At 71.1% G+C, this 57671-nt stretch carries 20 protein-coding genes (2 of these 20 cut by a window edge); 12 read left to right on the top strand and 8 right to left on the bottom strand.

Features of this window, described 5'->3' with window-relative positions:
- Positions 1-36292, top strand: the 3' portion of a protein-coding gene (locus tag G406_RS0114765) for a preprotein translocase subunit SecA (RefSeq protein ID WP_156934881.1). Its footprint begins 12260 nt before the window's first position; 36292 of the gene's 48552 nt are visible here — the last part of the coding sequence; its start codon lies off the left edge, out of view; the stop codon is at positions 36290-36292.
- Positions 36293-36452: 160 nt separating this feature from the next.
- Entirely contained in the window at positions 36453-36692 is a 240-nt protein-coding gene (locus G406_RS0114760) for a hypothetical protein (RefSeq protein WP_028934459.1), read from the top strand.
- Between the two features lie 55 nt (positions 36693-36747).
- On the opposite strand, the gene G406_RS55635 is transcribed toward G406_RS0114760, so the two are convergent.
- From G406_RS55635 to G406_RS0114745, 3 genes are all read right to left on the bottom strand, one after another.
- Positions 36748-37233, bottom strand: a complete 486-nt coding sequence (locus G406_RS55635; RefSeq protein ID WP_169736690.1) for a hypothetical protein — start codon at positions 37231-37233, stop codon at positions 36748-36750.
- A 302-nt stretch (positions 37234-37535) separates the two neighbouring features.
- Positions 37536-38186, bottom strand: a complete 651-nt coding sequence (locus G406_RS0114750; RefSeq protein WP_028934458.1) for a response regulator transcription factor — start codon at positions 38184-38186, stop codon at positions 37536-37538.
- An 18-nt stretch (positions 38187-38204) separates the two neighbouring features.
- Positions 38205-38510: a hypothetical protein gene (locus tag G406_RS0114745; protein ID WP_051342109.1), complete on the bottom strand. Its 306-nt coding sequence runs from the start codon at positions 38508-38510 to the stop codon at positions 38205-38207.
- Positions 38511-38713: 203 nt separating this feature from the next.
- Here G406_RS0114745 and G406_RS46890 point away from each other — a divergent pair, with 203 nt between their 5' ends.
- Positions 38714-39472 carry an SCO6745 family protein gene (locus G406_RS46890; RefSeq protein WP_156934880.1) on the top strand — a complete coding sequence of 253 codons (759 nt, stop codon included), beginning with the start codon at positions 38714-38716 and terminating at the stop codon, positions 39470-39472.
- Positions 39473-39483: 11 nt separating this feature from the next.
- Here G406_RS46890 and G406_RS53995 read toward each other — a convergent pair whose 3' ends face one another.
- A complete protein-coding gene (locus G406_RS53995) occupies positions 39484-40398 on the bottom strand; it encodes a LysR family transcriptional regulator (protein WP_051342107.1) in 915 nt (304 codons plus the stop codon).
- A gap of 176 nt (positions 40399-40574) precedes the next feature.
- On the opposite strand from G406_RS53995, the gene G406_RS0114730 reads away from it, so the two are divergent.
- From G406_RS0114730 to G406_RS0114710, 5 genes are all read left to right on the top strand, one after another.
- Entirely contained in the window at positions 40575-41450 is an 876-nt protein-coding gene (locus tag G406_RS0114730; RefSeq protein ID WP_028934456.1) for a transporter substrate-binding domain-containing protein, read from the top strand.
- Positions 41451-41452: 2 nt separating this feature from the next.
- Positions 41453-42991, top strand: coding sequence for an amino acid ABC transporter permease/ATP-binding protein (locus tag G406_RS0114725; protein ID WP_028934455.1), 1539 nt, complete (start codon positions 41453-41455; stop codon positions 42989-42991).
- Positions 42992-43077: 86 nt separating this feature from the next.
- Entirely contained in the window at positions 43078-44103 is a 1026-nt protein-coding gene (locus tag G406_RS53990) for an amidase family protein (protein ID WP_051342106.1), read from the top strand.
- A gap of 61 nt (positions 44104-44164) precedes the next feature.
- The gene (locus tag G406_RS0114715; protein ID WP_211241153.1) at positions 44165-45190 is read left to right on the top strand and encodes a threonine aldolase family protein; all 1026 of its coding nucleotides are present in this window, start codon (positions 44165-44167) and stop codon (positions 45188-45190) included.
- Positions 45187-45564 (top strand): ectoine synthase, encoded by a 378-nt coding sequence (locus G406_RS0114710; RefSeq protein WP_028934453.1) that lies wholly within the window; start codon positions 45187-45189, stop codon positions 45562-45564. Before G406_RS0114715 ends, G406_RS0114710 begins: the two co-directional genes overlap by 4 nt.
- On the opposite strand, the gene G406_RS0114705 is transcribed toward G406_RS0114710, so the two are convergent.
- Together G406_RS0114705 and G406_RS0114700 are read right to left on the bottom strand one after the other, a co-directional pair.
- Positions 45561-46055 (bottom strand): pyridoxamine 5'-phosphate oxidase family protein, encoded by a 495-nt coding sequence (locus tag G406_RS0114705; RefSeq protein ID WP_028934452.1) that lies wholly within the window; start codon positions 46053-46055, stop codon positions 45561-45563. The two genes, G406_RS0114710 and G406_RS0114705, sit on opposite strands and share 4 nt — an antisense overlap.
- Positions 46056-46119: 64 nt before the next feature.
- Positions 46120-46566, bottom strand: coding sequence for a nitroreductase family deazaflavin-dependent oxidoreductase (locus G406_RS0114700; protein ID WP_037076674.1), 447 nt, complete (start codon positions 46564-46566; stop codon positions 46120-46122).
- A gap of 135 nt (positions 46567-46701) precedes the next feature.
- On the opposite strand from G406_RS0114700, the gene G406_RS46875 reads away from it, so the two are divergent.
- Entirely contained in the window at positions 46702-47043 is a 342-nt protein-coding gene (locus G406_RS46875; RefSeq protein ID WP_028934450.1) for a hypothetical protein, read from the top strand.
- Positions 47044-47053: 10 nt separating this feature from the next.
- Here the strand turns inward: G406_RS46875 and G406_RS0114690 are convergent, their stop codons facing one another.
- Complete coding sequence (locus tag G406_RS0114690) at positions 47054-47293, bottom strand: hypothetical protein (RefSeq protein ID WP_156934879.1); 240 nt, start codon at positions 47291-47293, stop codon at positions 47054-47056.
- Positions 47294-47456: 163 nt separating this feature from the next.
- Here G406_RS0114690 and G406_RS53985 point away from each other — a divergent pair, with 163 nt between their 5' ends.
- The 3 genes from G406_RS53985 (at position 47457) to G406_RS0114680 (ending at position 51542) form a co-directional block, all read left to right on the top strand.
- The gene (locus tag G406_RS53985) at positions 47457-47966 is read left to right on the top strand and encodes a hypothetical protein (RefSeq protein WP_156934878.1); all 510 of its coding nucleotides are present in this window, start codon (positions 47457-47459) and stop codon (positions 47964-47966) included.
- Positions 47967-48086: 120 nt separating this feature from the next.
- Entirely contained in the window at positions 48087-48320 is a 234-nt protein-coding gene (locus G406_RS56815) for a hypothetical protein (protein ID WP_156934877.1), read from the top strand.
- Positions 48321-48344: 24 nt separating this feature from the next.
- Positions 48345-51542: a type 2 lanthipeptide synthetase LanM family protein gene (locus G406_RS0114680; RefSeq protein ID WP_156934876.1), complete on the top strand. Its 3198-nt coding sequence runs from the start codon at positions 48345-48347 to the stop codon at positions 51540-51542.
- A 121-nt stretch (positions 51543-51663) separates the two neighbouring features.
- Here G406_RS0114680 and G406_RS46865 read toward each other — a convergent pair whose 3' ends face one another.
- Positions 51664-57671: the end of an MFS transporter gene (locus G406_RS46865; RefSeq protein WP_037076671.1), read on the bottom strand. The gene runs 57502 nt beyond the window's last position; 6008 of the gene's 63510 nt are visible here — the last part of the coding sequence; its start codon lies off the right edge, out of view; it ends in the stop codon at positions 51664-51666.

Raw genomic sequence — 57671 nt, 5'->3', positions numbered from 1 at the left:
GGCGAAGGGCCGTAAGGCGAAGTCGATCAAGGCGAACGCCGCGAAGCTCACCGCGATCGCCGGTACCGTCGCGTCGAAGGCGCGGGCGGCGGAGCAGGCGGCGGCCGACGCCGCCCAGGTGGCACACGAGAAGGCAGCGCCGGTCGGCGACCTGAAAGCGGCGGTCGAGGACGCCACCCGCGCCGCCGCGCCGGTCATCGATCAGGCGGCGGAGGCCGCCGCGCGAGCCAAGCGGGCCGACGCGCTGGTCCTGCGCGCGAAGAACGCGCTGTCCAGCGCCGATGCCGCGGCAGTGTTCGCCGGAGGCCCGGGGGCGTCGCTGGTCGACCGGGTCCGGGCCTGGGTGCGGGCCAACGACGGCGCTCCGATGACGCTGGCCGAGCTGTCCAGGCAACTGGACGTCAAGAAGTCCCAGATCCGCTCCGCGATCGCGAGCGACAACGGCCGGTTCGGCCGGCAGCACCCGGATGCGCTCCGGGTCGTCGAGGCCGAGGGCAGGACCCCGGCGCGGGTCGCACTCGGCGGACATCACTTCGACCCGGTCACCGGCACCTGGCGTGACCCGGCGGGCGGCCGCGGCCGGGGACCGTTCGGACCGGACGCTCCCCAACCCTCGCCCCAGCCGTCGCCGAGGCCGAAGCCCGGGGCCGGCGAGGGCGGTCCGCACGGCCATGGCGACGGCCCCGGTGCCGGTGCCGACCCGTCGGAAGCGGGTGGCCCCGGTGGGCAGCCGAAGCCGGAGACGGACTCCGAGATCGTGCCGGACAAGCACGACGGCCAGTTCCACAGCGGTGACCCACCGTCGGAGAAGGACATCGCGCAACCTCCCGACGAGAAGGAGGCGGTCGTCACCAAGACGGACCTGGAGAAGGTCCGTGACAAAGCCAAGGCACAACACGATGCCGCGCGGGAGACAGAGGCCACCCAGCGCAAGAAGCTGGAGCAGGCACGGGTCAAGCAGCGGGTGCACCAGCGCAGGCTGGACAAGGAGTACCGCGAGGCCACCGACGACGGGCGTCGCAAGGAGCTGGCCGAACAGCGCGCCGGCTACGACCGCGAGGTCGAGCAGGCGGCCGAGGAGTGGAGGGACGCGAAGGAGAAGGCCGAGGAGGCCGCGAAGGAGCACGCGCAGGCCAAGCACGACGTGGCCATCTACGGCCAGCTCGAGCTCAACCGGGAGTTGGTGCGCGAGCTCAAGAAGAAGTGGTCGACGCTGGGCTCGGACGAGGCATACCAGGAACTGCTGGACCGCCAGCGAGAGTACGAGCGGCTCGTCGCCGACGGGAAAACGCTGACCGAAGAACAGCGGCTCACCGACGCCGAGTACTGGGCGCTGGTCAGCGAGACGATCCGGCGCACGACCGGCAAGAAGCTGTACGACGTGCAGCTGGCTGCCGCGATCGTGATCGACAGGGGAGTACGCGACCTGCCGCTGCGTCAGCGTCTGCGGTCTGGGCTGCGCGGCTCGCTGGTCGGGATGCGCACCGGCGAGGGCAAGACGCTGGTCGGCATGGCGGTGGCGACCAAACGCGCGCTGGAGAACCGCCTCGGTGAGGCGCACGGCGTGCACGTGATGACCACCAGCCGCAAGCTGGCCAAGGACGCGCTGACCGACTACTACGGCAAGGTCGCCCGCGAACTGAGGCTCGAGGTGCGGGTGTTGCCGCAGCGGCCGCGCGGCGAGGAGGGTCTGGCCGCCTACCAGAAACACTGGACGCAGAGCCGAGAGGCCTACCAGGCAGACATCACGATCGGCACCGGCAGCGAGTTCCTGTTCGACCACCTCGCCGACCAGAAGCTGCCGAGCGAGTACCGGGTGCAAGCCGGCCACGCCTTCGCGGTCGTCGACGAGGCCGACATGGTGCTGCTGGACTGGGGCGCGAGCCCGCACCGGCTGGCCAGTGCGATCGAGGGCACCGCCCGACACGACGAGCTGACGAAGGCACGGGACCGCGCGGCTGAGCTGCGAGACCACGAGTACACCGTGCGTCGCAACGGCAAGGTCACCATCAGCCCGGCTCAGGCCAGGGAGATCAAGCGGCGGACCAACGAGGAGCTCAGTCCGCAACAGATCACCGATCTGGAGAACGCGAAGCGCGCCGAGGGCTACTTCCTCGACCGGCAGTACAAGATCACCGACGGGACCCGGATCGAGATCGTGGACAAGAAGACCGGTCGTGCGCTGATCGGTCGCCGGTGGAGCGGTGGCTTGCACGAGGCCATCGAGGCCAAGCACGGCCTCCCGATCCACGACCGGCAGCGGTCCGAGAGCTCGATCTCCACCGCCGAGTACCTGGAGCAGTACGACGCCATCGCCGGCATGACCGGCACCACGGGCAGCAAGGTGGAGCGCGGCCTGTTCCGCAAGCGGTACGGCCTCGCCGTGTGGGACGCGCCCACGAACGCGCCCAGCCGGAGGGGGACGAGACCCACGGTGCTGTACGCCACCTCGAAGACCGCACTGACCGCGCTGGCCAAGGACGTCGCGAGCCGCAGGTATAACGCCGCCCCCGAGCTGCTGATCTTCGGGACACCCGCCGAGGCGGAGAGCTTCGCCAAGCTGCTGCGGAGCGAGAAATACCGGATCCACGCGGAGGTGCTCAACGCGTTGGATCCCCGGATCAGGTTCGGCAATGAGGACAGGGTGGTCGAGGCGGCCGGTCGCCCGTACCAGGTGACGGTGGCCAGCAACATCATCGGCCGGGGTATCGACATCAAGCTCGGCGAACTGGCCAACCGAGAGGGTGGGCTGCTGGTCACCACGACGACCTTGTTCGACTCGCGCCGCGCCACCGAGCAGGGCTTCGGCCGGGCCGCGCGCAATGGCCAACGCGGCTCGGTCGGTGAATGGCTGGCGCTGGACGACCCGGTCCTGCGCAAGCACGGCAACAACGCGGTGCTGAACCGGTTGGCGAAGCAGTACGTCGACCAGCCGATCCCGGCGAAGGTGGCCGATGAGCTGGTCGGCAAGGCGGTCGAGAAGGCCGAGAAGGCTCAGGTCCGTCAGCTCAACGCCGTCCTGAAGGGCAAGGCGGCCGCCGAGGAAGAAGTGGTCGCGGAGATTCACGGCGCAACCGCTGCCGGCACCGTCGCGCGCGCGGAGGGTAAGACGCTCACCGGGCAGGAGAAGAAGGTCCGCCAGGCGGTCGGCGAGATCGACCGGCTCAGCGGCAAGCTCACCGCCGCCCACGACGGTGTGGTCGCCGCCGAGCAGGCACTCGGGACGGACACGCGGGGAACCACGGAGCTGAACCAGGCGTGCGGCGAGATGTGCATGGTCCAGGTCCAGCTGACCAGGGCGCTCGGGCGGTACCGGGCGCTCACCGAACCTTCCCTCGGCACGGTCCGTCGAACCGTCCCCGCTGCCGACGGCCCCGCTGTCGACGGGCCCGGCGTGAGCGAGTTCGCCGAGATGGCCAGGCAGCTCGTCGGTGTGGACCAGGAGCTCGTCCAGCGCATCGAGATCCAGGCCATGTTCGGTGACCACGCCGGTGCGATCGACTCGCTGACCGAGCTGATGCTGCGCATCGGGATGCCCGGCCAGTTCAGCGCAGACCAGTTCGAGATCGCGCGCTGGGTGTACACCGCCGCTGAACAGGCCATCGTGACGCTGAGCTGGATGTCCGCCAACCGGGAGAGCTTCGAGACCGTCGAGCTCCACCGCACCCTGGCCCGCCTCGGCGGTCTGCTCTCGGCGGCGGCCACCGACCCCGGCGCCGCACTGACCAACTTCCTCGGCCACGACCTGCGCCACCAGCTGGAGCGGCTGCACGCGAGCGGCGCGCCTCAGCAGGTGATCGACGACCTGTACCGGCTGATCATCATGGACGCCGACTTCACCGCATACCAGCTGGCGTTCCTGCTGAACGTCGGCCAGTGGAAGGGCCACGCGAAGGCGGCGCAGTGGATCGGCGACTTCGCCAAGCAGCACGGCATGGACTGGTCGGCCGGGGTCAAGAAGCAGCTCCGGCAGGCACTGCGGACGCTGCCGTCCGAGCCGATGCCGGACAAGCCGGCCGAGCCGGTCGTCCCGGAGTCGGCTGAGCCTCAGCCGGGCAGCCTTGCCGGGGTTGTCGACGGTGTTGAAGCCGCAGGTACCGATGGCCCGAAGCACCAGGCCACCCCGTTCTCCCGGATGCTCGCCTCGGCGGCGGTGCTCGTCGCGGCGGCCGGCTCGGGTGCCGGCGCCGCGGTACTCGGCTGGTCGAGTGGGACAGCACTGGCGGTGGGCGCGGCCGCTGCGGCGGTGTCGGCTGGCTTCGCCGGCCTGCCGAGGCTGATCAATCCGGCCCGGGGCCCGCCGTCGACGCTGGTCACGGTCTTGACGGGCACGGTGCTGGGCGCCGTGCTGTCCGGCGGCGCGCTGGTTCCCGCCATGGTGGGCGCGGCAATCGGTGCGTTCGCGGTTGCCCGGCTGGCCCGGGTGCTGCCGGCGGCCATGGCGCGGCCGGGCTGGGCACGGTTCGGAAGGTGGATGCAGACCCCGACCGGTCTGGTCAGCACCGCCAACATCGCCGGGCTGCTGCTGGCGGTTGGCGGCGCACCGATCTGGACGTCGCTGTCCTGGGTCGCCAACGCCGCGTTCCTGCTGCGGCAGACGCTGAACTTCTACCAAGGCTCACTGGGCAGGGGAGAAGGCCGTTGGGCGAAGCTCATCGGCTCGGTCGCGGCGGTGACCCTGACGATCAACCTGGACCTGCACGTATACGGTGCGATTACCGCCGTCGGGGTGAACCGGCACATCGACCTCGCGTTCGCCCTGCTGGACGTCGGCTTCCTGCTGTCGCTGTCCCCGGCGGCGCTGGCGCTGCTGCTGAACAAGGACAACCCCAGCGCCGAAGAACGCAAGACGGGCTGGTCGAAGTTCGCGGCATGGGCGTCGTTCGCGTCGTTCGCGGCGATCCTCGAAGCCGAGTACCCGATGTTCGCCTCGGTGTTCCAGGGCACCAGCCCGGTGTTCAGCGTGGCCAACATGGTGTTCATGGCGACGTTCCTCGGCAACGGCTTCGAGGCGCTCTACTGGGTGTTCCACAAGCTGAAGGCCACTGTCGGCGACCGGGAGCACAAGCCGTCGCCGGCGCACCTGTGGGTGGCGAGCCAGATCGGCCGGCTGTCGCTGGCCGCATACGGATTCGTGGCGATGCTGACCATGACCGACCCGCTGCCGGTCACGGTGACCTCGGTCGGGGTCGGCGCGCTGCTCATGCTGATGTGGGCGATCAACCGCAACGCGCCCCCGTTGGCCGATGCGGCCGATCCGAAGCCGACCGATGCACCGGACACCCGGCGCCACCGCCTGTTGTGGGCACCGGCCCGGCGCCTGCTCGACCTGATCGAGAAACCGGTCGGGATCGCTCTGCCGGTCTTCGCGCTGGGCCTGCTGTGGCTGCATCACCCGGTGGCGGGTGCGGTCACCAGCGCGGCGCTCGGCGCGACGATGGCCTGGCTGCTGCGAGCCGACCCCATCATGGCCAGACTGCGGCCGTTGCTGGCCCGCGCCGCGGTGCTCGTCGGCGTCGGCGTACCCGCGCTGCTGCTCCTCGCCGAATCAGCCAGCGCGTCCACGCTCGATGCCGCGGGTTCAGCACCGGCCACCCCGACGCTAGTGGTCGGCGTAATCGTCGTCGTGACGGTCGCGAAGCTGCTGACCAGAGCACGGTCGCACCGGGCGAATCATCTGGTGAGCAGCGGTTCCGAGCCCCAACCCGGATTCGGCGAGGCTGAGGCGGCCAGGGTGCGAGGTGCCGGACTGCCGCTCGCCGAACAGGTCTCTTCGCTGCTCAGGCGCACCCCCGCCGGCTACGCGGAGACCCCGGCGCTCGCCTCGGCCCTGCGGGTCGAGCCGGGTGCGCTGTTCGAGGCGCTCCTCGTGCTGCCGGGGCAGTTCGCGATCACCGGGGACGGACAGGGCGTCTACCTGATCCCGGCCTGGGTCACCGACAGCGGTTTCACGCCGGTGATTCGGGCGGGAGTGGTCGAGTTCGAGCGGGCCAGCGACCAGGGTGTGCTCGTGGTCAGCGGAAACCTGGTCAACGTCGGCCCGCATCCCGGCAACCTGTTGCGGCTGCTGGCCCGGCAGATCGCGCACCGGGACGGGCTGGGCGAGGCCAACGCCTGGCAGTGGGCGCGCTGGTTGCTCACGGTGAGCGCCGAGCGCTGGGCCGACCAGGACGCGGTGTGGCGCGCCGAGGGCCCGCTGCGCGCCACGACGCTGCCCGGCGGGTTCGAGCTGGTCACGTTCGAGCGCCAACCGGGCCGGCATGTGATCGTCGGGATCTTCCCCGTCGGCGGCGCCGAGCTGACCATCCCGGGCCGCACGGCCTGGGCTTCCGTGGTGCGTATCGACCTCCAGGGCGGCTCCGGTGTGGTCGTGTCCGGCGTGCCTGGCGGTCCGGTCACGGTGCGGACCGCCCTGCACGTGGTGAAGGGCTTCACCCCAGGGCAGATCACGGTCAACGGGGTGCCGGCGGCAAGCTGGCGCACCGTCCGGGTCGAGGGATACGGCGCGAACCGGGGGCTGGCCGAGGAGGCCTTCAGCTGGCAGGTGGCGAACGCGCCGGACTGGGACGGTGGAACCGTCGACCTGGCCGAGATCACCGTGTACGGACTGGACGTGCCGGCGGCGACCCCCCGGCGCACGCCGCTGCGGGCAGGCGAGTGGCTCACCGTGGTCGGCAACCCGGGCGGACTGCTCGCGGCCGGTGTCGGGCCGGTCGTTTTCCTGGGTGCCGGTCACGTCGGTGTGCCGGTGCTGCTCGGTCCAGGCACCTCCGGCGGCGCGCTGTTCGATTCGAGTGGCCGGCTCGTCGGGCACGCGGTACAGCTGAGCCTGGACGGTGGAACCGGGCTGCTGTACGGTACCGACCCCCAGCTCAGCGCGGCGTTCACCGATATGGTCCCGGCGGACACCGACCCGTCGACGCGGTGGAAGAACGGCACAGCGCACGGTGGTGCGCAGGCACGAGCCTCGCTGTTCGCCACCCTGGGCGCCGTAGCGATCGGCGGGCTCGGTTTCGGCGGGCACACCGGGCAGCTACTGGTCGGCGTGGCAGTCCTGACGCTGGCCGTTGCCGTCCCCCTGGTCAAGTTGGGTGTCAGCTTGGTGCGGGCGGCCGCACGGGCCTCGACCAGTCGAGGTCCGCCCGGCGCTACCTCGATCGGCTCGGGTGAGCCGCACGACGTCGAGTCCGCAGATGAGGTTCTGGCGCGATTGCGACGCCTGTCCAGACAGCTCGCGGAGCTCGAACGCCGCGAGGCCCTAGGTGAGGCTTCGCCCGGCCAGGTCGCGGAACTGAGGGATGAGCTGGACCGGCTCCGTGCCATGGCCGAGCCGGTCGAGCGGGAACGTCTCGATCAGCTACGCCTCGACCCCGGTCGGCCCCGCGATGCCGCGATCCTGGCGCTGCTTCCCCAGTTCCTCTCGGAGCTCAGGCGACTCGGGCCGCTCGGCGTGTTGGCCCCGGCATGGCTGCGAAGGCTGATCGAAGACCTGCCGAGGGAGATGTACTGGTACGAGGGGGGCCCGGACAGTCCGAGGGCAGGTCTCCTGGGATGGTTCGGGGCGGACCCACCGAGGGCTGGCGGTGCGGTGGACGCCGAGGTGCGGATGAGTAGTGACCGCGACCATCCCATCCAGCTCAGCCTCCGGGATGCGCTCGCGGCGGTCGGGGTCGTTCTCTCCCCGGACGAGCTGGTGGCCCTCGGTGACGAGTACATCACCTGGCACGAGCTGGTCCACGTGTTCCAGTTCGTGGTCGGGGTGACGGCTGGTCGGCACCTCAGTGAGACGACGCTGGATACCTTTCCCTCGGCCGGTCGGCCGGAGCCGAACGATCAGCAGCGGGAGGACGGTCTCACCGCGGTTGGGCTCGAGGGCGAGCGGCTGGCCGAGGGCATCGCACAGCTGATCATCGTGCGGCGTCTGGTGGAGCGTGGGGTGGTGCCCTCGGACCGGCGGGGCGAGCTGCTCCGCGCGATACGTACCCGTATGTTCCCCGATGATGTGCCCGGCTACGGCGACCCGCACAGCGAGCCGCTGGTGCGTTCGGTGCTCGAACTGGCGGCCTCGCTGGAGCGTGAGCGCCAGACGTCCCGGTCGCGTGGGGACCTCGGTGGAGACCTCTCGCGGCACGGCCACCTCGACATGGCCGAGCGTGAGTCGTTCGAGAGCGGCCTGGACGACATGATCGACAAGGCAGGGCAGCCTGCCACCCGGCCATTGCCGTTCGGTCTCACCGGTGCCTTCGTCACGCTCCTGCGCACCGCCGAGGCCAGACCGTTGCTCCCCGCGCGGTTGGGGGACCTGCCGGAGCGGCTCATCGGCTACGGCCGCAACAACGCGGGCCGCGCCGAGATCGTGATGTTCATCGAGACCTGGGAGCATCTGCTCGAGCTGACCGATCTGGGCCTGCTCGGCGAGCGGTGGTGGCGCGACTTCGTCGATCACGAGACCCAGCATGCCGACGAGGTGTGGGTCGGCCACGATCACGCCGAGTCCGCCATGTCGCTCGCCGGTCAGGTGGTGGCCGCCGAGCTGGCGCGGGCCGAACAGGTGCTAAACGAGGCCCGCAGGGAGCAGCCGCTCACCCCGATTCCCGGTGCCGGCATCGACTTCGTGATTCCGGCGTGGATGGCCGAGTACCGCCTCTACGTCCGGCAGGGCCGGTTCTACTGGGCGAAGGACGGCACCGCATTCGACACGAGCGGCTTCATGAAGCTGGGCGTGCCCGACGACCTCTGGTCCTTCGTGGTCGACCAGCACGGCAACTTCTACAGCGGCCGAGAGGTCGGCCACGAGCGGTACCGGGTGCGGTTGAGCGCGGCCGGACAGATCATGACCGTGCCGGGTGCGCCCGGACTGGTCCAGCACCTCAACGTCGCCACCGTGACCTACCCGGGCAGCGATCTGGGGCAGCTGGGGCGCCTGGCCGAGGAGCTGGGTCTGGACCTGAGCCACCTGACGCGCCTGCGCTACATCGGCCTGGGTGCGGAGGTCAGCCTCTCCCGCCCGAGCGGCGAGACACCCGACAACCCGCCGGGGGTCGTCGACCGGCGCCGCCGGGCCGAGGACGACGCGGCGCGGCCGGTCCGGAATCCGGCCGCCGGGATCACCGAGCTGCTGGAGTCCGTCGAAAAGCAACTGGACCAGCTCGGCCGCCGCCCGGCCGGCGCGTGGGAGTCCGTGCTGGACATCACCGGCCCGGCGTCGGATGGCCCCAGCGGGCGCCTCGCCCGCATGCTGGCCACCGTGCGGGACCTGCTGGCCGAGGAACCGTCGAGCGACGAGCTCAGCGCACTGGCCATCCGGCTGGCGGCGGCCTCGACCCGGTTCGACGAGATCCGTGAGACGGCGCTGGCCGCCAAGGGACCCGCGCTGGCCCGGCTCGCCTCGGACATCGCCGGCCTGCTCGCTCGCGGTGGTGCACCGACGTCGGTCGACGAGCTCAGCGATGAACTGGACGAGTCCCCGGAGATCGTCGAGGAGGCTGTGCGGCTCCCGTCCTCGGGCCTGGAGATCGTCGATGACCTGGCGGGGGAGCCGTCGGTGCGGCTCGCCTTCCCGGCCGGATCCGCCGCGCGCGAGACGGCCGTGACGCCGCCGACCCCGGTCGGCGCGAGCGGGCTGGCCGCCGGCGGAACGAAGGGCGGCGGCGGAGCGAGCGCTGCCGGCGCCCCCGGCACGCCCACCCCTGCCGCCACCGAGCAGGTCGGCTCGGTGAACACCCATCCGGAGTCGAACACTCCCCGGTCCCCGGCCGAGCCGCGCGGACCCCCATCGGCCGCTGGCGAGCTGTCCGGATTCGTCGAGCTTCACGGCGGCTTGCTGACCCTCATGTACCGGTTCGGCTTCGCGGCGCGGCCCAACGCCGGCGCCTCGCTGGCAGCCGATGGCCAGGTCCGGTCGCGTGCCGGTCTCGGCGCGGACACAGACCGGAAACCCAAGCCAAAGCGGCCGCGGCGCTGGGCCCAGGGGCTGGTGGTCGCAGGTGTGGCGTTGGCCGGCGCGGTGTTGCTGGCGCTGCACGGCGCTGAGCCGGCATCACTGCTCGGCGCGGCTGCCGCAGCCATTCCGTTCGGCAGGCTCCGGTTGACCGACTGGAACGTGCAGCAGCTGCGTCAGCTCAGCGGGCTGCACCCGCGCGCGGCGGTGCAGAGGGCGCTGGAGGCGCAGAACATGGGCGGTCCGCCGCGTGTGGTGGATGCGGAGGCCGCCTCGGCGCTGGAACGGCAGGGCCACCGGCCGCTCTACCGAGGCATCTCCGGCCCGGACGCGGCCGCCAACGCCGAGGAATTCCGCACCGGTCTGGCCCCCTTCATCGGATACGCCAGGGACTTCGTCGGTACCGGACACAACTTCACCACCGACGAGGGACTCGCTCGAGGCCTGCACAGCAGTCGCGGCCGAACCGCCGCGCACGGAACCGGCGCGCTGATCCGCGCTTATCTGCACCCGAGCGCCGTCGTCGTCGATGACCTGGCCGCCATGGATGCTCAGCTGCGTGACATCGCCCAGGCGCGGGCGAACGGTGAGCCCACGCTGGCCCGAGCCTTGGAGGACCTCGGGGTGTGGGCAGCGATCCGCGGCGTCGACGCGATCAGCCCTGCCACTTCGGCTGGCGATCACATCTTGGTGGTCAACCGGCGCGCGTTGATCGTCGAGGTGGCGGCCGCACCGAGTGCGAAGCCGAGCTGGACGGCGAGGTTCCGGGGCAGGACCACGGCGGTGGTGGGTATCGCCGTGGGCGGTCTGGTCGCGCTGCTGCTGGTCAGGCACGGTCTGCCGCCCGAGGCGGGGCTGCTGGCGGCCTCGGTTCCGTTCGGCATGGGCGGGCTCGGCGGGACGCGCGGCGATCCGGCCGCGAACACTCGCCGGCTGGATCGGATGCTGGCCGACGAACAGGCGCTGGCGACGGACCAGACAGCTGTGCGGGCGCGGCTGCTGTCGACGGCGCGGACGAGCCTGCTCGACCCGAGCTACCCGATCGATCAGGCGTCGCTGCCCCAGCTCCGGGAACGGCTGGACGAGGGCATCGGCCGGTTGACGGACGGGCTGGCCGCGCAGCGGGGCCACTTTGCCGCCGTCGCTCTGAGCGGTTCCGATCGGGAACGCGTCGACGGGTTGCTGGCCTTTCTGGCGCCGCTGAACACCCTGCGCTCCTGGGTGGACCGGGACGCGAGCTTCGACGATCTCACCCACCTGGAACGGATCAACCAGCTGATCAAGATTGCCCGCTTCCTGGAGCCGACGCTGCCCCGAGCGCAACTCATGGCCGGCCTGTCGGATGCGGAGGGGGTCAAGTTCGGCTGGCTGCTCGAGATCCTCCAGACCGTGCTGCGGAACTTCGTTGCCGTGCGCGACGCCCACGTGGGCCAGCGGCTCGCAGGTCCGGTGCTCGCCGCACTGGGACAGTGGAACTGGGTGGATGTCGGCTGGCTGGCCGAGGCCATGTCGTTGACCGTCGAGGAGGTCCTCGCCGCCGCACGGCAGTCCGAGCAGCTGCTCGTCTCGCGCAACGAACGGCTCATCATCCGGATCCCGGCCGGTGCCTATACCGATCTGTATGAGCGCGGCTACGCCGACGGATTCGCGTCCGGCGTGACCTTGTCGACGCGCCACGGCCAAGAGCACACGATCTACCGAGGTTCCCTGATCATCGGGACGCACCCGGACGCCGACCTGCGCCTCACCGAGCCGGGGCCTGCCCAGGTCAGGGCGGTGCTCATCATGCGTGCCAACGGTTGGTGGCTGCACAGCCTCGACGACCCGACAGCGGTCAAGGTGGACCGGACACCGCTCACCGGACCGACCGCGCTCCGCAACGGCAGCACGATCACCATCGGGGACACCACCTATACCTTCACGCTGTCGGATGATCGCCCGTCGAGCGCCGTCAAGCACCGGTGGCCGAGGTGGAACCGCGGCGGAAAGGCGTTGGCGGTGGTCGGCCTGATCGCCATGGGTCTGCTCGCGCCGGGAATGTTGCACGGGTCCACGGCATCGGCGGCGACGCTGGCCTCGGGCGAAGGCCCGGTCCGCTCGATGCTGTCGGTGCTGCTGGACCTCGCGACGAGCGCCCCCACGGTGTCCGGGTTCGCTGCCGGTGCCGCACTGATCGGCGCCGTCCTCGCGGTACGCCGGGTCCGGACGGGCGCGGCCGCCGCTGCCGGCGGCAGTGCCAGGGCGGTGCTGGACTGGCTGCGCGCCAACCCCGGCGGCAGCCCGCGCGCGATGGCCGCCGATCTCGGCGCGGACGGCGACTCGCTGCGCCGCAGGCTCGAGACACTGGCCGCACCGGAGATCAATCTGATCACGGTCGTGCACACCCGAACCGGGACGCGCGTCTATCGGATCACCGCGCTGGGCGAGGCGCTGCTGGACGACCTGCCGGCCGGCATCGACAAGGCCGACCCGTTCAGTGAGGCCTGGTCCGCCGCCGCGGAGCGGATGGCGGCCTGGCTGGACGGAGCGGAGAACGTCCGGACCCCCGAGGCCGTCGCCGAGCTCACCGCGCGGCTCGCCGCCTGGCGCGAGCAGGCGGACTCCGCGCGGCCCGATGGCGAACCGACGACGCCGCGAGGCCGGACTGATTCCGCCGCCCCGGTCACCTCCACCCGCCCGATCGAGCCTGGGACCGGAACGGTCGACGGCCCGCACGCCGCGCGTGCGCGGGAGATCGGCCGGATGATGGCCGAGAACTCCGGCGCCGGTGCCAGCGAGACCTGGGCTGACTGGGCGAAGCAGGGTCGCGCACTGCTCGCCGAGCTGGGTGAACGGGGCTGGCGCGAGCTGCGGCGGATGCTCGACCCGGTGGCCGCCGGGCAGCTGCACTACCTGTGGTTGGAGCGCACCGGTAACTGGGTCGGCGCCCTGCCGGCGAGCATCGACCCGGTCTGGTTCAGGCAGACCGTCACCACGGCACTGGTGCTGACCGAGATGAACCATGGCCTCACCGCGCGGGAGTACCGGAAGGCGTTCCGCGCGCTGCGCAGCGAGCTCGCCGACCGGCTGACCGGTCCGCTGTCGCCCGCGACGCAGCTGGAGCGGGACACGTTCGCCCAGGTCCTCCTGACCGAGGTGCCCCGGCTACGGCAGACCGTCGAGAAGATCACCGAGAAGAAGCGCCGCCGCTGGTGGTCGTCCAGGGCCGTGCTGGTCCTGGGCATGGTGGGCGCTGGCCCGTTGACGATCGGTGTCCCACGTGCGATCGCCGCCGATCTCGTCTCGACGGGGGCTCTGGATGTGCCGCTGAGCAGCTCCTCGCTGGTCGAGCTCGGCACGGCTGCCGCGCTCGCGCTCACCGCCGCCGTGTTCGGCAGGTCGGTTCGTTTCTGGCTGGCCTACCGCAGGCAGCACCGGCCGACGCGCGCCTGGAGTTCTCACGACCGGGGTCTGCGCCTCGTCGCGGCCGCTGAGGAGTCCCTTGCCTCGGCCGGCGCGGTCGGGCCGGGTCACCACGACCTTGCCGTGGTCCGGTTGGACCGAGCCGAGCGGCAGCTGAACAAGGCGGCCGGGACGCGGGGGCTGCGGCTGTCCGATGAGATGTCCGCACACATCGAGCGGGTGCGCGGACAGATCGAGTCGGCTCGCCTGGCCTTGCCCCGCGCGGAGGTTCCGCTGGAGGACCGGGTGCTGGCGCTGTTGGACGGGCAGCGTCGGGATCACTGGGCGTTGGCCGATCTTGCCGAGACCCTGGTGGTGAGCGAGATCGAGCTGCGCTCGGTGGTGGATCGTTCACCGAGGCTCGAGGTGTTCACCGATGAGCGCAAGGTTGCGCAGGTAGTGGCCGCCGATGCCGCGGCGGTGCGCGCCGGGTTCAGGCTGACGGTGATCGGTGGAGTCCCGATGCTGCGGCTGTGGGGTGCTGACGGGCTCCTGGAGATCGACGGCCAACAGGTCGGTGGCGCCCGCATACTGTGGCGGCTGACCCCGATGGGCCACGCGACGCGCGTCCTCCGGGCCACGGCCGAGGGGTGGCTGAGCGACCCGGACCAGATCTTCGAATTGATCGCCCAGCGGTGGAAGGCAGCCGGTTCGGACCGGACCGAGGGGACGACCTCGGTGTACCGGATCGACCTGAACGCCACCGACCCTCGGCTGGGTGCCACGCTGCCGTGGCTCGCGGGCAGACCCGCCACAACGGCGCTGGAGATGCAGGCCGCCCGATTCCGTGCGCGCTGGCGCGCGGCGCGGCTGGTGACGGTGGGGCCGGTGGGCGAGGGCGAGGACCTGGCGCCGGCGGCGGGACTGCACCCGTCACTGTCGGTGGTGGACATCGAGAGCGGCGGGCGGTTCCGCCGGGACGTGGTCGGCACCGGTGCCGTGGTCAGCCTCGAACCGTTCCGGGTCCTGACCGCCCTGCACGTCGTCGAGCACTTCGCACCCGTCTGGATCGCGGTCGACGGTCGACGGGCCCGGGCGTGGCAGACGGTGACGGTCGAGGAGTACGGGCCGAAGGGCAGCCCGCAATGGCATCTGGCGGACGCCGCCGCTCGTCAGAGAGCTCGTCTCCAGGACACGTATGCACCCGACCTGGCGCTCGTCGAGTTCGGCAACCGGTCCTGGCCACACAGGTTGATCGACCTCGTCATCCGGTGGCTGGGCGGCGCCGAGCCGGGGCGGGCTGTGCCGGCGTGGACGGCGGCCCCGATCCGGAACCGCCCGGTGGAGATCGGCGAGAGACTGCGGCTCGAAGGCAATCCGGGCCACATCCGAGTGGCGGTTGAAGCGGCCGTGATCGACGTCGAGTTCGGCGAGGTCAGGTACGAGGTACATGTTTCGGGCGGCATGTCCGGCGGTGTCGTCACCGACAGCGCCGGCGAGTTGATCAGCCCCGTCTCGAGCGGGTCGAGCATCCATCGTCAGCTCACGGCACCGGCCGGGTGGGTGAGTACCTCCTCGCCGATGTTGACCGCGCGCTTCCTGGCGGTGGCCGAGCGCAAGCTGGACGACCGGAACCTGCTTCGGCGGATGGTCGATCCCCACCGGATCGGTGGTGTCCGGAGCCGATCGACGGGCTGGATGCGGACGTTTGCCAGGCTGGCCGTGGTGGCCGGCACCGGGATCGCCCTGCTCATGACCTTCGCGGGCACAGCGGCGGCTGGTGATCTTTCCGGCGGCCAGACCTCCGGTGGCTCGTTGCTCGGCGTGCTGGACGGCCCGATCGGCTCGCCGGTCTTCCTCGCGGTCGCAGGCCTGGTCGCGGTGGTGAACGTCTACCTGGTGGCCCGAGCCCTGAAACGCCAGCGCGGACCGCCGTCCGAGCACGCCTGGCTGCGCCGCGCGGGTGCGCGGGTGCGCGCCGCGATCATCCCGGTGGCGAAAGCGACCGTGATCGCTCTGACGCTCGGCGCCGCGCTGTTCGCGACGTTGGACCAGCCCACGGCCGATGCCCAGACGGTCAGCATCACGTCCGTCGCCTCGGTCAGCGCCGCACCGGCGAGCGCGACCGCGACCCTGCCGGACACCGCTGAGGTCGAGCCGGGGGACACGGTCAGCGGCCTCGGGGCGGCGACCGGCATCCGGGACCTGCGGCGGTGGCGCGACGCGAACGCCGAGCAGTTCCCCGACGTGGCCGCGCTCGACCGCATCACGCCGGGCCAGCACCTGACGATCCCGTCCGGCTGGGACGGGCGCTGGCGGCTGCGCGCCGCGCTGCGCGACTCGCTGTCGAAACTCGCCGACCGGCTAAACCTGCCCGGCGGCTCCTCGGACCTGGTCCGGGCCAACCCGGACCTGGCACACCAGGACCCGCGCCAGCTGCCCGACGGCCGGACGGTCATCGTCCCGGGCGCACCGGGTACCGGTCAGGACACCGGCCCGAGTGATCAGGGCCAGGGCCCGGGGCAACCGGGCGACGGCACGCCGAGCACCAGCCCCAGCTCGCCGGACACCGGCGCGTCGCGGCCGGACGTCGCCGACGCCGGCCCGCGCGGACCGCCTGCCGAGGGCACCTCACTCTGGGTCTGGATCTCGCTGGCCGTCGTCCTGGGCGGGCTGTTCGCGATCGCCGCGCGGTTCGGACTGCTGCCGGGAACCACGCTCAGGCGGGTCGACTTCGGCCGCGGCCGGGCGGGCACGCCGCCCGACTCTCGGTTCGACAGCGGTGCCGGGAACTCCAACGCCTTCCCGGCGGGCACCCGGCACGCGGTCAACATGCAGCGGCTCAGAGCCGCGGTGACGTCGCCGTCCGGGGACCCGGTGAAGGACCAGGCGATTCTGTGGCTGTACCGCCGGCTCACCGCGGCGGACAGCGTTCCGTTGATGCTGCTGGCCTTCGACCCGGACAACGGCCGGGTGGCAGTCGCGGTTGGCGACCCGGACATCTCCGAGCACGTCGTGGTCTACACGCCCGGGATGCGCTCCGGGCTCGCCAACCTCGAGGTCCTGATGCGGGGCGCCGGAGCACTGCGCAGGGCCACCCTGGCCGCCGGGGCGGACAGTGTCGCCGTCATCGGCTGGCTCGACTTCCTGGACTGGCCGCAGACCGTCGGCTCGGCCCGGTCGGAGATGCCGGCGCTGGCCGCCGCGCCCAACCTGCGCTCCTTCCTGTTCGGGTTGCGCGCCGAGCACCAGGGCCCGCTGCACCTGACGCTGGTCGCGCACAGCTACGGCACCGTGCTGGCCGGGATCACCGCACGGACCGGGGTGCTGCCGGTCGACGACCTGTACCTGATGGGCAGCCCCGGCACCACGCTGCGCAACGCGGCTCTGTTCGGCCTGACCTCCGGCAGCGTGTACGCCTCGACGTTCACCCGGGACATCATCACGCTCACCCCGAGGCGCTGGCACGGGATCCAGCCGGTGCGTCCGAGCTTCGGCGCCACGGTGATCCCGGTCGGCACCGGCGGTCGCGGACTGACCGACCCGCACGTCAGGTACCTCGACGAGGACTCGCCGGCGCTGGCGGCCGCCGGTCACATCGCGGCGGGGCGCGGGGAGCTCGCGGCCGACGCCGCACGGACCGCCGCGGTCGCCAACGGCACGACCGGCACCGAGCGTGGCCTGTCCCGGCTGCGGCGGCTGCCGAGGTCGGTGCTCGCGTGGGCGACCACCAGATGGTGGGCCGGGGTGCTGCCGCTCGGCTACACCGTCGCCCTGCTGATCACCGTGTTCGGTGCGCTCCACGAACCGATCCTGGCCCCGGTGATCGGTCCGATCGCGATGACGCTGCGCGGCGGCATCGGTTCGATCCTGGACTCCAAGCGGGGCCTGTGGCTGGAGGCGAGCGGCTCCCGGCACCGAGGAATGGCGCGAGTACTGATCGCCGCGGTGACCGTCGTCGTGTTCACCCGGTTCACCAGCATCGAGACGAACATCAGCGACGTCCTGCCACTGTCGAACGGCTGGATGAACGTGGCGATGGGGCTCATGTTCGCGCTGGCCCACGACGGAGTGGTGACCCGGTTCAACCTGACCAAGCTGGAACGCCTGCTGAACAAGTCGGACGGTCCGATGCGCAGCATGACGAAGGGCCTGCGGTCGGTCTGGGCGTGGCTCGCGGTGCTGGGCCCCGGGATCATGGATATCGGCATGGTGGTGATGCTGTATTCGGTGATGGCCTCGTCGACCAATGGGCCGTTCGCCGCGATGATCACCGCGACGACCTCCTCGTCCATGGCTCTGGGTGTCGCCTACCAGACCTGGCATCTGTACCGGGAGCACCTGCGCGATCAGAAGGGCAATGCCCGCTACGAGCGGTTGGGCCTGGTGCTCGACGACGGTGCGTTGCTTGTCTACGGAGTCACCTTCGTCTGGCTGACGACGAATGCCCTGGCCGCGGGCATCATCACCGGTGCCGCGCTGGGGCTGCTGGGGCTGCTGCTGTGGGCCATCCAGCGGCGGGGCCCGCCGGAGGACCTGATCGACTCGCGGCCCGGTGACACGGTCTCGTTCTCGATAGTGGCGGTGAACCTGGGTGCCGGCCTCGGCGCCGGGCTGACCGCGGTGGCCTTGGGCTGGGGCTACCTGGCCGCCGTCGCGGTGGTGATCGGCACCCAGCTGGCGATCCTGGGTGTCGCCAGGGCGGTCGACTGGTTCCGCACCACCCACGGGGGCCGGTGGGCGCGGGACGGCTCCGGTACGGCCGGACTCCCGGACATCGGGGACCGCATCGGCGGCGCGGCATCGGCGGACCCGCGCACCGGCGCGGCGACCGTGCTGAACGGCGGGCAGTACCGGGCGGTGCTGGCCTGGCTGCGGCTGATCGGCCCGTCACTGACCGAGGTCGCACCTGAGGCGACCGACTTCGCGCTGACCGGAACCTGGGGCGGGGCCGCGTTCTACCTGGCGCCGGGGCTGCTGGAGCTTCTGCCGGGCCAGCGGGTGCTGTTGTTCGTCGCGCCCGACCCCCGACGCCATGGGCAGCTGGCGGTGTTCGTCGACCCTTCGGTGCTGGCCCGGCTGCCGTTGCTGAGCCCGGAACACCTGCGCATGCTCGCCGACCGCGAGGCGGCCCGGCTGGCCGGGCGCACCGAGCAGCAGGTGCGGCAGGACAAGACCCTGCGCATGCCGCCACCGGCGGTCCTGCGCCAGTTGATCATGCCGCCGCCGGGCGAGCACCCGGCCGCGGCGCGGGACGGCGACCGGGACACCCGCGCCGACCCCGGCACCGGGGATCAGCTCTCCCTGTTCCCCGGCGAACCACACACCCCACCGGCGGCCGTGGGGGCCGTCGGGGTACACCCGATGGAGGGATTCAGATGGACAAGTCTCGGCCGATCGCCGCCCCGCTCTTCCAGCGACCGGGGGAGGGGCTCTTCGAGCACCACTCGGGCACGGACTCCCAGCCGCGCTGCGAACTCCCCGGCTGTGACCGCGCGGTTCGAGTCGTCCCCGGGCGGGACAACGTCCGCTACTGCTGCTCGGAGCACCGTCGCGCCACCCAACGGCTCCGCCGTCGCGCGCGCTACGACGGGGAGGGCTGCTGAGCGCCGGACAGCGGCCCGAATCGCGGCGAAAGCCGCCGCCGTCATCACCGGACTCGTGATCGCCGCCTCGCTCACCCTGCTCCTCGGCGGCCCGCCAGCCTCGGCGGCGCCGGTCGCACCGTACACCGCGCACTCCCTGGTCACACCGCGCGGTGTGCACATGGCGCGGCATGAGCAGAAGGTGCGCGGCGTCACCCAGCCGATCCGGACGCTGTCGCAGCCAGGGGACAGCGTCGCCGGCTACCTGTACGGGCTGCCGGGGCTCACCGAGGACCGACTGTACGAGCTGAACCCGCACCTGCCACCAGGACCGGACCGGACGTTGCCGACCGGAACCGAGGTGTTCATTCCCGGCGACACGTCGGGGGTGTGGAAGGTCCAGCCGCACTCGGGCGACTCCTGGGCGCGCATCGCGGCACGGGCCGGGATCAAGGACTGGCGGCAGGTGCGGGCGGCGAACGCCCCGCTGGTGGACGCGCTGCGAGATACCGGGCTGAGCGGGAACTGGCTGTACGGGGACAACCAGGTCCTCGTGCCCGGCTGGCACCGTCCCGCGCAGGGCGGCCGACCCGGCACCCCCGGCGCGGGACAGCCGCGACCAGGCACCCCGGCGCCGGACGGCTCGTCGGCGGCAACCCCGGCGCCGCCGTCCACTTCCGCGACCGCCACGCCCGTTCCGGTGCCGTCCACCCCGGGATCGCCCGCGCCGACCCGAGGCCCGCCGTCGGCGTTCTGGTCGGTGTCCCGGTGGATCGAGCTGACGGCGCTCGCGGTGTTCGCGTCCGGGCTCGCGCTGCTCGGCCGGGTTCGGCTCGGCCTGCGCGCGGCGCTCGATCGGATCGGCGCACTGGGCGGTAGCCCGGGGACCGCGGCCAGCTGGCCGCCGACCGAGATGGGGGACTCGCCGGTCGCCACCGTGGTCGAAGGGTTCGAGTCCAGGTCCTGGCTCGGTCGGCTCCGCGCGGAGGTTTCCTGGCGGCTGCCCACCAGCGGCGCACGGCGCAGGGCCGTTCTCGACGAGGCGGGTCAGTTCGGCATCGGCGTCGGTGCCGCACTGGTGAGCGGCCTGGCCGGCGGTTCGTGGGCGCTCACGGGTCTGATCCTGCTCGGCTCGTCGACCGTGACGGTGCTGCTGGCGCGCTGGAGCCTGGTGCGCGCCATGCGGCGGGACGGCCCCGGGGAGTTCCGGGAGTCCCCTTCGCTGGGTGCCTGGCTGCGGCACGCCGTGCGCGGGAGCACGGTGCGGGCCGCTGTGCGGCGTGACCTGCGCGGCAGCGTCCGGATGGTGGTGGGGGCTGGCGGCGTCGGCCTGGTGGCGCTCGCCGTCGACGTGCTCACCATGCCCGGCGTGCCGAGCGTCCAGAGCGCTCGCGCATGGCTGACCGTCTCCGCGCTGGTCACCGCCTGGTTCACCTACCGCAACCTCCGGCGTGACCAGCTGGTGCAGCAGGAGTCTGCGGAGGGCAGGCTGACCCATGTCCGCCGGGACGCCGCGCTCGGCACGGCGATCAACCTCGCGCTGAACCTGACCTACCAGTCCGCGCTGGTGATCGGGCACCTCGGCCCTGGGCTCGCCGCGGTCGTGTCGTTCGTCGTGTCCATGGGCCTGAGCACGATGAGCGAGCGACAGGCCTACTTCGGCCGCAGGGCGGGCCTGGCACTGACCTCGGCCGCCGTCGCGTTCGTCACTTCGAAGATCGTGTCGGGGCTGAACCTGGCCGCGCCGGCCGGTGGTTTCGGGACCTACCTGTGGGCGGGGCTGGGCTATCTGCTGGTGGCCGGACCCGTCACGGTGCTGGCGGTGGAAGCGGCCCTCGCGGTCAGCGAGCGGATCGGTGTAGTCCTCTCCGAGCACCGGGTGAACAGCGGGCGCCGGGCACTCGCCCGGCTGCACGGCGACCCCGACCCGGACCGGGCACGCCGGATCCGCAAGCGGCTGGACAAATGGACCCACCGGCTCGACGGGTGGAGCGCGGCCGGGCGGCTGCGCGGTCGCAAGGTGGCGGTGAAGATGGCGGAATCGCTGCTGATCCGAGGCTTCGCCTATGTGATCGTGCGACCGTGGGAGCACCAGTCCGGATGGCACACCGTGGCACGTGCCGTGGCCGTGGCGGTCCTGCTGATCGGCTATCAGGCCGCGATCCGGTGGTGGCAGCGCCGCCGGGACCCCACCGAGGACCCGTTCAAGCAGGCGCTGACCGCGCGGGGCCGGGCGCTGCTGCCGCTCGGGGTGACCAGCCGCATCCGCCGCTACCTGCGTTGGCTCGACCGCGCGTCGAACACCCTCACCGACGAGCAGGGGACGCGGTACCCGGTGCCGAGGCCGTCACGAGTGCTGCGCTCGGGCAGTTCGCCCGCGCTCGTCGGGCGCTACGCCGCATGGCTGGCCGGCGCACTGCGCCGGATGCGCTCCGAGCAGTACCCCGGGTACGGGCCGATGCTCGACCGGATCACCACAGTCGGAGCGCTCGCGGCGCGGGCGCGGCAGGTCCGGCAGCTCGAACAGACGCGGGGACAGAGCGAACGGCGAGCCGTGCTGTATGCGGTGATGATGCTGGTCAGCGATGTGAACGCGGTGACAGGCGCCGGACAGCGGGCGGTGGCGCGCGGGAGCAGCACCGCGAACGCGCTGGTGTTCCTGCGTGAGCTTCTCGACGAGCTGGGCGCGGCGCACAACCTGGCCGAGCTGTTCCGCGAAGGTGACCTCGACGACCTCGGGGACCCGAGCCTGGTACGGCGCGAGCAGTGGGAGAGCATGCTGCTCGACGAGCTCTCCCACATCCGCAAGCGGCAGCTGCGCTACCTCGACGGGTACGCGGCCCTGCTCGAGGACTATCTGCGGTGGGCGCAGGATCACGATGATCCGGCCGCCGCCGCGCTGGCCAAGGCAGATCTCGCCAGGGTGAAGGGGCAGAGCCAGCTGCAGCGGAGTCGCAAGACCGACTCCCGGCCGCTGGTGGCCGGCGCGCGGATGTTCGCCGAACGCCGGGACCGGGCGGCGGTGCGCTCCCAGACACATCGCGCCCGGATGGAACGGTTGCTGTCCCGCCGCGACGACCCGGCGTTCGACCCCGCCTCGAAGGAAGGGCGCAGGATCGACAACGCCGTCGACGCGCATTCCCGGCTGCTGCTGGGCATGGAGCGCGACGAGGCCCTGTTCGGGTTGCTCGCGCAGGTCACTGAGCTGTTCAACGAGATCGAGCGGCACGCGGCTGAGCGGCGCCAGTGGTGGCGCGGCATGCGCTACGCACGTCGCCACCCGACGCAGCCGCACCCTTGGGTGACGGTGCTGCTCGCGCTGGCCGGTGCGGACCACCCGGTGACCGAGGCGCAGCTGCGGGCTGCCTGGCGCCGTGACGGTGACCTTCGGCAGGCGCTGCAAGTGCTCGTCGACGCCGGTGCGGTCACCGGGAACGTGGAGTCCGGTTATCAGGTCGCCGGGACGCTGCGTGACTTGTGGGCGGCGACCGACCCTCGGCTCCGGCTGGCGCTGCGCATCGGTGACATCAGCACGCTGCCGGGCGGGCGGCACCTGTGGGAGACCGACCTCGAGCATCTCCCGGCCGCGCTGGAAAACCTGCTGCGAACCGCGCGCAGGGTGGTCTTCGCCCACCACACCCCCGGGTTGTGGGACGAGATCGTCCTGGCCAGGAGGCGGCTCGGCGCGGCGCCGTTCCAGCTGCGCTACCCGAGTGCCCGCCGGCGGCTCGCCGGGATGTCCGCCGCCGCGAAGCCATCGGCGAAGCAGCCGAGCAGGCGCGCACTGGCCAAGACGATGGCCAAGCAGACCCGCACCCGGCTGCGCGCCGCCATCGACGAGGTCTACCGAACCGAGCATGCGCTGGAACGTGCCACCGAGGCCTTGCGGCGGGCCGCGCTGCGGTTGGGCCACACGGGAGTGGACACCGACATCGCCGGGCCGAACCCGCCACCGCTCGACGAGCTGAGCGAACTCCGCTTCGAGGTCGTCCGGGCGGGCCAGGAGCGGGACCTCGCCTATCTGGTGCTGGTCGCGGTCAGCGACCAGGCGCTCGCCGACTACCCGAACGTCAAGCTCCGCCCGACCGGGATCAGCCTGCTGCTGGAACGCGCCGAGAACCGGATGATCCGCGGGCCCGGCACTCTGGCCAGGAACAACGACCCCACCGAGGAACTGCGCGCCGCCTACGACGCGGCGATGGCGATCGACGGCGCCTACTGGAGGTTGGTGGCTGCCGAGCGCAGGTTGCGCGTGGCGCTGGGGGATTCCTCTGATGACCTCGACGATGCGAAGCGGGCATTCATCGAGGCCGCGCGGTATGCCGACGAGGTCGCCGCACTCATCCGCAGGCTGACCGACCGGGCCGACGAGATCGGGCTGAGCCGGCACTTCGTGTCCTTCCGGCTCTGGGTCCGGGGACGCGATCTGACCCACAAGATCGACGCGATCCGCAACGGCCGGACAGCGCGGGACGCGGGCGTCCACGCGCGCGAACCGATCCCGTTAGTGCGCCACAGCCACCAGGTCAGCAGCGCTGACGCCGAGGCCGACGGGTTCGTCACCATCGGGCACAACGGCTCGACAGTGCTCGCCGCCGCCACCCGAGGAAGCCTGCGCAGGCAGTACGAGGAGAACGGCGATGCCGTCGCCGCGCGGGTCGACCCGGCGACCGGTGCGCTCATCACGGCGGTTGCCGACGGCCGAGGGCGCAACCGAGGGGCCTCGCGGGCGCTGGTCGACGCGGCGGTGCACGAGACGCTGCGGGCCTTCCGCGAGACCGGCGACCCGATGCGCGCCATCCGAGCGGGCTTCGAGGCGGCGAACCAGCTGTCCCGTGAGCTGGCGAAGACAAGGGGGAACCCGTCGGCGGCTGGGCTGCTGCTGGTGCTGCATCCGACGCCGACGCCAGGCGAACCCGGATTCGCCTATCTCGGCCATCTCGGTGATGTCCGTGCCTGGATGGTGAGCGCGACGCTCACCGCGCGGGCCACGGAGGATCACGCGATCGCACTGGACAACCGGCTCGGCTCCTCGGCCCGGGTTGTGCACTCCTTCGTCGGTGAAGGTTCAGCCGCGACCGAGCCGACGTTCAGCATGGTCTACGCCGGTCTCGGCGGGACGAGCGAGCCGGCCATGCTGCTCGTCGCCACCAACGGGACCTACGACAACCTGCGCGGGGGCGCCCCGAGCGACGAGCAGGTCGACGAGCTCACCTACCGCAACAACGCGGGCGGCGACCTCGAACGGGCGGTGCGCAACTGGCTCGACGAGGTCACCAGCACCGGCCTGATGGACGACAGCACGGTCGCCGCGATGCTCATCCGCCCCGGTGCGGACACAGCCCCTGAGCCGGGGACAGCGCCGGAGCCGGACGTTGGCCCGAAGACCGACACCGCCTCGGCCACGGAGCCCGAATCCGGCGCGGTCCCGACGCACACCAGGCGTGGCCACCTCGGCCGCTCGCTCGGCGCACTCGCGCTGCTCACCGGGTTCGGCTCGCTGGTCGGTCTCGGCGGCTCGGGAACCGCGTCGGCCGACACCCTGCACCCGGTGGCACCGAGTGCTACCCAGCCGCTGCACCACAGCGTCGAGCTGCTGTCCTGGCTGCCACTCGACTCGGTCACCGGCTGGGCGGCACTCGGTGCCGCCGGTGTCGCCGCGGTGATCGCGCTGGTGGTGCGGCGCGCCCCCCGCTCCGCCGCCCGGCTCCGTGACCAGGTCCTGGAGCTCGAGCAGCTGGTTCAGCACCTGTCCGCGGTACCGAGCCGAGCGGTGCATCCGGCGATGTTCCTGCTGGTCGGCGGTGCCGTGCTGACCTGGGCGGTGTCCAGATGGCTGGCGCGCAACGCCTGGCGGGCGGCGTTGCTGCACGCGGTGCGGGTACGGCTCGGCGCGGCGGAGGAGCAGCTGCGGTTCGGCCGGCCGGAGCAGGCTTCCGCCGCGCTGCGCGAGGCCGGGCGGTTGCTCGACCGGTTCGACAGCGACGCACGCACCGTGCTGGGCCGCCTCGCGCGCCACCGCCGGGACGCCGCCGAGAACGCCGCCGAACTGCGTACCCGGCTGAACCGCCTGGTCGTACTGCACCACTATCTGACGAGGATCCGCGCGGAGCGTCACCTCGGCGCCTCGTTCTGGCGGCACGCATCGGCACGGCTGGGCGAGCTCGGTGACCGCCACGGCGAGTGGCTGGCGGCCGATCGGCTGCTCGCGCACCTGCTGCTCACGGCGCGCAACCGCCCGCTGCCCGACACGGGCGGGTGGCGCTTCCTCGACTCACCTGAGCACATCGCCCCGATCGCCACCGGCGCGCTGCGCGCCAACTGGCCGGCCATGCCCCGGTCGGCGCGACTGGACCTGATGGTGCTCGCCGCCCAGCCGCGCTGGCGAGAACTGCTCGCCAACCTGGCGAAACCCGCCGGTCAACAGCTGATGCTGAACGCGGTCTTCGACGAACTGGCCCGCACCGACGGGTTCGTCGACGACCGGAGGCTCAGCTCGGTCCCCGGCAGGCTGGCCGCGATCGGCCTCGCCATCCGGGTGTTGTCCCGACCACAGGACTGGGACCTGACCGAGAACCCCAGCCTGGCGGCGGACCTGGCCTGGGCCGCGCGGCTACTGGCCCACCGTGAGGACTGGTACGCGCTGCTCAACTGGGCCGAGCGGGACCAGACCTGGCTCGACCGGTTCGCCCACGGCCGGTCCTACTGGCACATCGCCTGGTCGGTGCTCGGCGACCTTGCCGAGCTGGACAGCTCGACCCCGCTGACCGAGACCGTCGTCGACGCGGTGGCGGATGCCGTACTGGCGGCGCCGAACTCGCTGCTGAACCAACCGCCCCTGCCCCGAGCCGGCGGCGGTGCCGCCGCGCGCGCAGCCTGGCTGTGGGCACTGCTCTATGCCGGCTGGTCGGGGCGCGGCCGCCCAGCCGCGAGCCGGTCCCTCTCCTCGTCCCAGCGCGAGCCCGGTCGTCACCGTGCGTGGAACCAGCGCTGGGCCTGGGTGTCGCGCGTACTGGCCCGTCTCGGGCTGGTCACCGCGACCGCCCTCGTGACCTGGCTGTCGCTGTTCACCGGCACCGGGCTCGCCATCACACCCGCCGCGAGCACCCCGGTTCCCGGCACGGTCGAGCCGGCGACCAGTCTCCCGACGGTCGTGGTCGCCATCGTGGTGGCCGCTGGGCTGGGAGCGCTGGCGGCGCATGCCGTGGGGCTGCTCCGTCAGGTGATCCGGCTGCGGACGACCCGGCCGCGGGCGAGCCCGGCCGGTGAACCGAGCGTGCCGCCGCGCCGCGCCTCGCTGGTCGAGTGGGCAGAACGGCCCTGGTCGGCCGAGCAGCGTGCTGCGGTACTCGACGCGCTGCGGACGTTCGGTGCGGACCTCGTCCAGCCCAGCGGCGAGCTGCTTGCGCTCGCGCCAGGCCTGGCCCAACGCGCGGTGTTCGTCCTGCCCGCACGGCTGCTGGACCGACTGGCCGCCGGCGAGTTCGGCGCGCCCGTCGAGCACTTCTACGCGGCGGTCTGGGCGCCGGTGCGGGGCGAGCGGACCGTCCTGCTGTCCGAACACGAGCTGACCGCTCTGACGCACCTGCACCGGCTCACCGAGCAGCTCGGGCTGGACCTCGCCCGCACGATCGGGGTGGACGTGCCTCGGTGGTTGATCGAGCTGGTGGATGCACCACTCGGGGCGGCCGAGCCGGTCGGGCATCGCGTGCTGATGACGGCCGTCGTCGAATCGCTGCTGATGCGCCTCGCCGACGAGCGGTGGCGCGCCGTGGTCGATCCGGAGCGCGCGGTGCGCCGCGATGCCGGCGCGTCGACCCGGCTCACCGAGGAACTCCTCGCACTGGTCGCCGTCCACCGCCCGATCGCCGAGCAACTGGGGGCCTGGTCACTGGTCGAGCCGAAGGACATCCCCGGCTACCGACCCGAGCCGAGCAGACAGCGCGCCCGCGCCGAGCAGGCGGCTCGATCGCGGCTGTGGGATGTCCAGGACTGGGCGCGGGCCCTTGCCGAGGTCGCCGAGCAGACCCGGCCCACCGCGATCATCGGCCAGCACATTCGGACCCTGAGCACCAGCAGGGACGCGGCGACTGAACTGGCCGAGCGGGCGACCGCCCTGCGTACCGCATGGCTGACCTACCTCGACGGAACCCGGCTCGGTGGGACCGACTGGTTCGACCCCATCGAGCAGCTCGGACTCACCATCGACGAGGCCCGGCTGCGCGCCGAACGCATCGGCGAGGTGCTGAGCGCGCTGGCGGTGCTGGACTCTCGACGGCGGGCGATTCATGAGCAGCCGCTGCGGTTGCCGCTGGACGACGCGTGGCTGCCCAGGGCACGGGAGTGGCTCACCCAGGTCGAAGACGCGCTGGACCGGGCGAACGAACAGCTACGCGGGCCGACACCCGCGCTGGCCCCGCTGATGCTGAACCGGGCGCGCCCCCCGATGCGGAAGCTGGCGGTGCTCGGCGGCTCCGCGCTCCCCGGCGAAGGAGAATCCTGGCGTGAGTTGCGGGAGCGGTTCCGCCGGTCCAGCGCGCGGCTGGACCGGCTGAACCGGGGAGAACCGGACGACGACTCGCCGGCGGGCGGACCCTCGCTGTTCTCCGGCCTGGGGCTGCCCGGACCGAAGCTGATCATGGTCTCGCGCATCCTGCGGGTCCTGACCTGGCAGCCGGTCGCCGATGTCACCGGCCTCGATACGATCGCCGGTCTCGATCGGGACGAGGCGGCGCGATCCGGGGCGAAGGGGGTGCGCACCAGCCCGTGGTTCGCCGCCACGCTGGCCGAGGCCGGCATTCCGCCGATGGCCTTCTACGCGCACGCTGACGGCTGGCTGTACGTCGACTCCGCCACCTGGGCCGCGTTGGCCAGGTTGCGCGACCTCGAGCCGGAAACGACCCGCCAGCTGGTGCGGCACGAACTGGCCGAGCTGCGCAACGCCGCCCGACCGGCGCGCGACCGGCTGCCGCACGACCAGCTGTTCCCGCGCGTACCCGACCTCTCGACGCTCGCCGCGCTGCTGCGCGACGGGCCGGCCGTTGCACAGGCCGCGCGCGGTGCGGTGTCGGTCCGACTGAACGGGCTGCACATCGGTACCGCGTGGGCGATCCGGCCGGACCTGTATCAGACCTCACCGGTGGTCGCGGCCCGAATCCGCGCGCTCGGCGGCGGCCCGGACCGCTCGATCACCGTCGACGGCGTCCGGGTATCGGAGCTGCTGTCGCTGACCGGCATGGACTACCCCGACCCGGCACGCGTCGGCCAGACGCGGCGCCTGATCGCCCTGCTTGCCGATGGGGAGCTGGCCGGCGTCCCGGACAGCGACCGCGAGGTCGCCGTCCTGCTGCGGCTGGCCGAGCGACCCGACGGTGCCGATCCGCCGTACCGATTCGCGACCGCCGGGCAGCGGGACGCGGTCGAGCTGGGGCAGCGGCTACTGCTGGCGTTCCACACCGGTACCGAGGCGCGGGTCGTCGACGCGGTCGTCGTCGCCGTCGGGACCAGTGTTCTGGTGCTGGCGGCCGAGGTGCCGCCGAACGCCGAGGGTGCTGTCGTGCTGAGCGAGGCCGGTGCGGTGCTGAGCACGGTGTTGGCTTCGGGCCCGGCGGCCGGCACTGTCATAGCGCTGTCACCGGCGCTGCTCGACCCGATAATCGACGCGGTCGGCGCGCGGATCGGGTTGACCGCGCCGTGGCTGTTGGCCAGGGGCACCGAGTGGCTCGACCGGGCACAGCGCGCCCTGGCCGACGACGATCGGCATGCGGTGCATGTCGCGCTGGACGCGCTGGACGCGGCGGAACAGCTGCTGGACGCGGCGGCGGACGAGCTCGGCCCCCGGTGGAACAGCCCGTTGTCCGACGCCGAGTACGCGGCCGCGCTGCGCCAGTTGCACGTGTCGGCCAATCGCTGGGACGAGCTGCTGGAGGAGACCGACACGATCGGGCTCGACGAGGACGCCACCGACCTGGCGGACCACGCGCGCTTGATGATCGCTGCCGCGCTGAAGACAGCCCTGACCGAACCGGGTGCCGGCGCGGTGATCGAGGGGTTCGTCTCGGTCGCGTATCTGGTCGGGTTGCCGCGCCACTGGCGGATTCGCGCGCTGCTGGGCGCCAGGGTCAGCGAGGTGTCCGACGCGACCGAGGAACTGCTGATCCTGGCGGAGCGGGGTCTGCTGCCCGAGATCGGAGCCGGACCGGAGGAGCTGCTGGAGGTGGCGCGGTCGTTGGCCGACCAGCTGCCGAGCACGTTGGCCACCCCGGTTCTGCGGTTCCTCGGCGACTGGGATCCGAGCGACCCGGACCTCGACCTCCTGCTCTGGCTCGACCTTGCGCTGCCGCGCGGGCCGCCCGCCGTCCCGGAGCCGGCCGTCCCGGCACTGAACATCCTGCGCTACCTGATCGGTGACCAGCTGGCCACCCGCCGGCCGACTGTCTCAGATGCGGACCGGGACGAGTTGGCCCGGCTGCTCGACTCGGTGTCGGCGCGGACGGTACGCGTGCTGACCACGACACCGCTGCCCACTGAGTTGCTGAACTCGTTGCGCGCAGGGCTCGACGAGCTCACCGAGGTGCTGTCGCCGATCGCCGACCTGGCACCGAGGCACCGGCAGCGGGCACCGAACGAGCTGGCCCGGCTGCTGGTGGCGCTGCACGGCGAGGGCCCCGCGGTACTGGTGCTGGATGAGGTCGGAGTCGAACCCCGGTTGGACCGGGCGTGGCTCAGCTGGCTCGCCGCATCGCGCGGACCGGCGGCCGACCTGGTCGGCCTCTACCTGGCCGACCCCTCGGTGCCGATGGCACAGCACGGCGTTCTGGTATTTACCCGCCGGACGCTGGAGGCCATGGCCGAGCACCTGAGCCGCGGCCGGTTGACCACGGACTTCCCGGCGCGGCTGCGTGCCGTGCTGATCGGTGACGTGACCCTGGACGACGAGGTGACCAGGGAATGGGCGTTGGCCGAGCAGGTCGTCGACTGGCAGCGACGCCTTCCCCAGCTGAGTGCCTCGGTGCGGTCGCGGCTCGAGCACGGTCACGAGGCGCGCGCCGTACGGCAGCTGAGCCACGCGCTCGAGGAACTGCACAGGGCGCGGGATTGGCTGGCGGATCCCGCCACCCGGCACTCGCCGCTCACCCGGCCGATCAGCATCGAGGTCGATCGCTCGGGGATCGTTCTCGACGGGCTGACCACCAAGCTGGCTACCCCCACCGTGCTGCTACGGCTTGCCGTGCACGCCTGGCAGCTGCTCCGCGCCGAGGGTGAGCTGCCGCTGGCCGAGCTGGCCTCGGAGCTGGACGCACCGGCACGGTTGGTCCGCGCGGCCGCGCTGGCGCACCCCTGGCTGAGGCTGAGTCGGACCGACCCGACCGACCCGGTCTCGGTTGTCGGATCCGAGCCCACCGAGCTGATCCAGCGGATCGAGCGGCTGATCGGGTCGGCCGAGGAGATCGACCACCCCTACCCGACGCGGCTGCTCGCCGAGGATGCCCAGTTGGCGTCGCTGACCGCCGAATCCGACGTGTGGCTGCTGGGAACGGATCGCCCGCTCACCGGACCGGAGCGCCGAGCGCTGCTGGTCGAGCTGATCGACCAGGCGTGGGACTCGGTGGAGTCCTCGCTCGGCGCGCTTCAGATGCACAGCGTTCAGGTACGGGTCACGCTGCCGGCCGGGCGGCGGCTGCTCGCCGACGCCGCACCGACCGACCTGGTGGAGCTGCAGGTGCGGCGCGGCGCGCACGGCGTCGGGCTGGTCTCGCTGCGGCCGCTACCCCATGCGGTGCCGGCCGCCGCGCCGATGGCGACGGTTGCGCAGCGCGCGGTGTTTCCGCTCGGTGACCAGGGGCGGACGCGGGACCTGGTCGCCTGGGCAATCGGGAGCGACCGTGTGGTCACCGTGCGGTACCGCCCGGACGGCAGGCAGATCACCGACCCGTCCGGACTGACCGTCGCCGGCCGTGCGGTGGTCTCGGTGCACAACCCTGACGAGCGCGACTACCCGAACGGCGACGGTTCGGTCGCAGCAGCACGCAAGTACGGCGCGCTGCTGCGTGGCGCCGATCCGGGCGAGGTCGGCTCCGCCGAACTCGACCTGGCGGTGCTGCACGTACCAGGACTGGATGCGAGCCCGCTCCCGATCAGCGAGCGGCGGCCGGCGGTCGGCGATTCGGTGCTGCTGGCCGACCCGTTCAACCAGTTCCCCAGGTCCTGGGCGCGGGTCGTCGCGGTCGGCCCCGCAGCGGTCACGATCCGAGGCATCCGGGTCCGCAAGGGGACACCGGTGCTGCTGCCGGACGGGCAGCTCGCCGGGATGGTCGTCGATGTCGACCTGACCAGCGGCCTGGCCTCGGTGCTTCCCGCCGGGCTGGTGGGTCCGGTCGCGGGCGGCGCTCGAGCCGCACGTGCACAGCTCGAGGTGGCCGAACGGCTACTGGCGGAGGTGTTCGCCGGTGCCGGGCCAGGGGACCGGTCATGGCTGCTCGAGCGGGTAGAGCGGGCACTGGACCGGGCAGCGGCGGAACTGTCCGTCGGCCGCCGATCGACCCGCTCGGCGGGAGCCGAACTGACCTCGAGGCTGCTGATGAGCGGCCGGCGCTGGTGGTCGGCGCTGCCGTCCGGCGACCGAAACGCCGGTGAAGCCGAGGACGTCGCCGCACGGTTGTCCGCCGCGCTGGTCGCCGCGCTCGACTGGGAGCTGAGCCCCTCGGGCGCCGCCCGGCACCTGGCCGTGCTCGCCGAACACGCCGAGTTGCTCGGCGAGCCACGCTGGTGGCGGCTGCCGGTGCTGCTCGACTATCGGCCCGGGTCGATCCTCGAAGTCTCCCGCGCGCTGGACGCGGTGGCCGGCACCGAGGAGCCCGGGCGGTCAGGCACCGGCCTCGCTGAGCTGCGCGCCGCGCTGACCCGCTTGCGCGATCAGCTGCCGCCGCACCAGACCGACGCGGTGGCCGGGCTGCTCGACGAATGGCGGCGCGAGGGCGTCGACCAGTTCGGGATCGAGCAGTTCGACCGGGTGGCGAGCGTGCTGCCCGAGGACGTCCCGGACCTCGCCGCGCCCGCATTGTTCGTGGTTCGCGCCCAGTTGCGGGTCCTGCTGCCGTCGGCGCTGACCTCGCCCCGATCCGCTGTTCGGGATCGGTTGCGTGCGATCAGGAACCTGCAGCGCCGAGGGTCCCCGGCGGATCTGGTGCGCGCGCACCAGCAGCTGAAGACCGCGCAAGCACTGCTCGACGCGCTACCGACCAGCGCGATCCCGAGGGACGAGCTGGTGATCGGGCGGGCCCGCCAACGACTGCTCACCGCGATGGTCACCACCGAAGGCGCACTGAGCGCCCAGCTGTGGCGGGAGATCCAGCCACTGATGGAGAGCCTGGTGGCCGACCCGGTACGCCGGGGTGCCTCGGCCACCCTGCCGCCGCTGTTCGTCCGCGCGCTGCGCCGTCCGCTGGCGCACGTCGACGCGACGCCGCTGCTTGAGCATCGCCCCGACCGGCTCGCGCGAGTGCGGTGGCTGGACGGCTGGGCCTCGGTACCGCCGAGATCTCGACTGGTGGTCGTCATCGCGGCCACGGTGCCCGGCGGCGCCAGGCTGCTGCCCGAACTGGCCTCGCCGCACGGGCAGCACCGGCTGTTGACCACCGCGCTGCACCGCATCGATCAGCTGCGCGGCGAGGCGGTGAACGGCACACTCGCGGCGCACCCTCGATGGGCCCAGGACACCGCCTCGGTCACGGCGCTGTGGCTGGAGCTGCTGCGCGACCTGCCGACCTGGGGGATCGAACAGCCGGGTGAGCTGGTCGACAGGCTGCGGGCGCTCACCGACGAGCTGTCCGCCTTCAGCTTCGACCTTGGACGGGACGGCGACCTGTCCGGCGGCGGTGGCCGCGCGTCCGGCCTGCCGATGACACCGGAGCAGCACCGAGTCATCGCCCAGTATCTGGATCCGGCACAGGCCAGTGTCCTGGTCGGGCCGACCGCGCTCGGCGCGCTCGGCGGATTCACCCCGGCCGAGCTGTCGCTCGTCGAGGTGCTCGCGCTCGTCGACAACCTGCCCCGGATCAGCGCGGAGCTGGGCGGCCCGGACGACCTGCTCGGGTTCGCCTCCGGCCGCCGGATCTATCTGGACACCCACACGTACCGGACACTCGACGACGCCGCGCTACGCCGATTCCTGCGCCACGAACTCGCCCACCTGCGGCATCCGAGCTGGTCCGAGCAGCGAATCGCCGAGCTCGCCCCGCTGCCGACGACGAGGGGGACCGCCACCCCGGTGCGCGGGCTCCCCGAGCCGTTCTCCGGCGGTGTCGGCTATCGAGCGCATCCCGGCTACCTGGCGGCGCTGAACCCGGAGCCCGGCCTGGCTCCCCTCGCCGGGGTGCTGGTGGGTGGTGGAACGCTCGACCTGGGCCGAAGCGACGCGGTCCGGTTCGCCGCCGCGGCCGCGCGGGTGCGGCGGACGTTGGACCGAGAGGTGTTCGCCGCGTGGGCGGGCTACCCGGACGCCGATTCGCTGCCCGGGCTGATCACCGGTGCCGCGGTGCTGGACGGCTTCCCGGACCGGCTGGTGCAGGAGGGCCGCGCCCGGCATCTGGACATGCCGCCCGACCTGGTGGCGGTCCGGATCAACGGTCTCGTCGTGCTCGGCGTCGAGGAGTTCGAACTGCTCGGCGCGTCCTCGGCGCGCCGCGACTGGTGGGAGCCGGTGCTCACCAGCTGGGCCCGGCTCGTCGACGAGGAGCTGACGGTCGCGGTGCAGCTTGGTTGGCCCGGGCCCGGCCCTGAGCTGCCCACGATCGATGGTCTCGCCACCCTGATCGAACGACGCGAGGTCGCTGTGCAGCTGACCGAGGAGCTGCTGGGGGAGCGGAACGGCGCACGGAAGCTCCTCCGGCCGCGAGCGACCGACCTGGCACCGCACTCGTGGCTGGGCACCGACAGAGACTGGGATTTTGCCGTCGATCCGGAATTTCCTGCCGCGGGCTTCCGACCGAAGGTGCTCGGCGGCAGGCTGGTGTTGCGGCTGGGCGGATCCACCGATTCGGGGTCCCTGTGGCTGCGCGGGTGGGCGTCGAGCGGGTACGGCGGTCACCTCGCCGCGCTTCTCCATCGGCTGCTCGGGCTGAGCGTGGACTGGGCGGCCCCACCGGGCTGGCGCGGTGTGGCGCACGCCGACGTGGTCGCCGACGTGCTGGCCCGGGCGTGGACCGAAGGCCGGTTCGGGGTGCCCCGGCACCTGGTTGACGACCTGTACCTGCGGCACGCGGACTTCACCGGTGAGCTTGCCATCCGGTTCCCGCACGGCATGGAGTTGGTCCTGTCCGTCGACTCGCGCGGGAGGCAATGGCTGGAGAACCTGTGGCCGACCCCCGCCACGGGCCCTCCCACCATCGACCCTCGGATCCGGACCGCGCTGGGGGCGACGCTGTTCGTGAAGGCCGAGCACGGGTACAACCCCGTCGATCGGACCAGCGGCGGCACGGTCAGCAGCGCCGGGACCCGAGTGGGTCGGTACCTGGTCGCGGTCGCCGGGCACGCGGTGACCGGCCTGGACGCGACCGGGCGGTTGACCTTGAGCGACGGCACGACGTCCGTCACCGCGCACGCCGTGGTGCGGGTCGAGCTCGACGAGTTCGTCCACAACCGCATGCGAGCAGCGCGGGCCCCTCGGTGGCAGGGGACCGTCGACCTGGCGTTTGTCGTGTGCCACGACCTGGACAGCGAGCTTGGGCAGGTGGGGATCGCCGAGTTCGGGTCCGGCCCGATCCCGGACGGCACGCTGCTGGTGGCCCACGGCAACCCTGGCTTCGGTCGGAAGATCACCGCGGGCCCCAGCGGGGAGGGCGGTAGTGCCGGCCGTTGGCCCACCTTCCCCGGCAACTCCGGCGGCGGGGTGTTCGCGGGTCCTTCGCTGGTCGGGGAACACGTGAGCACTCATCTCACCAGGGGAGCGCGGTCGGTGGCCGGCCCGGACCTGTTTGCCGAAGCCGCCGAGATCGCGACGGCGAAGGCTCGGCGTGGCGCGCTGTTCTGGCGGGCGGGCCTCGGTCGGATCGATCACCTGCTGGCCCAGTCACCGAAGCGTGGCCCACCAGGTGACGGCCGGTCCGTCCGAGATGCTCTGTCGAGTGTGGAAGGGGAGACCCCGGCACCGCGTGGTGGGCTGATCGACCTGCTGCGGCAACTGCGCGACGCCGCGGGCGAACCGGTCACCACTCGTGCACTCGCCGAGCGGCTGGGCCGCGACAAGGGGGGCGTCGACCCTCGGCTCTCCCTGCTGGCAAGCCTATGGCTGGTCGTCCGCGACGCCGGTGTGGGAGCCCGACTCGCCCCGCTGGGACTGGCGCTGCTGGAGGCGGTGACTCATACCGACGGAGGGGCCGACACCGAGCAGCGCGCCGAGGTGGCGAGGCTGTTCGTGGGCTGGCCGAGCGTGGCGGATCTGCGCATGCACACACAGCTGATCGTCGACGTAGCGATGCGCGCGTCGGCTGCTCCCGCCGTACTGGAGTCCGTCGCTGAGCTGGCCGAGAGGGCTCTGCTGGATCGGTTCGGTGACTACCTGCGCCACGCTGGGGACGACGTGACGGCCTCGGCGGCCGCACGTCCCGGACCGGCGGCGAAGGTGCTGCGCCGACGATTGGCGAGCCTGGTTGACGTGCAGCTGATCGAACCGACCGAGGGCAATGGGTTCGCGCTGACCGAGGCGGGCTCAGCACTGCTGTACGGGGTGGACCACCTCGATGAGTACGACGATCCCACCCGCGAGCTGTTCGTCCGGGTTGCCGGGATCCTCGACGCGCCGTGGCCGAGGAAAGGGATCACCCTTTTGAGCAGGCGAGCGTTCGCCAGTGCGCTAGCCGCGGTCGGGATCACTCCGCCGTGGCGCTTCATCGTACGGGGCACCGCGGGCCCGGCCACCGCCCGATTCGAATACACCGGCCGCCGGACCGAGGGTCCCAGGTCCAGCTCGGCCCGCTCTCCGTCGCGGCAACCATCCGACCCAGCGGCCGTGACTCGGCCGGAGCTCGAGGGCACGACCGAGATGCACGCCCCGACGCGGCCGATCCTCGGGTTGACTCTTCGAGTGCTGCTCGACGCCGTCCGGCGAGTGGAGGGTGCGGATCTGTCTCGGTTGGCGGACGGTATCGGTGTCGGTACCGAGAAGATTCGGCTCGTCGTGGTCCGGCTGCTGGAGTGGCGCTTGCTCAATCACGACGCGTCCACCGGCCTGATCACGCTGACTGGGCACGGCGAACGCACACTCGGCTCGACCGATCCGGCCACGTCCGAGGCGCTCGACAGGTGGCCGGACTGGTCGTCGTGGCGGAAGTATCACGCTGACCGATCCGTGCTCGCCGAGCCTGGCACCGGTGGCGCGGTGAGATGACCGGAAATGTCACAGTTCGAGTGAACTCGAAATTGCTCCAGAGAATTTCGTCTTAATGTACACGTGTCTCCAGTGGAGCTTATCTGCCCCTGATTGAGCGGGGCTGATTGTTGACTTGTAAAGATGTATGTAGGTGTGTTCGAATGGTGACGGAGGATTGATGATGATCACGAAGAAGGTCCTGCTCGGTAGCGTTACCGCACTACTGGTCGCCAATGTTACGACCGGCACGGCACATGCACTGGACAACTTCCGGCCGCGCGGCCCATTCGGAACGCTGCAGGAATGCAACAGGGTGAAGTCCCTCTCCGCTCAGAAGGGCGAGCAGCAGGGTGCTGGCGCGTGTTTCACCGGTAACCAATACGGAGTGGGTTACTACTACATGGTCCGGAACCAGTAGTCGCAGTCTTGTCGAGCACTGTGGCGTATCCCGCTGGGATACGCCACAGTCGCGATCAGTCGTTGGAGTTTGTCGCCCAGATCACGTTTCCGGTGACATCGTGCATCACCAGGTTCCGGTCACCCTGAAGGACGACGTAAGCGCCGGGGTGTCCGGAGGTCTTCGAGTCCCACAAAGGCTTGTCGGTGACGCTGTAGATCACCAGATTGCCGTCGAGCTGCATTTCGACGCGTGCTCCAGGGTTCCCGTCTGTTCCGCTGTTCCATCGCTGAGAGCTACCGTGACCGGGCGGGATCCATGCCTCGATGAGGAGATTTCCTTTCGGTAGCATCTCGAGGGAGACGAAGCCGCCCTTGTCCTCAGGGCTCCTCGTGTCCGGCACGGTCAGTGATTCACCAGACGCAAGTCGTTGCCCTGGTAGTAGTCGGTCATTGGTCAGGCCCAGTGGCGTTGCCGTCTGCACGGTCAGTGCGGCCGGGACCGTGTGTGCCGTTACCGGAGCGGTGGCGGCAATAGGAGTGACCAGTAGAGCTGCGGTCATGAGCAGATTACGCAACATGCTCGGTGTAACGAGAGAAATCGGCGCAAGTTACCCTCAGGCTAAACCATGAAGCTTGCTCTAACTTTCAATTTGGACAGTTTGAAGAACTGTTGAAGTTCAATTCAACATGATACTTTTTTTTGCGGTAGGTAGTCCTGATGTGGTGTCTCGACGCTTGCCGTCCCGCTATCGGTAGTGGGCCGGGATATCGGCACAAACGTATGTGGATACAGCGTTCAGCAACAGAGACTAAAACTTGCTTCCTTCGGTCGCGTGAGCTGACCGGTCGCCGGCAGGTGATCTCACCCGAAGAGGTAGCCGAACCCGTGGATCGTCCGCAGAAGCTCCGGCCGCCGCAGCTTCGCCCGCAGCGCCGCGAGGTGCACGTCGAGCGAGCGCGAGTTCGGCTGAGGGCCGTCGTCCCAGGCCTCGACCATGATCGTGTGCCGGCTCACCGGCGATCCGGCACGCCGGGCCAGCGTCGCCAGCACGTCGAACTGCTTGCCGGTGAGCCTGATCGTCTCGTCGCCGACGATCACCGTCCGTCGCCGCAGATCGACCCGGACGTCCGCCACCCGCACGACCTGTTCCGGGGGCCCGGCGGGTGTCGCCGCGCGCCGCGCGAGAGCCTCGATGCGGGCCACGAGCTCGTCGGTCATCGCGGGCTTGACCAGGTAGTCGTCCGCTCCGAGTTCGAGCCACCGCACCACGGAGTCCAGCTGGGCCGGACTCTCCAGGACGAGCACCGGGACGCGGCTGACCGCTCGTATCCTGCGCAGCGCTCCGAACCCGGCCGGATCGGGCTGGTCCAGGTCGAGCACCACGACGTCGGTGCCGTCGGCGGCGATCGGTCCGTCCAGCCTGCTCCGCGTCGGATGGTGGCCACGGCGCTGGATGATCGAGGCCAGCGCCCCTGACCGTGTGGGGCCGCCCTCGACCAGCAGCACCCGCATCCCGGCCACCGGTCCGCGTCAGGACGTGAGGAACCGGTAGGACCCGATCAGCTGGGCCGGTTTCGGCTCCGGCGGGCCGTCGAGACGGGACTCGGCTCCCTGCTGGAACTCGGCGAACGCGGGAGAGTCCGCCAACGGGTTCGCGTCGCCGTCGAGCGTCACCACGTGGATGAAGCTCACCCCGTCCCCGAGCCGGAACGCGGCGTACCGGACGCCGCCCGGGTTGCCGGCGGAGAGCTCGGCCATGACGTTCTCCACCAGCCGCTGGTTCTGCTCGGCCGTCTCGGGATGTGTCCGGTACTGGACGATCATGGTCTTGGACATGGTCGGGTCCGCCCTCGTGGTCGTGTCGGATGCGTCTGCACATGTGACGCACAGAGCCCGGGCGACTCATCGGTGATGGCCGGGGACCGGTGAGTTCGGCACCCGGCGTGCGTCTCAACTCCGGAAGCCGAAGCTCACCGGCGGACGGACCGCGACACGGTGCGGCGTCGCCCCTGGTGAGAACTCACGTGAACGGAGAAGCCATGTCAGGACGTACCGAGATGAAGACCGCGCTCGCCGAGGCCGAGTCCACCGTCTACCGGGTGGGATTCGTCTGTCTGACGCACGCCGACACCGAGGCGTTCGGCGGACGACTCGGCTACGGCGACCTTCTGTCCTTCTACTTCGCAGGCCGAGGTGGGGTTCTCGGCGATGTGGACGCCGGTGTCGTCGCGGCCGCGATGGGTTTCTGGGAACCGGGCATGGTGCGGGCGAAGTGGAACGCGGGAATCGACGTCGCCGCACCACGACGGGCGGCTCACGACTACGGGCGCGCCATCGCCGCCTGGGGTGAGCACCACCTGTCCGACATCACCGGCACCGAGCGGCTGATCGAGCTGGCCGGGCGCGTCGTCGCGGCGGCCGACCCGAGCTGCGTGCCACTGTTCGCCGGATGGTGTGCCCAGCTGCCGGCCGCCGCCGGGCCCGCACGGCTGATGCAGCTGCTGTTCCTGCTCCGGGAACTGCGGGGTGGACTCCACCTCGCGGCCACCACGGCGGCCGGCCTGTCACCGCTGCAGGCGACCCTGGCCACCGGGCGGCCCGACCTCGCCCACCAGCTCGGCTGGCAGGGCACACTCCCGGACTGCACCGAGCTCGCCGCCCTGCGCGAGCAGGCCGAGGACACCACCGACCGGCTCACCGCCTCGGTGTACGACCGGGCACTGTCCCCGGACGAACGCGCCGAGTTCATCGACCTGGTCGCCGGGGTCGGGGCGAGAGTCTTCTCGGCGACCCATTGATCGCGTGACCGCTACGGAGCGGAGAGGCGGGTCTTCAGCTTCGCCGCCGCGCTCCTGGCGGCGACCAGTGCGCAGTCGATGAACTCGCCTGGCACGCTCATCTCGCTGTGCCAGGCGACCCCGAACGGGCACGGAGGCAGGTCGGGGATGTTCTGGACGACCCGTATCGCGTCGTCGTGGGGGTCGACGGCGGTCTCCGGCACCACCGCGACGCCGAGGCCGATCCCGACGAGGTTCTGCAACGTCCGGTTGTCGTCGGTGCGCATCACGACCTGCGGGCTGTAGCCGAGCGCGCGGAGCTGGCGGATGGCGTCGTACGGAGGACGAACCTGTTTGAAGGAGATGAACGGCAGCCGGCACGCCTCCCGCAGCACGTCCTCCGGAGGAACGTTCTCGTCGAGCTGACCTCTCCCGACGATGAGAACCTGCTGCACCGTCAGCAGATGCCGCCACTCGAACGGGCCCCGCGGCAGCGGCAGGTGGGCGAACGTGACGTCGAGCTGTCCTCGTTCGACCGAGGCCAGCAGTGGCGTGTCGCCGTGTTCCTCGGCGAGCTCCACCTTCACCGTGGAGCGTTTGCGCAGCAGCCGCAGGGTCTGGGGGAGCAGGTGCAGCGCCGTGCTGCCGAGCGTTCCGACCCGCAGCACCGTCGAGGTCCCGGAGGTGTGCCGGGCGACCTCGTTCTCGACCAGCGCGACCCTGGTCAGGATCGCGGCCGCGTGCACCGCCACGCGTGCCCCGATGTCGGTCAGGCGCACGGGTCGCGCACCGCCTCTGCGGGTGAGCAGCGCAACGCCGAGTTCGTTCTCGAATGCCTTGATCTGCTGGCTCACCGCCGACTGGGTGCACCCGAGACTGGCCGCCGCCGCGCTGACGGACCCCTTCCTGGCTATGGCCGAGATCGCGGACAGGTGCCGAAGCTCCATGAGAACTCCTCGGGGAGAACGGGCGACTTCACTATTACGAACGCTAATGACAGAGGCTGCAACATTACTTGTGCTACGCCTACCGCGCCAGCAAACTGGCGTGCCAGGCCGTTCCCGCCCGAGCGCGAGCCCCTACGCACGGCCAGGAACAAACAGTTCACGAAAGGAGTGAATGAATGCGTCGTACGGTATGCACGAGCATTTTCCTGGCCATCGCCGTCGCGCTGTCGTTCGGTTCGGTGGCGTGTTCCTCGGGTGACGGATCCGTACCGGGCCCCACGACGAGTGAGCCGATCAGCACGGTCACGACGTGCAACGACTTCACCGATCCGCCGTTCAACTACGTGAACGGAGAACACCAGGAAGGGTTCGACCCGGATTTCCTGCGAGCCGCGTCCACCGCGATGGGGGCGACGCTGCGGATGAGTGATACGCGGTTCAGCTCGCTGATAGCCGGCCTGCAGGCCGGGCGGTGCAACGCGATCACCTCATTCATGTACATCACGCCGGAGCGCGCGAAAGTCGTCGACCTGATCCCCTATGCCGAAAGTGGAGCCGGGTTTCTCGTACGGCAGGCGAGCGGCTTTCGGCCCCAGGAGCTGACGGACCTCTGCGGCCACCCGGTGTCGACGCTGCAGGGCGGTGTCGAGGACGCACTCGCGCTCTCGACCGGGAGCCTCGGACAGCAGTGCGCCGCCGCTGGTCGGCCGATCGCGGTCCGCTCGCTGCCCACCGGTGTCGCCGCGGTGCAGGACCTGGTAGCCGGCCGGGTGGATGCGTTCTTCATGGACAACGCCGGTGCCGTGGCGTTCGCCGAGCAGTACCGGAAGGACGACCTGGTCGTGAGCAACACGCGCCTCCTCGCCCCGGTCGTGGCCGGTATCGCCGTGGCCAAGGGCGATGCGCGCTGGCGGAGCTGGTTCACCGAGGCACTGCGGCGGCTGACCGACTCCGGCGAACTGCGCCGCCTCTACGACAGATACGGGCTGGGACCGGTGTCGGCGGCCGACGTCGACAAGGCGCTGGCCGGTCGACCGGCGGGAAGCAACTGACCATGAGCTTCGATGCGGGTGATTTCGTCGACGCGTTGACCTCGCCGCTGGTGTGGCAGGGCGCGAGGACCACGCTGCTGCTGGGTCTGGTCACCTACCTGCTGAGTTTCGTGGTGGCAGTTCCGCTGGCGCTGGGGAGGACGAGCGGGCGACGGTGGCTCAGTCACCCCTGCACCGCCTGGATATGGCTGTTCCGCGGCGTGCCCCTGATCGTGCTGCTCATCTTCGTCTACAACGCCCTGCCCGAAGCCGTGCCGGCGTTGCGGGACACGCTGTCGGACCCGTTCGTCGCGGCCGCGGTCGCGCTCGTGCTGGGGGAGAGCGCCTACATTGCGGAGGCGCTGCGGACCGGACTCCTCGCGGTCGAGAAGGAGCAGAAGGACGCGGGCCGGGCGCTCGGTTTCGGTCCGCTCGCGGTCCAGCGGGTGGTGGTGCTGCCCATCGCGATCCGGGTCTGCGTGCCGGCGCTGGGCAACGAGTTCATCTCCAACCTGAAGAACACCTCGCTCGCCTCGGTGATCTCGCTGGTGGAGCTCACGCTGTCGGGTCAGCGGCTGTACACACAGAACTTCGCGATCCTGGAGTCGCTGAGCGCCGTCGCCGTCATGTACCTGATCATGGTGACGCTCCTGACGGTGGCGCAGCGGTTCGTGGAGGCCCGTCTGGGCCGGCACATGACCTCGGTCGCCGAACCTGGCTCGGACACCCCGCACGAGGGGCGGGCACCGGTGAGTGCGGTCCGGGCCGTGGGCGCCGACCGGTCGCACGAGGGTGACACGGTCCTGGAGGTCCGCAACATCCACAAGACCTACGGGCAGCAGGTCGTTCTCCGGGACGTGAGCCTTCAGGTGCGCCGAGGCGACGTGTGTGTGCTGCTCGGGCGGTCCGGTTCCGGCAAGTCCACCTTGCTCAGGTGCCTCAACCGGCTGGAGACGCCCGAGTCGGGTCTGGTTCTCCTGAACGGGTCGCCGCTGGGCTACACGCAACGGCGGGGCGAGCCGCGTCCGGCGCCCGAGTACGTCGTGTCCCGCCGGCGTCGGGAACTCGGGATGGTGTTTCAACGGTTCAGCCTGTTCCCCCATCTCACGGCCGCCGAGAACGTGGCGGTCGCGCCGCGTGTCCACCGGCTCGTCCCGGACGCGGCGGCCCTGGACTACGCCGTCTCCTACCTGGAAGAGGTGGGCCTTGGCGGCCATGCGAGCAAGTACCCTGGCCAGCTCTCGGGCGGCCAGCAGCAGCGGGTGGCGATCGCCAGGGCATTGGCGATGCAACCGGGAGCCGTCCTGCTCGACGAACCCACCTCGGCGCTGGACCCGGAGTCGATCGGCGAGGTGCTGCTCGTCCTGCAGCAGCTCGCCCGTGCGGGACGGACGATGGTGATCGCGAGTCACGAGCTGAACTTCGCCAGGACGGTCGCCGACCGGATCGTGTTCATGGCCAGCGGTGAGATCGCGGAGGAGTCGCCGCCGGACAAGTTCTTCACCGAGCCCGACACGGAGCCGGCGCGGAACTTCCTGCTCTCGGCGGGCAGCCTCACATGAGTCGATCATCGAGGCCGCGGCTACCGCTCCATCTCGCCAGGGCGCTCGACGGAGTCGACCCCGAAAACGGCGTGTGGATCACCCCCATGACCGAGGAAGCGGTCATCGCGGATAGGTCGGCGCCGGCGGGAGACCTGGCGGGCATGACCTTCGCCGTGAAGGACATCGTCGACACCGCCGGTGTCCGCACGACGTACGGCTCTCCGCTGTACGCGGACCACGTCCCCGTCGTCACCGCGTCGATCGTCACCGACCTGGTGCGCCGCGGCGCGGTGTGCATCGGCAAGACCAATCTCAACGAGTTCGCCTACGGTGTCAGCGGCTTCAACCCCACCTACGGCCTGACGAGATCGCCGATCAGCCCGGAGCTCAGTGCGGGAGGTTCGAGCGGTGGCTCAGCGGCCGCCGTCGGATCCGGCGTCGTGGACTTCGCACTGGGAACCGACACCTCGGGCTCTGTCCGGGTGCCCGCCGCGTGTTGCGGGGTGATCGGGTTCAAGACGGCCCACGGATCGCGGGCGATGGACGGTGTGTACCCCCTCGCGCCGACGCTGGACTCGATCGGGTACTTCACCAGGGACGTACCCACTCTGCGGCGGCTGCTCGAGATCGACGAGCTCCCGGAACCGACGGCCCTCCGGGTCGATGACGCGGACGCACTCGGGGCGTTGCCGCTACCGGGCGCGCACTGGGTTCTGTTTCGACGACAAAGCTATGCGCAGCACAAAGCCAGATCGGAACTGTATCCGGAGAAATACGGCCGCGATCTACGCCGGAAAATGTCGATCGTGGACACGATGGCCGTCGAGGACGCGCGGTCGGTGATGCACGAGTGGCGGAAAACCTACGCACTGCTGGCTCGACGCGTGGACATCATTCGGTCGCCGGTCTTCGACGGGCCGCCGCCGACCGTCGCCCAGATGAGGGACGAATACGCGAGCGATGTGCTGACCACATCGAACCGTCTGGTGGCGCGAACCGCCGTGGCGAACGCACTCGGCTGGCCCGCCGTGACCGTTCCCACGGCTCCGGTGGCCACGCATCTCCTCGCCAGGCCGGGTGCCGAAGCCGCACTGCTGGCCTACGCGGACCACCTGATGAAAAGAACCTAGACGACGCTCCAGGGGAGACATGGGAACTGAGCTGATGAACTCCGATTCGACCGTGATCAATGTGCGTAGTGATACCCAGACCTTGCCGACGGACGCGATGCGCCGGGCGATGGCGGACGCCGAACTGGGGGATGAGACCTACCACGAGGACCCGACGGTGCGGCACCTCGAGGACCGCATCGCGGCCCTGACGGGAACCGAGTCGGCCATGCTGGTGCTCAGCGGCACCATGGCGAACCTCGTGGCGCTGATGACGCACTGCAGGCCGGGGGACGAGGTCTTCCTCGACGCGAACGTGCACGTCCTGCGCGCGGAGGCAGGCGGGCTCAGCCGGGTCGCGGGTGTCACCCCCACCATCGTCCCGAGTGCCCGAGGTCATCTGGTGGCACGCGACCTCGACGCCGCGGTGCGGCCGCGCGACGTCATCCGACCGCGCCCGAGGCTGGTGTGGCTGGAGAACACCCACAACCTGGCCGGTGGCAGCGTGCTGGACCCGAGGACCCAGGCGGGCATCGCGGCCGTGGCCCGCACGCACGGGCTGTCCGTCCACCTCGACGGAGCCCGGCTGCCGAATGCCGCCGCTGCGCTCGGCACATCGTGGAGCGACCTGACATCGGGGGTCGACTCCGTCTACCTCGACTTCACCAAGGGCCTTGCGTGCCCGCTCGGTTCGGTGCTCGCCGGTCCGAAGGACTTCATCGACGAGGCGCGCTACCACCGGCGAGTGCTCGGTGGCGGTATGCGCCAGGCCGGTGTCATCGCCGCCTGCGCGCTGGTCGCCCTGGACACCCTGGTCGAGCGTCTCGTGCTGGACCACGAGACGGCCCAGCTGCTCGCCTCGGAACTGGCCATGTCGGACAACTATCGCGTGATCAACGACGTCGAGACGAACATCGTGGTCGTGGACGTCAGCAAGCTGGGCTCGCCTCGGTTCGTCGCCGAACGCCTTCGCGAGGTCGGCGTCATCGCCTCGCTGCGGCCACCGCACGCGATCCGGCTGGTCACCCACCTGCAGATCACCCCCGCGCTGGCGGTCGAAACCGCGCGGCGGATGGAACGGCTGGCGACGGAGCTGGTGATCGCGTGATCGTCCGTAAGCTGCACGACGTCATCGGCACCGATCACGACGTGGACAACGGCAAGAGCACCAGCCGGCGCCTCGTCGTGGCCTCGGACGCACGCGGATACACCGTCACCGACACCTGTGTGCGCGCCGGCACCACGTCGTACATGCGATACGACCGGCATCTCGAGTCGTGTTACTGCATCGAGGGAAGCGGGCAGGTCCACACTGATTCCGGGCGATGGGACATCGATGCCGGAACGCTTTATGCCCCCGACCGACACGAGGAACACCGGCTCGTGACCCGGACCGATATGCGACTCATCTGCGTGTTCAGTCCCGCGTTGCGCGGAGACGAGAACCATTCGTTCGACGAAACCGCCCCCTCCGGGTATTAGCCCGCCGCGATTGCGGGAACACGGGTCCGGAAATCGAGGAGCCCGGCCCAGGTCGGGCGCAGGACGATGCGCGCCATGGTCGTCTCGGGATGGTCGGCTTGCGCCACGTAGTCGGCACCGCCCTGCTCACCGAGGAACCGGCGCGCGGCCAGCGCCTGCTCGGGCACCATGCCGGCCACCTCGGAGATCGACACCGGCCCGCGCAGCAACAGAACCTCCGGTGGCTGGGGCTCGCTGTCGATGGTGACGGCCACGACCGGCCGGGCACGCAGCGCGCCCAGCCGCCGCGCCGGCGTGCGCATCCCGAGCGGCGGGCAGTAGGTGTAGGCGGCCATGACCAGCTCGTCGCCGGTCCAGTGGTACCACGTGGGCACCACCCTCGGCGTTCCGTCGGTCGCCGTATAACCCAGTCGCGCCGGGATCGCCGACCGGAGCAGCCGCACCGCCGTGTCGGTCCTCAGCAGCCTCAGATCGCCCTGCGGGATGTCCATTCCGCACCTCTCCCTGTCATCCAACTCGACTAGTAGGACGTGGATGCGGAACGAAACTCATCGCTCAGGCACGTTCCAGGATGACCAGGGGAATCTCACGGTCGGTGTGACTCTGGTAGTCGGCGAAACCGGAGTAGGTCCGCAGGACTTCGGGCCACAACCTGGCTCGCTGGGTGGGATCGGCGACGACCGCCCGTACCCGTCGCCGCTCGCGGCCGATCTGGATCGTGGTGTCCGGGTCGGCGCGCAGATTGTGGTACCAGCTCGGGTGCTTCGGGTAGCCGGCCTTGGACGCGACGATCACGATGTCGTCGCCGTCCACCGTGTAGGCCAGCGGTGTGGTGCGGTGGATGCCGGTGCGCGCGCCGACGTGGTCGAGCAGCAGCATCGGAGGGACGAAGGGCATTCGATGGCCGACCAGCCCTCGGGTCGCCCGATAGACGGCGGTGTGAATCGAGGTGAGCCGCCGCAGGAACGGCCAGTTCTTCTCGGCGAGGTCCAGAAATTCCATGCGGCGGATAGTAGATGATCGCCAGACAATTGCGTGAATCGCCACAGGTCTTAGTTAATTGCCGGAGAAGTCAAATTCGTTAAGAACTTTTTAACATTAATGAGAATGGGCGCTCGGCGACTCCGGTCATGACCGATGGGACGGCTGGCGGTGGCGCACGGTGGCGTGTCCTCGGAGGCGACGCGGCGGGGGACAGGGCCCGGTCAGCGTGCCAGCAGAGACCGCGTTGCCGCTGATCCGGTCCGCGAGCCGGTGCGGCAGTTCCGCTCTGGCGAACCCGGTGGGCTCGGTGACCTGGTCGCTCACCTGACGGCGGAGCACCGGGGCTCGTGCATCGCCGAGTTGTTGATCGCCGACCTGCGCCTGCCCGGCCCGACCTCGCGGGCGCCGAGCGTGGTCATCTGGTTCTGTCCGCCCAGGTGTTCGGACGGTCCGAGGCGCTCGCTCTGGGATCGTTCGGTTTGCCTGGCGTCGTGACCATTCCGCGTCACGTGGCAGCGGACCGGGTCCACGGCACCATGGAGAGCAGGGCTTCGCGCTGGTTGATGGTCGCCGAGGCCGTCGCCCGCAACGGACGCCGCGCAACGGGCTGGGTGAGGGTTCGGACGCGTACCGGCTCACCGCGGTGAGCGCCGTCGAGGGCGCTCGTCGCCTGGTCGCCGACGGTGCCGACGCGGGCGCCCTGGCCCCGGCCCGGGCCTTCGACCCGGCAAGCTTTCTCGACCACCTGCGCGAGCACAGCGTCGACTGGGGGAGTCGTCTCGTGAGGAGGAGCTCCGTCCGCGCCCGGTAGCTCGGTCGTGAGCGAAAATGTCGGACCAGCCGAATATCGTGTATCGCGTGCGGGCCTGGATACATCGATGGGCCGCCCGGCGACGAGGGGGACCACGATGAGGGACGACCGGGTGCTCCACTGCTCGAGCTGCGGGGCAGGCATCGGGCAGGCGCATGGTGAGGGCTGTGAAATCGCGCTGTGCCTGCGCACCGGAGGCCAGAGGCTCATGTGTGTGGCCCAGGACAGCGGCTTCCACGACTGCGGGCGGGACGTCTGGACGGGAGCTTGGCCGGGCGAGGCGGAATGCCACGAGTACGGCTGGTACTGCTACTGGCGGGAACCGGCGTCCGATGCGGAGTACGGCGAGTTCGTGCGTTGCGAATCGAGCCATCCGGAGGCGATGGAGGACCTGAACCGGCTGACCGACGACGGCCACTGGGATGCCGTTGCCCGGCGATGGGCGCGGGGCAGGTGCCCGCACCGCTACGTCGAGTACTTCGTCGTCACCGAGGACGGTCCGGACCGCCTGCTGGAGTGCGGTGCGTGCGGGCAGCTGCTCAGCGAGGCGTTTCTGGTCGCGGCGGGTGAGGCGGTGCCGGCCGTGGCCGGTGAGGGCCAGAGCTGATCCCCGATGCCGCGGCATCCGGAAAAAATTTCGGGCGGCGGCGGAAATCGGTCGACGAAAGTGGACTTAGATACCATGAATGGCGACTGATAAGGCTCTGTAAAGCGAGGTGTTAAGTCCGTGCCGGATGGTGCAGTATCGCCATTGCTTACGGTTGGTTTTGATCATCTGGCGAAGGAAGTCATTGGTATGAGCCTGTCCGTCATGGAAACGAACGCGACCGATCCAGTCCATTCTTATTCTTTGAGTGAACTGGAAGAAGAATGTTCGAGTTTTCTGGAGATCGAAGACGCGCAGCAACGGAGCGCGTTTCCGCACACCTGGTTCAGCGGCTTCCCCACGTGTTGCACCTGAAGCCGGAGACGGCGGCGATCGCGGGTGGTTGAGTCGGTACGGCTGGCCCGATGGCGAGCCGGCGTGCCGTTCGGATCCTCGGATCCGAACGGCACGTCCATCCCGGGCGCGGTGCTCAGCGGCGAGGAGCTGTGGCGCCTGAGGCTGGCCACCGGCGGCTGGTCGGAGGACCGACTGAACGCCCTGCTGTCCACCGAAGGATGTGACCCGGACGCCGTCGAACGGCTCTGCGAACCCGGCGCGGAGTCGATCGATGCCCATCGGCCGTTCGCGGTCGCGGCGGGCAGGCTGACCGATGCCGCGCGTACCCGGCTCGAGGCCGTACTGGCCGATGCCGACCCCCAGGCCCGGGAACGGTTACCCGCCGGGCTGGTCGACGAGCTGATCCGGCGAGGCCTGCACAGCAGGCTCGACCAGCTGCTGCGCCGCGCGATGCTCGCGGAGCTGACACGCGAGCGGCTGGCCGGGGCACTGACCGGCGATTCCGGCGAGGCGAGGCTCGCCTGCTTCGTCGGCCGTTTCACCGAACCCGAGCGCAGGCGCGCGTTCTACCGGAGGTACCCGGTGCTCGCGGACCGGCTGACGGTCGTCGGGCGGCTCTGGACCGAGTATGCGGCGGAGCTGCTGCACCGGTTGGTGACCGATCTGTCGCTGCTGGGCGAGGGCCCGGTCGCCTCGGTGACGACACAGGCGGGCGACTCCCATCGCGGCTGCCGCTCGGTCGCCGTGGTCGAGTTCTCCGGCGGCGCGAAAGTGGTGTACAAACCGCGTCCGTTCGGGGTGGACGTGCACTTCCAGGAGCTGTTGACCTGGGTGAACGCCCGAGTCGACGGACTGGACCTGCGTACCGTGCGCTGCCTGGACCGGGGTGAGTACGGCTGGATGGAGTTCGTCGAGACACGCCCGTGCACCGGCGAGCGCGCGTTGCACACGTTCTACCGACGGCAGGGCGCGCTGCTCGCCGTGCTGTATCTGCTGCGCGGTAGTGACATGCACGCGGAGAACCTCGTGGTGCACGGCGAGCATCCGGTGCTGATCGACCTGGAGACGCTCCTGGCCCCTCGGGTGCCCGCCGCGAACCGCTCCCGGGACGACTCCCCGTGCGAGGCGACGGCGACCGAACTGCTCGCCGGCTCGGTGATCCACGCCGGGTTGCTGCCGGCCGGCGCGGTCGGCTGGGCGGGCGATGCCGCCGGGATGAACGGAAGACCGACCCACAGCGAGATCACCCTGCCGCACGTCGTGGCCGCGGGAACTGACGAGATGCGCATCGAGCTGCGGCGCGCTCAGCTGTCGGCCGAGGACGACGAGCCGGGCACCACCCCGCGCCTGCGTGACTACACCGGTTCGGTAGTGGACGGTTTCACCGAGGTCTACCAGGCATTCTGCCGCGATCGCGGGCAGCTGGGCGCACCGGACGGTCCGCTCGCGGCTTTCCGAGGTGACCAGGTGCGGGTGCTGGTCCGCGACACCGCCAGCTACGGGGTGCTGCTGAACATGTCGTGTCACCCGGAGCTGCTACGTGACCGGTGGGACACCGAACGGCACCTCGACCTGTTGTGGCGGGAGGTGGCACGCCGGCCTGCGCTGGCCGCGTTCACCGAAGCCGAGCGGCGCGCGTTGTGGCGGGGTGACATCCCGATGTTCACCGCGACCGTCGACGAGGCTGTCGTCAGGGACGAGTACGGCGGCCCGGTCACCGGCGACGGTGTCATCTCCGGGTCACGAATGGTGTCCGACCAGCTGGCCCGGCTCGGCCCCGCCGACCTGGCCCGGCAGACCTGGCTGATCCGCGCCTGCCTGCTCAGCAACGGCGTCCGCTGGGACGAGCCCGTCGTGATGACCCGCGAGCCCGCCGCCCCCGCCTCCTCCGCCGCTGCCGAGCCCGCCACTGCCGCCGCCACTGCCACCGTCACCGAGCCCACTGCCACCGGCACCGAGCCCGCCGCTGCCTCCGCTGCCGTGCCCGTCGCCCCTGCCCCAGCTGCCGTCCCTGCTGCCGAGCCCGCTGGACCGTCCGCGCCGCTCGACGCCGCGGCTGTGGTGGCGCAACGCCTCGCGGAGCTGGCCGTCGAGGACAACACCGGCGTCGTCTGGCTGGGCGTGCACACCTCGGGACGCAACTGGCAGGTCGGCCTGACCGGGCCCGACCTGTACACCGGCGGGCTGGGTATCGCGTTGTTCCTCGGCCACTTCGCCCGGTCCATCGCCGACGACGAGCACGCGGACCGCGCGCGCCGGGCGGTAGCGACCGCTCGGGTGCAGATCGGGCGCGGGCAGCTCGACCAGCTCGGCCTCGCCGGCTGTGGCGGCGCGCTCTACGCGCTGTCCGAGCTGGGGCGGCTGTGGTCGGACGACTCGCTGGTCGACGCGGCGGTCGAGCTGGCCGCCGGCGTCGATCCGCTCGTCGAGCGGGACGACCAGTACGCGGTGATCGAGGGTTCGGCCGGCCTGCTGATCGGGCTGGCCTCGGTGCACCGGGCAGGCCGGGGCACCGGCCGGATCCGGGACTCGGTCCGCCGTGCCGCGGACCATCTGGTCGCGGCCAGGGACGAACGCGGCGCCTGGTTGCCGAGACAGATGCGCGAGGTCGGCCTGACGGACCGGCCGCTGGCCGGCTACGCGCACGGGGCGGCCGGGATCGCCTCGGCGTTGGTGCACGCGGCGGAGATACTCGGCGAGGAGCGCTACCTGGACCACGCCGTGTCCGCCGCCGACTATGAGCGGCAGCTGTTCGATCCGGTGCGCGGGAACTGGCGGGACCTGCGGAACCTGGAGGTGACGGACGGGCTGACCGTCGAGCGGCGCGGCGACTGGAGCGGCATGGGATTCCCGGTCGCCTGGTGCCACGGAGCGCCCGGCATCGGCCTCGCCCGGGCCCAGCTGCTGCGCCACCGCGACGATCCGTCGTTGCGCGCGGACCTGGACGCCGCGCTGGAGACGACCCTGCGGGCCGGCTTCGGCAACGGGCATTCGCTGTGCCACGGCGACGCCGGCGCGTTGGAGCTGGTGGTGACGGTCGCCGAGCAGCGCCGCGACCCGGCGCTATGGGCGCACGTGCACGCTCACGCCGCGACCGTCGCGGCGGACGTGGTGCGCCGCGACTGGCGCTGCGGCCTCTCCCCGGACCTGGAGGTCCCCGGCCTGTTCACCGGCCTGGCCGGCATCGGTGTGGCCCTCCTCAGAGCCCAAGGCGCGGCACCCGCCCTCTTCACTCCCTGACCCGACCCGCGCCAGGAGCACCTCGCAGAGCGTCATGCTGCGTCGCAGACACTGCAACGTCTGCGACGCGACATGACGCTCTGCGAAGTCCCGTGTGTCCTTCCGCGCTGATCAGGGGAAGCTAGCGGGGATCGGCGCGGCTGAGGAAGTAGCGGGCGGCGGCTAGCGCCGGTGCCGCGGTGTCGGAGACGACGGTCGGCAGTTCCGCTTCGAGCAGCGGTACGAGGCCCGGCGGTGGTGCGTGCGGCCAGACCCAGAAGCGCAAGACGTGCGCCAGCGGGTCGGCCTGGTCGGCGGGCAGCTGGTCCAGCAGCGTGGTCAGTACGGCGTGGGTCCTGGCGTGTGTGGCGGACAGGTCGCCCGGTCGTGGGGTGAGGACGTCGCGGTACTTCTCCCAGAAGTCCGCGTCGTCCCCGAAATCTGGGTAGTACGCGTGTAGCCGCCAGGCACGCGGATCGCCCAGCGCTGGTGCCGCTGAGTAGAACCCCTCGGCGGTCGCGGCGGTGGCCAATGCGCGCTCGGTACCCAAGGCGCGCTCGGCGGCGTCGGTGTCGAACGCCGAGGCTCGGGCCCTGCGCAGGTAGCTGAGCCAATGTCGAGCATGGCCGCGTAGCTGGTCGAACAGCTGCTGGTAGGTCTCGGTGTCCAGGGCGCCGGCTCGTCGGGTGCCGAGTGCCTGGGCCGCGTGGTCGAGCGCGACCTCGATCCCGAGCACGGCCCGGCGCGCCGAGGACATGTCACCCGCGCCGAGTGAGACCTCGGCTCTGGCCATGTCGCTCACCACGGAGTTCAGCATCTGTTGCGGCGTGCCCCAGGCCAGTGCGTTCGCGTTGGCCGCCACCGAGGCGAGCAGCGGGGACGGCACCGCGAGTGCCCAGCCGGTCTCCGGGTCCAGAGTGCTGACCATGGCGATGACCTGGCCGTCGGCGGTCAGCAGTGGGCTACCCACGTCGAGCATGGTCAGCGGTGCGGCGACCACAAGAGACGCGGGGCCGACGGCCAGCACCGGGACCTGATGCGGAACCGGTTCGCCCTGACCGTTCATGGCCACCACCGTCACCTCCGCACCGGCCTCGACCCGCCGAGCCGCGACCGGCAGTACCGGGGCGTGCAGTCCCGGGACGTGCAGCACCACGAGGTAGGGCACGCTCGGGAATGGCGGTAGGAACATCCGCAGCAGCTCACCGGCCCGGTCGGCGTCGAGGCCGTCCTCGCCGAACGAGGCACTGTCGGGGAAGAACCAATCGGTCACCCCTCTGCCGTTCACGGTCAGTGTCGGGCGCAACCGCCGCAGTAGCTCGTGAGCGGCTTCGGGTGACCGCACGGCTCCTTCGGCCACGTTCAACAGCGAGTACAGGGTGGTCACGATTCGGTCCGGGCCGGAAACCCAACCGTTGCCGAACCTGATCGACGCCTCCCGATGATCCACCGCGATCTCGACCACCGATCCGGGCGGGAAGCGCGGCGCGGCCACGGCCTCGGCGTTGGTCGGGTAGAGGTTCGTCAGCCGCCACCGGCCTTGGCCCGCCGCGTGGAACACCAGCCGCAGCGTCGTCGTCGGCACATCGCCGGGGCCGAGCATCAGCAGCGGAGCGGGTAGGTCGATGTCGCTTTGGTGGATGCGCAGCTGCTCGGTGACCAGCACCGGGGCTGACGCAGAGGCGCGGGCGATGAGCTCGGGCAGCCACGCCGCACGTTCGTCGACGGTCAGCTCACGGTGCTCGGCCATCAGCCACGCGCCGGACATGGTGATCAACTGGTCGATGTCGTCCGTCGGCCACGGTAGGTCAGTGATTGTCGACGGTGGCGACACACCGAGGCTCGCCGGCTTCGGGTGAGCTCGGACGGCCTCGGCGATCACCTCCGCCGGGGCGCTCACCTCCGAGGCCAGCTCGCCGAGGGTGGCGCCCTCGCCGAGCAGAGCCCGGGCGGCGTGTGTGCGCAGGGCCAGCCGGAACAGTCCCGGGGCGCGGCTCATCGCGACGGTCAGCTCGCCCGCCTCCAACCGGGTCGTCTCCAGCAGCGCGGCGAACCGGTCGTCCTGCGTCAGCACCCATGCACCGGGCAGGGTCAGCGACTCGCCGATGCGGGTCAGGTCCCCCAGTGCGGTGTTGAGGAAGAACAGCGCGTTCTCGGCCAGCCCCAGCTCGACCCACCTGCCGGAGTCCGCGAGTAGTTCGACCGCATTGTTCAACTCGTCGCGCAGCCCGGTGACCGCAGCCAGCTCCTGACCGACCCGCCGGGCGAGCAGCGTCAGCACCTCGGCGACCGGCGCGGAGGGCGGATGATCCCGCCATTCCCGTTGTTCGTCATGGCCGGGGCGCCCGCCGTCCCGGACGTGATGGGCTTCGTGCCGCTCCAGGAACCGCAGCGTGTCTTCGGACAGCTGTGGGAACAGGCGTTGGTCGGCGAACACCCGGCGGGTTCTGACGTTGACCAGGTACACCATCACGATCGGGTCCAGGCCCGCCTCGGTCAGCCGCATCGCGAGCAGCTCGGTGAACCCGTCGGCGAACCACAGCGCCATGCCGGCGTCGGCCCACAACCCGTCCGGGCTGGCGGTGCGCAGCTCCTCAGGACCGGCCTCGACGAGACGTCCCGCCCGGTACAGCTCGTCCAGCACCTCGTTGACGATCGCCGAGCGCGCGCCGTCCACCGTGACCGGGCGCCCCGTCGCGGGATCGAACGCCGCCGCGAACTCGTCGGGAGGGGGCAGCAGGCCTTGACGTTCGGCCTTGGCGGTGGCGACGGCGATGGCCTCGGTCAGTGCGGCGCGGCGCAGCGTCACCGAGCCACCCGACGGATCCGTGCTCAGGTGCAGCGCGGTGAGCAGGTCATCGGCGAACAGCGGAGCACCGGAGTACCCAGGCGAGGTGGGCAGCCGGATCTGGCCGCCGCGCACCGGGCCCACGTTCGCCCGGAACCTCCGGCCCGGATAGGCGGCGGCGACCACAACAGCCCCCTCGGCGAGGTCGGTGGTGGCCGAGGTCGCGATTCCCGCCCCACGTAGCCTCGGCAGCTCCGGTGCGATGAGCAACGCGAAGTCGAGGGCACCCGAGTACTGAGGAGGCAGCGTCGCGCGAACCTCATCGCTGAGCTCGGCCAGCTCAACCGTGACGTAGCCGGTCACCAGCTCCAGGCCCCCGTCCCGGTCGGCCAGCATGATCTTGACCGGCCCCTGGGGCTCGTCGACGGCGTGCAGCGCGGTCGCCACGGTGTAGCGACCCACCCGGACACCGGCCGCCCTGGCCCCTCCCGCCCAGACCTGAACGGCGGTGCTCAGCGTGTCGGCGGCGGGGGAGACGTCCTCGGCCGGCCCGGGGTAGAAGTTCTCCAACCAGGATCTGCCCTGGTCATCGACCCGGACGGTGAACTCGACGCCGTCGACGAACAGCTCAGCCCACGGCCCGTCCAGCTGAGCGTGCCGCAGGTACAGGTTGCCCTCGACCCATCGCGGCGGCCCGAGCGTGCCGTGCCGCCAGGCATGGGCGATCGCGGTGAACACCACGTCACCGCGCGCCGGACCGTGCCACCCCGGCGGCGCGGCCCACCACGTGTTCGTCGCCCGGAGCAGCCGGACCAGGGTGAGCAGGTTCCCGCCGTAGCGGCTCGACGTCCAGCCCCCGACGAACAAGGGCTCGGTCTCGCCCGCCGGATCCAGCCGCACAGCCAGGTGAAGATCCACCAGCAGCGGGCTGAAACCGGCCGCCACCACGTCCGGGTCGATCAGCCAGGTCCACCAACCGAAAGCACCGAGCCAGCGGTGTGCCGCGATGGCCGACTCGGCCCTCGGCAGCGGCACGTCCATCGTGCTGGCGAGCGACGAGGCGGGCAGCGCGCCCTTGCCCCAGCCCAGGCTCAGCTCGACGATCTCTCTGCTGAGGACCCGGGTCGCCATCAGCTCGGTGAGCCCACCGGGCAGTTCGGCGTCGGCGTCGGCGCCGGTTCCCGACCAGCGGCCGAAGACGACGCGCAGCCCGGACGCGCGTGACGCGGTGTCCTCGGCGTCGAACAGCGCGTGCACATCCGGATCGGTGACGAACCAGTCGCCGATCCGGACGTAGAGCACGTCGTCGGGTGTGTCGACCAGCCGCTGGCCCGGCCTCTTGTGCGCCATGGCCTCGTGCAACACCCTATCGTGCAGACCGTCCAGGACCAGGAGACCGGCGAAGTCCGCCGGCAGCTCGACCTCGGCCAGCCCGGACCACCTGAGGAACTCGGTGCGCCCGAGGAAGAGCACCGGCTTCGACGCGGCCGCCGCGTGCCGCACCGCCGCGGCGGCGGCCGGTGACAGCTCCCCGCCGGACGCGGAGATCGCGAGCAGCGGAGCCGTGGGGTCGACGGGATCGAGTTCGGGCAGGTAGCTGTCGAAGTCCAGCACACCCGTCCGGCGGGCGGCCAGGACGTGGGCGACGTGCACCAGGTCGGCGAGCGTCCGCGCGCCCCGGATCGGCGACAGCACCAGCAGCAGCGACGCGGCCCACGCGGCGGCCATGACCGCCGCCGCGGCCGGTCGGGGCCCGATCGCGGTGACCAGCAGACCACCGCCGAGCGCAGCGAATGGCGCGCCGAAGTTGCCGATGAACCTGGTCGCCGCGACGACCAGCGGCAGCCGATCCCCGCCGACGACGTGCTGGATGTAGGTGCTGACCAGCGGCCCCCGAAGCCGCGCCAGGGCCGGGATCGTGGCGATCGCGACGGCGGTCATGACCAGCCCCGCCACGCCCGGCGGGGCGAACGCGTACAGCAGCAGTAGCGGCCCGGTGACGACCGGGGCCAGCCAGAGCGCCCTGCCGGACGCGGAACCGGGGTTCTTCGCCAGCCGCTGCCCGATGACGCTGCCGACCAGCCCACCGAAGAAACCGACGGTGCCGACCGCGCCGACGGCCCAGGTCGGGGCCTGCAGCGTGCGGATCAGGTACACCACGTTGGTGACCAGCACCGCGCCGAACAGCATCCTGGTCAGACCCTCGTACAGGGCGATGGCGCGCAACACGCGGTGCGCCGTGACCAGCTTCAGCCCGGCGAACACCGCGGGCCGGGCGGTGGCCTTGGCGGTGTCCGGGACGCGGATCCGCCACAGGGTGACGGCGGAGACCAGGTAGGACAGCGCGTCGGCGGCGAGGGCGATGGGCGGGCCGAGTACCGCGGTGATGACGGCGGCGAGTGCGGTGCCGATGGCCTGTGCGCTCGCCGAGCCACCTTCGAGTGTGGCGTTGGCCAGCGCCACCCTGCTCCGGTCCTTGGCGAGCACCTCGGGGGTGTAGCTGCGGTAGGCGATGTCGTGCGCCAGGTACAGCCCGCCGAGGATCCCGGTGACCACCAGGAGCCCCTCGATGGTGAGCAGCCCGAGCAGCCAGGTCAGCGGGATCAGCGCGGTCAACGCGAACCGCGCCAGGTCGAGAATGATCATCAACCGGCGGGTGGCGACCCTGGCGACCAGCAGGCCCGCCGGGATGGTCACCAGCAGGCTGACCCCGTAGTTCACGAAGTTGATCAGGCTGACCTGCAGCGTCGAGGCATACAGGGTCTCCACGGCGAGCAGCGGCAACGCCACCGACGAGATGCCGAACCCGGCGTCGCTGACCACCCGGCCGGCATACAGCCAGCGGAAGTCGCGGCCGAGCACCCGGAACGTTCCGGTCCTGCTCGTGGGCGCCGGTGCGGTGTGTTCCGTTGCCTCGGCCGGTGACGGGCTGCGTGCCCGTGGCCGGTCGACCGTCCCGGCGCCCGGCACGTGCCCGGTCCGCGACCGGCGCACGGTCAGCATGACCGCGCCCGCCACCGCCGCGAGGATCGGCGACGCCAGCACCCACGTCGGTGCGGCGGCTGGCAGCCACCCGGAGGCGAGCAGCAGCGCGCCCGCGCCACCGGCCAGCGCGGTGACGATGATCAGGAACTGTGCTGTGGCGGCCCCGCTGTCCGAGCGCCGTGGTGTGCGGATACCCACCCGGGACAACACCTCGTCCTGCGAGCGGCCGCTGTCGGCGGCGGCCAGAATCGTGTCGATCGCGGCCAGGACCCGCCTGGTTCCGACTAGGTCCCGTTTCAGCCGGAGGGGTCGGTTCAGCTCCGTGCGCAGCTCGGCCAGTGCCCGGTCGCCGTCGAAACCGGCGTTGGCGAGGAGGG

The sequence above is a fragment of the Actinospineispora spinosispora DSM 44797 genome (assembly GCF_000429025.1).
GTDB classification, from domain to species: Bacteria; Actinomycetota; Actinomycetes; order Mycobacteriales; family Pseudonocardiaceae; genus Pseudonocardia; species Pseudonocardia spinosispora.
Note: the sequence above shows the minus strand (reverse complement) of the source record. Positions and strands in the feature narration are given on the sequence as shown.

Bases quoted from the DNA above. Each gene is read 5' to 3' on its own strand.
- G406_RS0114750 (WP_028934458.1), bottom strand. From the start codon at position 38,186: ATGCGGGTGCTGCTGGTCGAGGGCGGCCCCACACGGTCAGGGGCGCTG.
- G406_RS53985 (WP_156934878.1), top strand. From the start codon at position 47,457: ATGAGGGACGACCGGGTGCTCCACTGCTCGAGCTGCGGGGCAGGCATC.
- G406_RS0114705 (WP_028934452.1), bottom strand. From the start codon at position 46,055: ATGGACATCCCGCAGGGCGATCTGAGGCTGCTGAGGACCGACACGGCG.
- G406_RS53995 (WP_051342107.1), bottom strand. From the start codon at position 40,398: ATGGAGCTTCGGCACCTGTCCGCGATCTCGGCCATAGCCAGGAAGGGG.
- G406_RS46875 (WP_028934450.1), top strand. From the start codon at position 46,702: ATGGGACGGCTGGCGGTGGCGCACGGTGGCGTGTCCTCGGAGGCGACG.
- G406_RS46890 (WP_156934880.1), top strand. From the start codon at position 38,714: ATGTCAGGACGTACCGAGATGAAGACCGCGCTCGCCGAGGCCGAGTCC.
- G406_RS0114730 (WP_028934456.1), top strand. From the start codon at position 40,575: ATGCGTCGTACGGTATGCACGAGCATTTTCCTGGCCATCGCCGTCGCG.
- G406_RS0114745 (WP_051342109.1), bottom strand. From the start codon at position 38,510: ATGTCCAAGACCATGATCGTCCAGTACCGGACACATCCCGAGACGGCC.
- G406_RS53990 (WP_051342106.1), top strand. From the start codon at position 43,078: ATGACCGAGGAAGCGGTCATCGCGGATAGGTCGGCGCCGGCGGGAGAC.
- G406_RS0114725 (WP_028934455.1), top strand. From the start codon at position 41,453: ATGAGCTTCGATGCGGGTGATTTCGTCGACGCGTTGACCTCGCCGCTG.
- G406_RS0114760 (WP_028934459.1), top strand. From the start codon at position 36,453: ATGATGATCACGAAGAAGGTCCTGCTCGGTAGCGTTACCGCACTACTG.
- G406_RS0114700 (WP_037076674.1), bottom strand. From the start codon at position 46,566: ATGGAATTTCTGGACCTCGCCGAGAAGAACTGGCCGTTCCTGCGGCGG.
- G406_RS55635 (WP_169736690.1), bottom strand. From the start codon at position 37,233: ATGACCGCAGCTCTACTGGTCACTCCTATTGCCGCCACCGCTCCGGTA.